Source organism: Burkholderia sp. AU30280 (assembly GCF_020420125.1).
In the GTDB taxonomy this organism is placed as follows: domain Bacteria; phylum Pseudomonadota; class Gammaproteobacteria; order Burkholderiales; family Burkholderiaceae; genus Burkholderia.
The window spans coordinates 230,687-286,166 of the sequence record NZ_JAIZRY010000004.1; the positions used below are offsets into that span (position 1 = coordinate 230,687).

A 55,480-nucleotide genomic window follows, 5' to 3' on the forward strand; every position below is an offset into this window, starting at 1 on the left:
GTTCGACTGGCCGTCGTCGTGCGCGAGCGAGAAGTTGATCGCCTCGATCCGGGTCTTGTATTCCTCGGTGTCCGCGTTCTGGTGGCCACGGCCCATCGCGTGGCTCGACTTGAGCTCCAGTTCCTGCTCGAGCGGTTCGACGAAGCGCTGGAACATGTCGAGCACGAGTGCGTTCGAGCGCTTGACGATGTCGTTCGACTCGCTGTCGACAAGCGTCGTGAACACGATCGCGCGGCGGCCGTCGTGCACGGCGGCCTCGTTGATCTTCTCGACGGTCGCATAGGCCTTGTCGAGCGAGTCGACGAACGGCACGCGCACGAGGCGGAATTTCTGGTCGAACTGGGAGAGGATCGAATGCGCGAAGGTTTCGGCAGTGATCCCAGTGCCGTCGGAGACGATGAATACGGTAGGCAGCATGAATCTGGGCGTCGAGCGTGAAGGGCGGTTGCGCGGGCGGCTGGAGGTCCGCCTCCAGACGCAGTGACAAGGTCGCGCCACATCCGGCAGCCGGCACGGTAGAATAGCGGCAACCTGTTGGATAAGCAATTGCGGGGGCAGCGCGCGAACGGCGCCGCGGGCTTCGCCGCTTGATTCCAAAATTCCCGGCAAGTTTGGCGATTTGTCTGCAAATATCGCCCTTCTGCCGGGATTTTTGTAAATCGGGTCGGAAGATTATCCGCCGCTGCGATTGTTTATCTAACAGGTTGCGCAAGACGCGCCGCGCCTTTTTGCAAGCGCCCGCGTCCAAGCCCACTTGCGCAATCGAGCATTTTTTTCACACTTAGGGGCTTGTATGACTAACGCAGCAAACGTCGCAAAGGACCAGGCGTATGTAATTCCGTTCGAGCAGTTGCGGATGACCGATGTGGAGATCGTCGGCGGCAAGAATGCGTCGCTTGGCGAAATGATCAGCCAGCTTTCCGAAGCTGGCGTTCGCGTACCCACCGGTTTTGCCACGACCGCGCTCGCGTTCCGCGATTTCCTCAAGCACAACGACCTTACCGACCGCATCGCCAAGCGTCTCGAGTCGCTCGACATCGACGACGTGAAGGCGCTCGCCGAAGCCGGTGCCGAAATCCGCAAGTGGATCGTCGATGCGCCGATGCAGGCACGTCTCGAGCAGGAAATCCGTGAGCAGTTCGAAATCCTGACGAAGAGCTCGCCGGGCGAGCTGTCGTTCGCCGTGCGTTCGTCCGCCACCGCGGAAGACCTGCCCGACGCATCGTTCGCCGGCCAGCAGGAGTCGTACCTGAACGTCGTCGGCATCGACGACGTGCTCGACCGCATGAAGCACGTGTTCGCGTCGCTGTACAACGACCGCGCGATCTCGTATCGCGTGCACAAGGGCTTCACGCACGCGGAAGTCGCACTGTCGGCCGGCGTGCAGCGCATGGTTCGCTCGGACGTTGGCGCGGCCGGCGTGATGTTCACGATCGACACCGAATCGGGCTTCAAGGACGCCGTGTTCATCACGTCGAGCTATGGCCTGGGTGAAACCGTCGTGCAGGGCGCAGTGAACCCGGACGAGTTCTATGTGTTCAAGACGACGCTCGCGCAGGACAAGTACCCGATCATCCGCCGTTCGATCGGCTCGAAGCTGATCAAGATGGAATTCACGCAGCCGGGCGAGCCGGGCCGCGTGAAGACGGTCGACGTGCCGCACGAGCAGCGCAACCGCTACTCGATCACTGACGAAGACGTGATCGAGCTGGCGAAGTACGCGGTCATCATCGAGAAGCACTACCAGCGTCCGATGGACATCGAGTGGGGCAAGGACGGCCGCGACGGCAAGATCTTCATCCTGCAGGCACGCCCGGAAACCGTGAAGAGCCAGGCGACCGGCAAGGCCGAGCAGCGCTTCAAGCTGAAGGGCCAGTCGCAGGTGCTCGCGACGGGTCGTGCGATCGGCCAGAAGATCGGCGCGGGCCCCGTGCGCGTGATCCAGGATCCGTCGGAAATGGAACGCGTGCAGCCGGGCGACGTGCTCGTGGCCGACATGACCGACCCGAACTGGGAGCCGGTGATGAAGCGTGCAGCCGCGATCGTCACGAACCGTGGCGGCCGGACCTGCCACGCGGCGATCATCGCGCGTGAACTCGGCGTGCCGGCAGTCGTCGGCTGCGGCGACGCAACCGACATCCTGAAGGACGGCGCGCTCGTCACCGTGTCGTGCGCGGAAGGCGACGAAGGCAAGATCTACGACGGCCTGCTCGAGACGGAAGTCACGGAAGTGCAGCGCGGCGAACTGCCGGAAATCCCGGTCAAGATCATGATGAACGTCGGCAACCCGCAGCTCGCGTTCGACTTCTCGCAGTTGCCGAACGCCGGCGTGGGCCTCGCGCGTCTCGAGTTCATCATCAACAACAACATCGGCGTTCACCCGAAGGCGATTCTCGAGTACCCGAACATCGACCAGGACCTGAAGAAGGCCGTCGAGAGCGTCGCGCGCGGTCACGCATCGCCGCGTCAGTTCTACGTCGACAAGCTGACGGAAGGTGTCGCGACGATCGCGGCGGCGTTCTATCCGAAGCCCGTGATCGTGCGTCTGTCCGACTTCAAGTCGAACGAGTACAAGAAACTGATCGGCGGTTCGCGTTACGAGCCGGACGAGGAAAACCCGATGCTGGGCTTCCGCGGCGCGTCGCGTTACATCGCTGAAGACTTCGCGCAGGCGTTCGAGATGGAGTGCCGTGCACTGAAGCGCGTGCGCGACGAGATGGGCCTGACCAACGTCGAGATCATGGTGCCGTTCGTGCGTACCGTGAAGCAGGCGGAGCGCGTCGTCGGCCTGCTCGAGAAGTTCGGCCTGAAGCGCGGCGAAAACGGCCTGCGCCTCGTGATGATGTGCGAAGTCCCGACCAACGCGATCCTCGCCGAAGATTTCCTGCAGTTCTTCGACGGGTTCTCGATCGGGTCGAACGACCTCACGCAGCTCACGCTGGGCCTCGACCGCGATTCGGGCATGGAGCTGCTGGCTGTCGACTTCGACGAACGCGACCCGGCCGTCAAGTTCCTGCTGAAGCGCGCGATCGATACCTGCCGCAAGATGGGCAAGTATGTCGGTATCTGCGGCCAGGGCCCGTCCGATCACCCGGACTTCGCGCAATGGCTGACGGACGAAGGCATCGTGTCGATCTCGCTGAACCCCGACACGATCATCGATACGTGGCAGGCGCTTGCCAACCGGAAGTAACGGTCGGTAACGCACCATCGGCGAAAGCGCGGCGACGCCGTGCTTTCGTTGAAGGCAAAATGCAAGCTTCATGCTATAAACACCCCGGTAGGCACCGGGGTGTTTTTGTTTGTCGGTACCCCCGGGCCGCCCCAAGCGTGCCGACCGCCCCCTCGGGGGCAGCGCGCATGTCGCACCGGAGTAGCGCTCCAACGCATATTCTGGTTCCATGCAACGCAGGTGAGCGCGGGGATGTTTTTCTGGAGACCACAATGATGTCGGGGCATCTGTTCTGGTGGGTCGCGGTGGGTGTGCTGGTCGTGGCCGAGTTGCTGACGGGCACGTTCTACCTGCTGATGATCGCACTCGGCTTTCTCGCGGGCGGGCTGCTGCAACTGGCCGGTTTCGCGCCGCACGTGCAGTTCGGTGCGGCGGCGGTGGTCGCGATCGTCGCGATGATCGTGCTGCGCCGTTCGGGGCTCGGCCGCAAGCAGAAGCGCGACACGTCGACGAATCCCGACGTCAATCTCGATATCGGCGCGACCGTCACGGTCGACGCGTGGCACGACGGCCGCGCGCGTGTGCAGTATCGCGGGGCCGACTGGGACGTCGAGCTTGCGAACGGCGAGCGCGACGATGCGCACGTGTATCAGGTAAGCGCCGTGCGCGGCAGCTGTCTCGTGGTCGTGGCGAAACCCGCGGGCTGATCGTCCGCCGATACAACAAGGAGGGAATACTTCATGGATTCGCTGATCATCTGGGTTGTCCTGCTCGTCATCGCGATCGTGATCGTGTCGAAGACGGTGAAGATCGTGCCGCAGCAACATGCGTGGGTGCTCGAGCGCTTCGGTCGCTATCACGCGACGCTGTCGCCCGGTCTCAATATCGTGCTGCCGTTCGTCGATCGCATCGCGTACCGGCATGTGCTGAAGGAAATCCCGCTCGACGTGCCGAGCCAGATCTGCATCACGCGCGACAACACGCAGCTGCAAGTCGACGGCGTGCTGTATTTCCAGGTGATGGACCCGATGAAGGCGTCGTACGGGTCGAGCAACTTCGTGCTTGCGATCACGCAGTTGTCGCAGACGATGCTGCGCTCGGTGATCGGCAAGCTGGAGCTCGACAAGACTTTCGAGGAGCGCGACTTCATCAACCACAGCATCGTGTCGGCGCTCGACGAGGCCGCCGCGAACTGGGGCGTGAAGGTGTTGCGCTACGAGATCAAGGACCTGACGCCGCCGAAGGAAATCCTGCACGCGATGCAGGCGCAGATCACCGCGGAGCGTGAAAAGCGCGCGCTGATCGCTGCCTCCGAAGGCCGCAAGCAGGAGCAGATCAACCTCGCGTCGGGTGCGCGCGAAGCGGCGATCCAGAAATCGGAAGGCGAGCGGCAGGCCGCGATCAATCAGGCGCAGGGCGAGGCCGCTGCGATTCTGGCGGTGGCCGAGGCGAACGCGCAGGCGATCCAGAAGATCGCGAACGCGATGCAATCGCAGGGCGGGATGGACGCGGTGAACCTGAAGGTTGCCGAGCAGTATGTCAGCGCATTCTCGAATCTCGCGAAGCAGGGCAACACGCTGATCGTGCCGGCGAACCTGTCCGATCTCGGCAGTGCGATCGCATCGGCGATGTCGATCGTCAAGAACGCGGGGGCGGTTTCGGCCGGGAAGGCCTGAGTCGGACCTGTGCGGTGCGCGGGAGGTCGCCTCGCCGCGTGCGGCGAATCGTCGCGTGGCCGGGGCGCGGATGATGCCCGTGTGGCCCCGCAGTCGGCCCCTTTCTTCAATCGAAACGGGCGGCGTGGCGCGCGGAGCGCCGATCCGGCCACTGCCGGGCAGCCGGCATGCAGGATTCACGTCACCCAAAGCAACACGGCCCGCTTCGAGCGGGCCGTGTCGTTTGCGATGCGCGGTGTTGCGCGGGTCAGGTGCCGGCGCGCATGATGCGTGCCTTTTCGCGTTCCCAGTCGCGCTTTTTCTCGGTTTCGCGCTTGTCGTGCAGCTTCTTGCCCTTCGCGAGCGCGATGTCGCACTTTACGCGCCCCCCCTTGTAATGGAAGTTCAGCGGCACGAGCGTGTAGCCGCGCTGCTCGACCTTGCCGATCAGTTTCTTGATTTCCTCACGGTGCAGCAGCAGCTTGCGCGTGCGAACCGGGTCCGGCTTGATGTGCGTCGAGGCTTCGGGCAGCGGGCTGATATGGGTGCCGATCAGAAAGATCTCGGCGTTCTTCACCACGACGTAGCCTTCCTTGATCTGGCCGCGCCCGGCGCGCAGCGCCTTGACTTCCCAGCCCTCCAGCACGAGCCCCGCCTCGTAGCGTTCCTCGATGTGATAATCGAAGTGCGCCTTCCTGTTGTCGATGATGCTCATGAATGGATTGGGCCAACTCGTTTAAAATCACGATTTTAGCAAAGCGGGGCGAGAATCGCCCGGCTTGCGTTCTCACCTTAAGCGATGCCGCGCGATTTATGGCAGATGTCCAGAAAACAGTATTGATCCGTCATTCGGCGGAACAGATGTTCGACCTCGTCACCGACGTGGCCGACTACCCCAATTTCCTGCCCTGGTGCGGCGGCGTCGAGATTCGCCGTCAGGACGACAGCGGGATGGAAGCGCGCATCGACATCAACTTCAAGGGCATCAAGCAGCATTTCGCGACGCGCAACACGCAGCAGCGTCCGACGCGGATCGACATGGAGTTCACGGACGGCCCGTTCAAGAAGTTCACGGGCTCGTGGCGCTTCACGGCACTGCGTGCCGATGCGTGCAAGATCGAATTCGCGCTGCACTACGAGTTCTCGAGCATCCTGCTCGAGAAGATCATCGGGCCCGTGTTCAGCCATATCGCGAACACGTTCGTCGATTCGTTCGTGAAGCGCGCCGACCAGCGCTACGGGAAGGGGTGACGCGATGCTGTCGATCGAAGTCTGCTACGCGCTGCCGGATCGCCAGACGCTGATTCCGCTGTCGCTGCCGGAAGGGGCGACCGTTCGTTCCGCGATCGATGCGAGCGGCGTGCTCGCGCTGCACCCGGAAATCGATCTCGCGAACGCGAAGACGGGCGTATACGGCAAGCTTGCGCCGCTCGACGCGCCGCTCTCCGACCACGACCGCGTCGAGATATACCGCCCGTTGATCGTCGATCCGAAGCTTGCGCGCCAGCGGCGCGTCGACAAGTCGCGTCGCGAAGGCTCCATCGAGGGCCGCAAGTGGATGCACAAGGACGCGCGCTGACGCGCGCGGTTCCGCTTCTTCCGTTCCGATTCGTCCGATCAAACGCCGCGGCGCTCAGTGGGCCGCGGCGTTCGCGTTGACTGGCGCGTTGCCCGGCGTAGCGCCGCCGGCGGGCGTGTTGCCGTGCTGTCGCACCGAGCCGTACACGCCTGCCAGCAGCAGCACGAGCGCTGCGATCTCGAGTGCGTGCGGCATCCGCTGGTCGTAGACGAACGCGTAAAGCATCGCGAACACGGTTTCGAACACGATCAACTGGCCCGACAGCGTGAGCGGCAACCGTTTCGACGCGGCATTCCACAGCCCGTTGCCGAGCCACGACGCGCCGATCGCGAGCACGAGGTTCAGCAGCCAGAACAGTTGCCAGCGCGACGCCGGGACTGCTGCCTGCACCGTGCCGGCCGGCAGCGCGAGGATAGCGATCCAGCAGAGCCCGCCGATCAGGCCGGTCACGACGCCCCACAGCACCGACCATTCGTTGCCGCCGAAATGATGACGGCGCTGCAGGTAGCGCGCGTTCGCGACCGCGTACCAGGTCCAGCTCGCGAGCGCGCCGGCCGCGCAGGCGATGCCCGCGAGCTTCTGGCCGAGCGTCGTCGCGTGTGCTGCCTCGGACGTGAACAGGTCGACGTTGATGCAGACGATGCCCGCGATCACCAGCGCGAGCGGGATAGCGAGCCGCCGCAGCGGCACGGCGCCGTGGTCGCCGAGACCCGCGAGCGTGACCGTGACGGGCAATACGCCGACGATCAGCGAACTGGGCGCGATGCCGATCAGGTGCACGGCGCCTGACAGCAGCATGTAGTACGCGACGTTGCCGACGACGGCGAGCCTGACCAGCGCGACGAGATCCTCGCGTGTCAGCCGCGCGAGCAACGAGCGGGCGGCCGGCAGCGCGGCCGCGAGCGATACGAGGCCGTACATCGCGTAGCGGCCGGCGCTCAGCAGCAGCGGCGAGAAGTCGGTCAGCAGCCGCGGAACGAGAAACACCATGCCCCACAGGGCACCTGCCAGAACACCATAGACCACACCGCGCTGCATTGACCGCTCCGAATACATGACTGACGAGCGCGCATCTTAGCGACGCGGTCGCTGCATCGTCTTGTTCATTCCTGCACTCGGCGCAGAGCGAGGCGCAGGCGTGCTGCGCCCGGAAGCGATCACGGCAGGCGGCGAATCATTCGTCAGCAGGGTCGGGCGTTGCTCCCGCGTCATTGCCCGACGTCCGTGCCCGCGCGGGCCGGCGCACGGCGCGCAGCTTGCCGCTGTTGCCGCCGCCGCAGTAGAAACGGTCGCGACCGTCGGATTCGAGCCCCGACACCCCGACGCCGGGCGGCATGGCGACCTGCTCGAGCACTCGACCCGTACGCGGATCGATGTGCCGCAATTCGCTCTCGTCGGCTTCCCAGGTGCCGTGCCACAGCTCGCCGTCGACCCACGTCACGCCGGTGACGAAGCGGTTCGATTCGATCGTGCGCAGCACGGCGCCCGACTGCGGATCCACCTGATGGATCTTGCGTTCGCGGTACTGGCCGACCCACAGCGTGCCTTCGGCCCAAGCCAGCCCCGAATCGAGGCCGTTGCCGGGGGCGGGGATCGTTGCGAGCACGCGGCCCGATTCGGGATCGATCTTCTCGATGCGGTTCTCGACGATCTGGTACAGGTGGCGGCCGTCGAACGCCGTGCCCGCATGCGCGGCGACGTCGATCGAGCGCACGGTCGTGCCGCGCTCCGGGTCGAGCGCATTCAGCTTGTCGCCGCACGCGTACCACACGTACTGCCCGTCGTACGTGACGCCGTGTACGCCGTCGACGCCCGGAAACGGGCCATATTCGCGAAGGATCTCTGCCCTGGAGCGCTTCATGTTCGTCACCTCGTCGTTCGGTGAGGCCATCCTAATCGCCCGGCAGCGGGGCAGGGAGTAACAAGGTCGTCGCGAAACCGGGCAGCGGCGGCGTCATCCAGCGGCGTGCGCGGCCGCGGCCGAGCGCCTGGACCTTGTCCGCTTCGGCGAGCGCGTCGAGCGCGCGCTGCACGGTGCGCTGGCCTGTGCGCAGGGCCAGCGCCAGCGCGGAGCTCGACCACGCCTCGCCATCGGCGAGGAGCGCGAGCACGGCCGCGTGGCGATCGTCGACCGGGCGCGCCAGGACGACGGTCTCGCGTATGCCGAGCGGTTCGAGCGCGAAGCCGCGCGGGGTTGCGATGACGTTCGCGAGCGGCCGCAGCAGCGCGCGCAGCCGGCCGATCTCGACGCGCAGGCGTGCGCGATGCGATTCGTCCGCGTGTTTTGCGCGGAACGCGGCAGCGACGACCGCGTTGCGCGACACGTCGGCCGGCCACGCTTCACCGAGCGCGCGGGCGAGCATGAACAGCACGGGCCGCCGCGCAAGCGACACGGTCGTGCGCGCGTCGCGCACCGTGTGGCGGCACGCGTCGACGACGAGCGCGTTCGATGCGAACAGCGCCTCCACTTCGTCGAGTTGCACGAGCCGCGATGTGCCGCGCGTGATGAGGCGCGCGGCCGGTGCGTCGAGCACGCGTGCCGCAGTGTCGACCTCGGCCGTCAGCGCGGCGATGCCGGCGTCGCGGGCCGCTGCGTGTGCCCGGGTGAGCGCAGCGCGCGCCGCGTGCGTGCGGATGCGGCGCATCGCGATGCCGGCCGCGATCAGCTCATGGGCGGCGCGCGATGCAGCCGGCAGTGGCGCGGGATCGAGATTCGCGAGCATCCGCTCGGCATCGTCGAGCTGGCCGATCAGCAGTAGCCGGCGCACGCCGAGATAGCGTGCATGCGCGGCGTTTGCGCGGTCGCCGTGCGCGTCGAGCGTCGCGCACGCGGCATCGAGCGCGCGCGTCGGCCAGCGCAGGTCGCGCGACGCGAGTGCGATCTCCGCTTCCGCGACGACGCAGCGCGCACGCGCCACGGCCTCCTTCGGGCCGAACGCACGAGCGGCGCCGCGCACGAGTGCGCGCGCGCGTTCGAAATCGCCGAGCTGCGCCATTGCGATCCCGCGCAGTGCGAGCGCCGGCGCATCGTCGCGCAGCGCGACGCGATTCAGCGCGCCGAGCGCGTCACCGGCCGCGAGCGCGCGCGCGGCCGCCGTGATCAGCGAATCCATCCGAATCCCGACACACTTGTCACTCCCTTCGGTTCGATGCCCGCCACTAATCTAGCACCACGCACACGGCACCGGATGCCGTGCCTGGATACCCATCGGAAGGAGAAACCCGCCATGACGACCCATCTCACCGGAACCCGCGACGAATGGCTGGCCGAGCGCCGCGCGCTGCTCGACGCGGAAAAGGCGCTGACGCGGCAAAGCGACGAACTCGCGCGGCGGCGCCAGGCACTGCCCTGGGTGCGCGTCGACAAGACCTACCGATTCGACACCGAGGACGGGCAGGCAACACTCGACGACCTGTTTCTCGGCCGTTCGCAACTGCTCGTCTATCACTTCATGTTCGGCCCCGACTACCAGGCCGGCTGTCCGTCGTGCTCGTCGATCGCCGACGGTTTCGACGGCTTCGCCGTGCATCTGGCGAACCACGACGTGACGCTCGCCGCCGTGTCGCGCGCGCCGCTCGCGAAGCTGCGCGCGTACCGGCAGCGGATGGGGTGGCGCTTCCCGTGGGCATCGTCGGTCGGCAGCGATTTCAACTTCGACTTCAACGTGTCGTTCACCGAAGCGCAGCAGCGCGCCGGCGACGTCGAGTACAACTACGCGCGGGCCGGCCACGCGATGGACAGGGATCCGCCGCCGGCACCCGTCGTGCAGTTCGCGGCGACATGCGGCACCGACGCGGTCACGTATTCGCTCGACCGGCCGGGGATGAGCGCGTTCGTGCGCGAGGACGGCATCGTCTATCACACGTACTCGACCTATGCGCGCGGGCTCGACGGGCTGTGGGGGATGTACCAGTGGCTCGATCGTGCGCCGCGCGGGCGCAACGAGACCGGCCCGTGGTGGCGCCGTCATGACGAGTACGCACGCGGCTGAGCGCGCCGGCGACGGGCGAGGGCGGGCGATGACACGGCCGGCGCCCGGCGCTCCGGGGCCCGATCCGCGGGCGTTCGCGGTGGTGCTCGTGGCCGTGTTCGCCGTCGCCGCGATGGCGACCGTGGCGCAGTGCGCGTCGATGGCCGCGATGGGCGGCCCTCCCGTGTCCGCCGGCTGGATGATGACGTCGGCGCCATGGCAGCGACCGTGTGGATGGAGCGCCGGCCGCGCGTTCGCGGTGTTCGCCGGCATGTGGGGCACGATGGCGGTGACGATGATGCTGCCCGTGCTGGCGCCGGTGCTCTGGCGATACCGGCAGTGCGTCGGCCTGCACGCGGCGGCGCGTTCGGCCGGGCTCGTCGTCGTCGCGGGTGCTGGGTATTTCGCGGTGTGGATGGCGGTGGGAGCGCTCGTGTTTCCGGCCGGCGCCGCACTGACGGGCGCCGCCGCAAGGCTGCCGGCGCTTGCCGGTGCGATGCCGTTCGCGGCTGGCGCGGTCGTATTGGCTGCGGGCGTCCTGCAATTCTCCGGATGGAAGGCGCGCCGGCTGGCGTGCTGCCGGCACGCCGCGACCGGTGGGTCGCCGCCGCGCGCGGCGGCCGGTGCGGCATGGCGGTACGGCGTGCGAACGGCCGTGCGATGCGGGATATGTTGCGGGAACCTGATGGCGGCCGCGCTGGCCGCCGGCGTGATGGATCTGCGCGTGATGGCGGCCGTGACGGTGGCGATCGCCGCCGAGCGCCTTGCGCCGGCCGGCGCGCGGGTGGCGCGGATCGTCGGCTGGGTCGCGATCGGCGGCGGCGCGGCGATGCTTGTCCGCGCGGCCGGGCTGCTGTAGGACGGGGAGGGCGTGCCCGTACGGCGTGTTGCCGGGCCGCGCTTCCCCGTCGTCTCTACCGTCGCGTGGCCCGTCCGCAACAGGTGGGTGGGCCGTTTCGCGGCCGGTTGCGCGAATGGCTCGATGCGGCGGTGAAACGAAAGGCGATCGAAAACGAACCGAACGACGATCCGAACGATTCGGCCCCCGAACGGCCGAAACCGGCTAAGCCGTTGTTCGTGTTGTGAAAATTCGCGGCGCTTCGCGTATAATTCGCTTTTGCGCCCATAGGATTTGCCATGCGTCTGATCCAAAAAGCACTCACTTTCGATGACGTGCTCCTCGTTCCCGCCTTCTCCGACGTTCTCCCGCGCGACACCAGCCTCAAGACCAAGCTGACCCGCAACATCTCCCTGAACATGCCGCTCGTGTCCGCCGCGATGGACACGGTCACCGAAGGTCGCCTTGCGATCGCGATGGCACAGCAGGGTGGCGTCGGTATCGTCCACAAGAACCTGACGCCGGCCGAACAGGCCCGCGAGGTCGCGAAGGTCAAGCGTTTCGAATCGGGCGTCGTCCGCGACCCGATCACGGTGCCGCCGCAAATGAAGGTGCGCGACGTGATCGCGCTGTCGCGCCAGCATGGCATCTCGGGTTTCCCGGTCGTCGAAGGCCCGCAGCTCGTCGGCATCGTCACGAACCGCGACCTGCGTTTCGAAACCCGCCTCGATGAGCCGGTCAAGTCGATCATGACGCCGCGCGAGCGCCTCGTCACGGTCAAGGAAGGCACGCCGCTCGCCGAAGCGAAGGCGCTGATGCACAGCCACCGCCTCGAGCGCGTGCTGGTCGTCAACGACGCGTTCGAACTGCGCGGCCTGATGACCGTCAAGGACATCACGAAGCAGACCGAGCACCCGGACGCGTGCAAGGACGAACACGGCAAGCTGCGCGCAGGCGCGGCAGTCGGCGTCGGTCCCGACAACGAAGAGCGCGTCGAGCTGCTGGTGCAGGCCGGCGTCGACGTGATCGTCGTCGATACCGCGCACGGCCACAGCAAGGGCGTGCTCGAGCGCGTTCGCTGGGTCAAGCAGAACTTCCCGCACGTCGAAGTGATCGGCGGCAACATCGCGACGGCCGCCGCCGCGAAGGCGCTCGTCGAATACGGCGCGGATGCGGTCAAGGTCGGTATCGGCCCGGGCTCGATCTGCACGACGCGGATCGTCGCCGGTGTCGGCGTGCCGCAGATCAGCGCGATCGCGAACGTCGCGGAAGCGCTGAAGGGCACGGGCGTGCCGTGCATCGCCGACGGCGGCGTGCGCTTCTCGGGCGACGTGTCGAAGGCCCTCGCGGCCGGCGCGAACGCGGTGATGATGGGCAGCATGTTCGCGGGCACCGAAGAGGCGCCGGGCGACGTGTTCCTGTACCAGGGCCGCCAGTACAAGTCGTATCGCGGCATGGGTTCCGTCGGTGCGATGAAGGACGGCGCGGCAGACCGCTACTTCCAGGACAACTCGGCGAACATCGACAAGCTCGTGCCGGAAGGCATCGAAGGCCGTGTCGCATACAAGGGCTCGGTCAACGCGATCCTGTTCCAGCTGGTCGGCGGTGTGCGCGCCAGCATGGGCTACTGCGGCTGCCGCACGATCGACGAACTGCACGACAAGGCCGAATTCGTCCAGATCACGGCGGCGGGCATGCGCGAGTCGCACGTGCACGACGTGCAGATCACGAAGGAAGCGCCGAACTACCACGTGGACTGATCGCCGATGAAACCGCTGCTGCGAGCCGTGCTGATCATCGATGCCGTGTTGTTGCTGGCGTTCGGCGTGCTGTTCGTGCTGACGCCCTGGCAGTCGCTCTTCAACGCGCTGCAGCTCGCGAACGTCCAGCCGGCGATGCTCGGCCAGGCGTTCGGCATCGCGCTGCTCGGGCTCGCGTGGCTCGCGTTTCATGCAGCGTTCAACGGCGATCTCACGGCGCCGGTCGCGCGAGCGGTCGGCCATGTGTACTGGCTGATCGGCGCGCTGACGATCGTCTGGTCGATCGGCACCGGCAGCGGTCCCGCGCTCGCGGCCGCCGGCAGGGTGCTGTCGGCCGTGGCCGGCGTCGCGTTGATCGTGCTCGGCCTCGGTGGCGTGCGGCTCGCATCGGCCGTGCGCCGGCGCGAAAAGGCGCAGGCGCTCGAGGCGCGCGCGCCGGCCGAGACGGCGACGGCGCCTGCGTCGTCGTCCGCACCGCAGCGTGTCGAACCTGTCGTCAGCCGTCCCGCGGCGCCAGCGGCACCTTCGCCGGCCGCATCCGGCCAATCATCGTCGGGCGGCGTCGCACTCGACGAGCGCCCGCCGATGCAGGATTGACCGGCCATGCGTCGAGCGTGCCGCCTTCCGCCCGACGCCGTTGTCCATGCTATTGACGCAGCGCATGATGAAAATGATGCGCTGCCTTTCTTATTCTCTTCATCCCGTCCGCAGCCATGCACGACAAAATCCTGATTCTCGACTTCGGTTCGCAAGTCACCCAACTGATTGCGCGACGCGTGCGCGAAGCGCATGTCTACTGCGAAATCCATCCGAACGATGTGTCCGATGACTTCGTCCGCGAGTTCGCGCCGAAGGCGGTGATCCTGTCGGGCAGCCACGCGAGCACGTACGAAGACCATCAGCTGCGCGCGCCGCAGGCCGTGTGGGATCTCGGCGTGCCGGTGCTCGGCATCTGCTACGGCATGCAGACGATGGCCGTGCAGCTCGGCGGCAAGGTCGAGTGGAGCGACCACCGCGAATTCGGCTACGCGGAAATGCGCGCACACGGCCACACGCGCCTGCTCGACGGCATCGAGGATTTCAAGACGGACGAAGGCCACGGGATGCTGAAGGTCTGGATGAGCCACGGCGACAAGGTTGCCGAGCTGCCGCCGGGCTTTGCGCTGATGGCGTCGACACCGAGCTGCCCGATCGCCGGCATGGCCGACGAGGCACGCGGCTACTACGCGGTGCAGTTCCATCCGGAAGTCACGCACACGGTGAAGGGCCGCCAGATCATCGAGCGCTTCGTGCTGCAGATCGCAGGCGCGAAGCCCGACTGGATCATGAGCAACCACATCGAGGAAGCCGTCGCGAAGATCCGCGAGCAGGTCGGTGACGAGGAAGTGATTCTCGGCCTGTCGGGCGGTGTGGATTCGAGCGTCGCGGCTGCGCTGATCCATCGCGCGATCGGCGACCAGCTCACCTGCGTGTTCGTCGACCACGGCCTGCTGCGCCTGAACGAAGGCAAGATGGTGCTCGACATGTTCGAGGGCCGCCTGCATGCGAAGGTCGTGCACGTCGACGCGTCCGAACAGTTCCTCGGCCACCTGGCCGGCGTGACCGATCCGGAAGCGAAGCGCAAGATCATCGGCCGCGAGTTCGTCGAGGTGTTCCAGGCCGAGGCGAAGAAGCTGTCGAAGGCGAAGTGGCTCGCGCAGGGCACGATCTACCCGGACGTGGTCGAATCGGGCGGCACGAAGACGAAGAAGGCGACGACGATCAAGAGCCACCACAACGTCGGCGGCCTGCCGGAAACGCTCGGCCTGAAACTGCTCGAGCCGCTGCGCGACCTGTTCAAGGACGAAGTGCGCGAGCTGGGCGTCGCGCTCGGCCTGCCGCCGGAGATGGTGTACCGCCATCCGTTCCCGGGCCCGGGCCTCGGCGTGCGGATTCTCGGCGAAGTGAAGCGCGAGTTCGCGGATCTGCTGCGCCGCGCGGACGCGATCTTCATCGAGGAACTGCGCAACACGACCGCGACCGCGCACGATGCGGCTGCCGGCCTGTGCGGTGAAGCCGATGTCGGCAAGAGCTGGTACGACCTGACGAGCCAGGCGTTCGCGGTGTTCCTGCCGGTCAAGTCGGTGGGCGTGATGGGCGATGGCCGCACGTACGATTACGTGACGTCGCTGCGCGCGGTGCAGACGACCGACTTCATGACCGCACACTGGGCGCACCTGCCGTACGCGCTGCTCGGCCGCGCGTCGAACCGGATCATCAACGAGGTGCGCGGGATCAACCGTGTGGTGTATGACATCTCGGGGAAGCCGCCGGCGACGATCGAGTGGGAATGATCGGCCGTCCGGCACGTGCCGGTACGACCTGACAGCACACATCAAAGCCCGCTTCACAGCGGGCTTTTTTGTTTTTGGCCCGACTGGCGCCACCGCCCGATTGGCACATCGCGCGGATTTCGTGTTTCGTCGATGGGAACACACCCGAGCATTCGTGCGACATGAGGCGTCGCGGGTGCTTCCATTTCCGCACTCGTTCAACCAGCGACTTTGCTCATCGATTGCACCGTGCCGTACTCGATCGGTGCCTGCAATCAGTTGCAGCGCAAAAGGCGCGGGTTTGAAACAGCGTCCGCGGGTTGCGTAGCGAGACCGCCTGGCAGTGAAGTCGGCAGACGCGGTTCGGCTACCCCACCCGGTTTCACCGCGACTGTAATCGAGTGTAATTGATTGCTCCGCGCGCTCAGCCTAATTTCTTCCCGGCAGGTGCGCTTCGCGGATGGCTGACCCAAGCCACTGCGGAGGTTGTGATGAACGTTGTCGATGCGTGACTCGCGCGAGCCAGATTCGACCTATACGGCCCTGGTTCTCGGTTTTTCAACTCACAGCAGGAGGAATTGTCATGTCGAACGAAAATTTCAGTGAAATTCAGAAGTTCGCGGAGCAGGCGGACGGTTTGAAACGCGTAGACGTTGAGTCAATTCAACTGGGCTATTGGGACAATCACGATACCCTTCCTTTCATGCTCAATAACGAGGGCGGGAATTCGTTTGCAGTAAATGCCTCGAATACGGCGTTGCTGATCCAGATCGGAAACGCACTCACGGCGCTTGGACAGAAGCAGAAGGTCGTGGCCTATCTGGGAGACCTCAACCACGGCGGTACCCTCAAGGTCCTTCTTATCGGCCTTGATTAGTTCGAAAGCCAAGTCGCGACCCGGCTGGTCAGCGTCGGAGCAGGTCACGACGGAATCAACCGGATGACTGTCGCGGCAAGAAAACGGCTTGGCAGGCTGCCAAGCCGTTTTCGTTGACGGATTGCACAAGCCAGGGCCGTCGCGTCCCGGATTCTCACGCGTGCGAGCCCACGAGCGAACGCAAGTACATCGGCACCTTCGCCTTCGCCGTTGCCTGCACGCGTGTCATGAGCGCGTGATCGATGCGACCCAGTCCGTAAGTCCGCGCGATGTCCTGCTGCAGCCGGCACCACAGATGGCCGGCCATCTCGGCATCGACCATCGCCCGGTGCGCCCGGCCCGATTTCGGCAGCCGCAGCATATCCACCAGGTTCGACAGGCGGTGACTCTGGGCGTCCGGGTAGATGCGTCGCGCCACGAGCATCGTGCAGGCGAAGGCATGCTCGGCCGACACGCCAAGAAGCCCGAGTTCCGCCTGCCAGAACCGTTTGTCGAAACCGGCGTTGTGAGCGACGACTGCATGCTTGCCGACGAACGCCGCGGCTTCCTTCATGACCTTCGACGCCGGCGGCGCCAATGCGATCATCTCGTTCGTGATGCCGGTCAGCGCGACGACATCGGACGGTATGCGCCTGCCTGCATTCATCAGGCTCTGGAAACGGTCGACGACTTGTCCGTCCCGGAGCAGGATGACGGCGATTTCGGTCGCACGGTCGCCCATGTTCGGCGAAAGTCCGGTTGTTTCGAAGTCCAGTACCGCAACGGTTTGCATGGTCGAATCCTGTTGCTTCACGCGGTGTCGTTAGAGTGGCCGAGAGGTTAGCATCTCCAGGCCCGCGACAGACTCGTTCAACTCGAGAAACGGCCATCCTCGCGGCGAACGCCGACCCGTTCGAAGGCGACGAGCGCGATGTCTTTCAAGGCGGACTCCATGCGTCGTGGCGCGCTGCCGGGAGCGGCGGCGGCCGTGATAGGGTTCGCAGCCTATCTGTCCATGCCGCACCATACACAGCCTGTATGGCGATGACGATGAGCGCACTGACGCGTAACGACTGGATTGCAGTGGGCTTCGACACCCTCGACGGGGAAGGGTACGCGGGCATTTCGGCCGAGAGCCTCGCGCGACGGCTGAACGTGACCCGCGGATCGTTCTATCACCACTTCCGCAATCGTGAGGACTTCGTCAGGACCTTGCTGACCGCGTGGGAGGACGACTACACCGCGCGCATGCTTGCGTATGCGGCGGGCGGCCGCGGTGCCGGCGACACGCTGGTGCGCTATCTGCGCATTGCCGCCGAAAAGCGGCCGGGGCGCGAAATCGCGATCCGCGCATGGGCGCTGCACGATCCGCTGGTCGCGGAATTCCAGCAGCGCGTCGATGCGGCGCGGCTCGCGTTTGCGATCGAGACGTCACGCGGGCTGGTGCGTACGTCGAGCGAGGGGGAGATTGTCGGGCAGGCCGTGCACCTGTGCCTGATCGGCGGACAACAGGCCGGGCTGCGGCGCGATGCCGACCGGTTCAACGGGTTCATGCAGCGCGCGGCTGCAACGGTCGAACGCGTGCTGCCGATGCGTCGCGCATGAAGTGTCACGCACGCGTGTTGCATGCGTGGCGCGGACTCGATATCGGGCAGCCGCGTTCGCATGCCCGGCGCGCATGACGTGGCAGGCGGCGCGATATCCCGCACCAGCCACTGTTATGCGCGCCGCGGCGAGGACAGCGGTGCCGCGCGGTAGCGCAGGTGAATCAGCGGATAGGCCCGCCCTTGTCCATCGAGCGCCGATCGCCCGATGCGCTCGAAGCCGAGCCGTTCATAGAATCCCGCTGCCGATTCGTTCTGTTCGTTGACGTCGGTCGACAGGTCGGGATGACGCTTGAGCGCATTTTCGACGAGCAGGCGCCCGACCCCCGCGCCATGGTGAGCGGGATCGACGAACAGCGCCTCCATGTGACTGCCGTCGAGCAGCATGAAGCCGATCGCGCGGCCGCCTTCATCGACGGCGAGATCGAGCGGTGCACCCGGCAGGAACGCGACGACTTCGGATTCGATCGCGCGACGGTCGTCGTCGCTGAGGAAGCGGTGCGTGGCGTCGACCGCGTTGCGCCAGATATCCAGCACGCGTGCGCCGTCGGCCTGGGTGGACTGGCGAATTCTGATCATGGTTTGGCCCATCTCTGATTTGTCATTGGAAGTTCGGCGGGTAACCGGCACCGCCGTGGCTCCGATCGGGCCATTCGCAAGGGCTGCGTGAAAGACGGCTTCAGGTATTTCAGGCGTTGGCCGGACGCTGCGCGCCGCCAAGGTCCGCCGCGCGCTCGATCGCGCGTCGCGCAACGTCGCGAACGCCTGCGCTCATCGGCAAGTCCTCGCGGTCGAGCGCGGCGAGATCGAACCAGCGCGCATCGAGTGCATCGTCGCCGGCAGCAGGCGTACCGCGCAACCATCTGCACAGCACCGCGACCATCACGAAATGCTGACGCACGTTGCCGTCAGCATCGTAATCGAACGCATCCAGCGCGGTAAAGGCGTCGAGCGCTTCGACGTCGACGGTGGTTTCCTCGGCGATCTCGCGCACGACCGCGTGCGCAATCGATTCCCCGGCCTCGATCTTGCCGCCGGGAAACCCCCAGCAGCCCGCATCGGGCGGATTGGCGCGGCGTACCAGCAGCACGTCGCGCTCCCGCAGGACGATGCCGATCACGGCGGGAACAGGGCGGACGGAAGCGGTGACGCCGGTCGGCGGGCGGGGAGAATCGGACATGAGTTGCTACGTGCAGAAGCGTTCGAGTGTGTGGGGCGGCCGGCGACGATTCATCGTGCGTCGTCGGTGCGCTGCTCGATCGCGCGGATCACGGCGACCATGTCGTCCGCGCCATGTCCGGCCCGCTCGGTCTCGCCGTACAGCGCATGGCAGATGTCGAGCAGCGGCGACGCGATGCCGATGCCACGGGCGGATTCGGCGACGAGGCGTGCATTCTTCAGCACGTCGGTGATCGCGGCCTGCACCGAAAAATCGGCCGCGACGAGTTTGCCGAGTTTCACGCGCGACACGTCGCTTGCCATCGGGCCCGCGTTCAGCACATCGGCGAAGCGGGCGAGATCGATGCCGTGGCGTTGCGCGAAATGCGTGGCTTCGGTCAGGCCGGTGACCATCGTGATCAGGAACAGGTTCACGGCGAGTTTCATCGTCAGCGCCGACGGCACGTCGCCGCACACGAAGCTGTCGCGGCACAGCGGCTTCACGAGCGCGCGGACCGCGTCGACGTCGTTCGGTGCGCCGGCAAGCATCACGACGAGTTGACCGGCTTCGGCCGGCTTGCGCGACCCCGACACGGGTGCCTCGACGTAGCGGCCCGACGCGGCAGCGATGTCATCGGCCAGCGCGCGCGAATACTCGGGTGCGTTCGTGCCCATGTTCACGATGGTGTGTTCGCCGACACGGGCAGCGAAACCGGGCGTGCCGCGCGCGAGGACGGCGTCGATCGCCGCGTCGTTCGCGAGCATCAGGATCACGGTGCTGCAGGCCGCGAACACGTCGTCGATGTGCTCGGCGACGCGCGCGCCGGCGTCGCGCAGCGCATCGTCGCTGCCGTGCGACCGGCTCCACACGACGAGTGGCGTGCCGGCCCGCGCGAGATTGAGCGCCATCGGCGTGCCCATCACGCCGAGGCCGATGAATCCGACTGCGGTTTGCATGTTCTGGCTCCCACGGTGGGTGGAGACGATCGTGGGCGTCAGTATCGCAGCGTTTGCGCGCGCCCGCTATTTCGCCCGATCACCCGCGCGAGCCACGTCACGGCCACGCCGTCATGTCCGCCAGATAGGGCCACGGATAGATGCCACGGGCATGACCGTCGCCGAACACCGCGCGGATGCCGTAGCCGGCTGTTTCAAGGCTGTCCAGCGTCAGGTCGGGCAGCGCATCGACACGACCGCCGTCGAGCCGGATCCTTCGGCATTCCGCACACGGGCAATCGCCGCGCAACCGTGCATAGCTGACGCGTTGCGTGCGACCGTCCGGCCAGCGGAGGGTCAACGTGCGCGCCGGATGATCGAGCACGATTTCGGTCGGGGCGATCACTGTGACGCCTCGTCGATTTGCCGGATCGCGATCCGCACGGCCTTGCGTACTTCCGGATCGTGATCCTCCAGTGCGTGGGTCAGGGCGGGCAACGTCGCGCGGTCGAGCAACTCACCGAGCGCAAGCGCGGCTTCCTTGCGCAGGTTGCTGATCGCATGCGAGAGCAGCGCGACGACGGCCGGCGCCGCGGCCGCATCGCGCAGTTGCCCGAGCGCGCGCGCGGCACGCAAGCGCACCTGCCAGTAGTCGTCGCCGAGCGCGGCGACGAGCGGTTCGCGCGCGGTCGCGACGCTCAGCTTGCCGAGCGTCGTGGCCGCTTCCTCGCGCACCTGCCATTCGCGGTCGCGCAACGCGGCGAACAGTGCGTGGATGACGGATGCATCGTCGGGCGTCGCGAACCCGATCGCACCGACGGCGACGCGTCGCACGTCCGCGGCGGCATCGGTGGTCGCGATGCGTGCGAGCGGCGGTAGCGCACGCGGATCCTTGAGCCAGCCGAGCACCGCCACGGCTTCGGCGCGCACCGCGGCGTGTTCGGCGTCGAGCGCATGCAGCGCGGGCGCGAATGCGCCGGGGTCGCGCAACTCGCGCAATCCGCGCAGTACGGCACGGCGCACGATCGGCTCGGGCCGGTCGGCCCAGCGACACAGCACCGCGCCCGATGCCGCGTCCTTCAGTTCGGACAGGCTTTGCGCCGCGGCGGTGCGCACGTCGTTGTCCGGATCGAGCAATGCGCCGCACAGTGCGTCGACGACGTCGGGCTGCTCCCACGCACCGAGCACGCGGGCGGCTTCGCCGCGCACGTCGGCCGACGGATCGTCGCGCAGCGCGGCGATGAAAGCGGGCACGAATCCGGGGGCCTCGAGATCGGCGAGTTCGAACAACGCGACGCGGCGCACGCAGGCATCGGGCGCGGCGAGGCGGGCGACGAGCGCAGCTTCGTCGGGGGTGTGGGCGCAGGGCAGCGCGGCAGCGAAGGAGGAGTCGGTCATGGGTGACGGGAGAGAGCGTGGAGGGGCGCGGTCAGCGCAGCAGGTAAGGGATATCGACCTTGACTGCGCCGGTCGGGCAATCGCGCTCGCACGGCATGCAGTACCAGCATTCGTCGAATTGCATATAGGCCTTGCCTTTGGTCACGTCGATCGCGAGCAGGTCGAGCGGGCACACGTCGACGCAGACGGTGCAGCCCTTGTCGGCGATGCAGCGGGCCTCGTCGATCGTGACGGGGGCGCTGCTGCGCTGGAAGATGTCGTGTGGCGTATGGGGCATGGCAGGCTCCTCAACGGGCGGCCGCGAGTGCGGCCGGTTCGCGGATGCGCAGATTCGTGTAGGCGGCGCGATCGTCGTCGGCAAGCGGCACGACGTACGGTTCGACCGATCGCTTCTCGCTGCGCATCTCGCCATGGGCGTCCTTGCGCAGCCAGGTGTGGCAGAACCACTCGGCGTCGTTGCGATGCGGAAAGTCGACGCGATGGTGGTACAGCCCCCAGCGGCTCTCGGTGCGGAACAGCGACGCGCGCGCGGCCATTTCCGCGCAGTCGCGGATCGCGCGCACCTCGGCGGCGCGCATCAGTTCGTGTGGGTGGTTCGCCTTGATCGATTCGATATCCTCAGTAATTGCGTCAAAGCGTTGCAGCCCGATTTCCATCTTGCGCGTCACCTTCGGCGGTTGCAGATAGTCGTTCACCATGCGGCGCAGCTTGTACTCGACCTGCGCCGGCGCCAGGCCACGCTCGCGCAGCAGCGGGGCGAGCACGCGGGTGCGTTCGCCGGCGACCTGTTCGTCGTCCACCGGCGCGTGCTCGCGGCCGGCCACGTAGTCGGCCGCGTTCTGCCCGGCAAACCAGCCGTACGTAAATGCGCCGAGCATGTAGTTGTGCGGGACGGCAGCCATGTCGCCGGCCGCATAGAGCCCGGGCACGGTCGTCTCCGCGCGTGCGTTCACGTACACGCCGGATGCGCTGTGGCCGCTGCAGAAGCCGATCTCGGAGATGTGCATCTCGACCATCTGGCTGCGGTAATCGGTGCCGCGCCCCGCGTGGAAGCGGCCGCGGCTCGGCCGCTCGTTGGTATGCAGGATCTGCTCGATGGTCTGGATCGTTTCTTCCGCGAGATGGTCGAGCTTCAGGAAGACGGGGCCGTTGCCGCTTTGCAGTTCCTGGTAGAACTCCCACATCATCTGGCCGCTCCAGTAGTCGCATTCGATGAAGCGTTCACCCTTGCCGTTCGCGGTGAAACCGCCGAGCGGGCCTGTCACGTAAGCGCACGCGGGGCCGTTGTAGTCCTTGATCAGCGGATTGATCTGGAAGCATTCGAGATTCGCGAGCGCGGCGCCGGCGTGATAGGCCATCGCGTAGCCGTCGCCCGCGTTGGTCGGGTTCTCGTACGTGCCCATCAGGTAGCCCGAGGCCGGCAGGCCGAGGCGGCCGGCCGCGCCGCAGCAGAGAATCACGGCCTTCGCGCGGATCACGTGGAACTCGGCGGTGCGGCAGTCGAAGCCGAGCACGCCGCTCGCGCGGCCCTGCGCGTCGGTCAGCACGCGCGTCGCGACGATCCGGTTCGTGATCGCGATGCGCGCGCGCTTCAACTGCCGGTACAGCACCTTCTTGATGTCGTGCCCTTCGGGCATCGGCAGCACGTACGAGCCCATGTGATGGACCTTCTTCACCGCGTAGTCGCCGGTGCCGTCCTTCTCGAACTTCACGCCCCAGCGGTCGAGCTGTTCGATCGTCTCGAAGCTGTGCGTCGCATACGCGTACACGGCTTCCTGGTCGACGATCCCGTCGTTGGCGATCGTGATCTCGCGCGTGTACTGCTCGGGCGTCGCATGCCCGGGGATCACCGCATTGTTCAGGCCGTCCATCCCCATCGAGATCGCGCCGCTGCGCTTCACGTTCGCTTTTTCAAGCAGCAGCACGCGCAGGGACGGATCGCGCTCCTTCGCCTTGATCGCCGCCATCGGGCCGGCGGTGCCGCCGCCGACCACGACGATGTCGTATTCGAGCACATGAGTAGTCGTCGCTGTTTCCTTGCAGGGTTGCGCGGTTTCTGCCGGTCGATGCGCAGTCGGTACTGGAAGGCGTCGCCGCGGAAGTAGAGGGTTTCGTAGTCGATCGGCAAGCCCGACGCGTCGTGCGTGAGGCGGTCGATGCGCAGCACGGGGCTGCTTTCCTCGACGTGCAGCGCATCGACGATCTCGTCGTCGGCGAGGATCGCGTCGATCGACACGTCGGCATGGCCGAGCGGGATGCCGCAGTCGTTTTCCAGGACCAGGAAAATGTCGCGGGTCGCGAGATCGGCGCCCGCGAGGCGCTTGCCGAGGGCTTCGGGCAGCCAGGTCTGCTCGAGCGACACCGGTTCGCGATTCAGCAGCCGGACGCGATGAATCTCGACGAGCGGCGCGCCCTCGGGCACGTTCAGCTTCGTCGCGAGATGGCGGTCGGCCTTGACGGTGCGGAAACTGCGCACCTGGTTGACGATCTCGTAGCCCATCGACGACATCGCCTCGGCGAAGCCCTGCAGCGATGTCACGTTCTGGAATGCCTTCGGCTTCGACACGAAGGTGCCCTTGCCGTGCAGCTTGAACAGCAGTCCTTCCTTTTGCAGATCGCCGAGCGCCTGGCGTACCGTGATACGGCTGACGTCGAACATCGCGCAGAGTTCGTGCTCGGACGGCATCCGGCTGTGCGGCGCATAGGTGCCGTCGAGAATGCGCGTGCGCAGCGTGTCCTTGATCTGCACGTACAGCGGGGCCGCCGACAGCGGCACGACGTTGGGGGAGGTCATCGATCAACTTGTCATGACAAGATCGCTCGAGTGTAGTCAGCGTGATTGCGCGCCCCAACCAACTATTTCTGATTTCGACTTTCCGATTCCGGAAAAGCGCGACGGCAGGGGGCTGGCCGAATGGACGATCCGGCATGCGGTGCCGGCCCGATTCGCCCGTTGCGGGCGGAGTGGCTCGGCGGACAACAAAAAATTCGACGTTGCGCGTGCCGCTCATGTCGATTTTCCGATGGGTCGCCCGTCGTATCCAGATCGACCGGGCATTGCGCGAAGCAGGTGGGGCCCGGTTCCCGAGGATCGTCATCACGACAAGGAGGCACCCCATGACGGATTCCCGATACCGCTGGGTCATCGTCGCCGCGGGCGGCCTGATGGGCTGCATCGCGATCGGCGCGATGTTTTCGCTGCCGGTGTTCCTGCGCGCGATCGCGCGCGACACGGGCTGGTCGATGACCGGCATTTCCGGTGCGATGACGCTCGGCTTCATCGCGATGGCCGTCGCGAGCATGGCGTGGGGCAGCCTGTCGGACCGCATCGGCACGCGCCCGGTCGTCATGACGGGCGCCGTCCTGTTGTCGGCAAGCCTGGCGCTGGCGAGCCGCGCGCCGTCGCTACTCGCGTTCCAGCTCACTTTCGGCCTCGCCGTCGGCGGCGCGACGGCTGCGATATTCGCGCCGATGATGGCGTGCGTGACGGGCTGGTTCGACACGCACCGCAGCCTTGCGGTGTCGCTCGTGTCGGCCGGCATGGGGATGGCGCCGATGACGATGGCCCCGCTGACCGCATGGCTGGTGTCGGTGCTCGACTGGCGCACGTCGATGCTGCTGATTGCGGCGCTGGCGGCCGTCACGATGATTCCGGTGTCGCTGCTGGTGCGCCGGGCGCCCGCGCTCGACGGCGCGCAGGCGGCCCCGGCGGCACCAGCAGCGCCAGCGCCCGCCGGCGAGCCTGCGGCGATATCGGTCGCGGATGCGCTGCGATCGCCGCAGTTCGTCGTGCTGCTGCTGACCAACTTCTTCTGTTGCGCGACGCATTCCGGCCCGATCTTCCATACGGTCAGCTATGCGGTGACGTGCGGGATCCCGCTGATCGTCGCGGTGTCGATCTACAGCGTCGAAGGGCTGGCCGGCATGGGCGGCCGGATCGCGTTCGGGATCCTGGGCGACCGCATCGGCGCGAAGCGGATGCTGGTGGCCGGGCTGCTTGCGCAGACGCTCGGCGCGCTCGGGTACGACTTCGTGCGCACGCTCGACGGGTTTTACGCGGTCGCGACCTTGTTCGGCTTCATCTATGCGGGCGTGATGCCGCTGTATTCGGTGCTTGCGCGCGAGAACTTCCCGCTGCGGATGATGGGCACCGTGATCGGCGGCTGCGCGATGGCCGGCAGCCTCGGGATGGCCGCGGGCCCCGTGGCCGGCGGCTTGATCGTCGATACGTTCGGCAGCTACGGCTGGCTGTACGTCGGTTCGTTCGCGATCGGCGTCGGCGCGTTCCTGATGGCGACGATGTTCCGCCCGTTCGCGAAAGCGCGACCGGAAACGGTGGCTGCGTGACCCGACGACGCGGCCTCCGTTTCAACGGATCGGCGCGGCTTGATCTGCGTGGCTGAAGAAAAAATCAGGGCCCGACATCGTGCGCGTTGGCGGGTGTCAGAACGGCTCGCGGCCCGCTGCGGCGCAGCAGAGCGGCAAAAGAGACCGATCGGCGCGCATGCGCTGCGATTCGGCCCCTAAAAATACAATATCGAGCATATATTCGAAGGGCCTGTCATACCCGCGTCACCCTGCTAGAATTCGGCCTGCCGCATTGTTCCGATTGACTGATGAGATTGCTTGACGCCCTGGTCGAACAACGTATTGCCGCCGCCGCCGCCCGGGGCGAGTTCGACGATTTGCCGGGTACCGGCGCGCCGCGGGCGCTGGATGACGACCTGCTCGTGCCCGAGGAGGTGCGGGTGGCCAACCGTATCCTGAAGAATGCGGGCTTCGTGCCGCCGGCCGTCGAGCAATTGCGCGCGCTGCGCAACCTGCATGACGAAGTGCAGGCGGTCAGCGACCGTGCCGCGCGGTGCCGGCTGCAGGCGAAGATCCTCGCACTCGACATGGCGCTCGAATCGCTGCGCGGCGGCCCGATGGTGATGCCGCGCGACTACTGCCGGCGCATCGCGGAGCGCCTGTGCGAGCGCGGGCTCGACGAAGCGCCCGCCGAAGCGGGGCCGATGTGACGTCCGACGCGCTGCACGATGCAGCCCGCTCGGCAGCCGCCCCGGCGTCCGAACCCGCCGCCGATTCTCCCGTTCCCGAAGCAGCGCCCGTATCGGCGCGCGACCTGCATTTCATGCGTCTTGCGCAGGCTGCCGCCGAAGAGGCGCGCGCGGCCGGTGAAGTACCGGTCGGCGCGGTGCTCGTGCGTGGCGACGAAGTGATCGCGCGCGGTTTCAACCATCCGATCGGTGGGCACGACCCGTCGGCCCACGCGGAAATGGCCGCGCTGCGCATGGCCGCGCAGCATCTGCAGAATTACCGGATGCCCGGCTGCGAACTGTACGTGACGCTCGAGCCGTGCCTGATGTGCGCGGGCGCGATCATGCATGCGCGCATCGCGCGGGTCGTCTACGGCGCCGCCGATCCGAAGACGGGCGCGTGCGGCAGTGTGATCGACGCTTTCGCGAATCCTCAGCTGAACCACCATACCGAAGTGACCGGCGGCGTGCTCGCCGACGAGTGCGGCGCCGCGCTGAAGTCGTTCTTCGCCGAGCGCCGTCGCGCGCTGCGCGAAGCGCGGCTGGCCCGCGACGCCGAATCCGGCGCGTCATAGGCGCGCCCGCCGCGCCCGTCGCTCGGTGCGAGCCGGGCGCGCCCGGTTCCGTGAACCGGCGACCGCTCGGACCCTCTAAGCAGGTTTGACGACCCCACCTCTCTTCGCCATGTCCTTCCAGCCCGCCGCGTCCTACACCATCCGCCTGCTTGCGCCATCCGGCTATCCGCACGACCCGGACGCGATCAATCGCGCGCTCGAGCGCCTGAGCACCGCGCAGCATCGCATCGAGAACATCGAAGCGACGCAGCGGCGCTTCCAGCGGTTCGGCGGCACCGACGGCGAGCGGGCAGGCGACCTGAACCGCCTTGCCGATCCCGAGCGGCCGCTGCCGGACATCGCGCTCGCGGTGCGCGGCGGCTACGGCGCCGCACGCATCCTGCACGGGCTCGACTATCGCGGGCTCGAACGCAGGCTGCGTGACCAGCCGGTCGCGCTCGTCGGTCACAGCGATTTCACGGCGCTCCAGCTCGCGCTGTACGCGAAGGCGCGCATCAAGACGTTCGGCGGCCCGATGCTGTCTGCCGATTTCGGCGCGGAAACGCCGAGCGATTTCACGATGCAGCACTTCTGGCAGACGCTGACGCAGCCGAGTACGACGATCGTCGCCGAAGCGCCGCAGGTGCAGAGCGTGGACGTGACGGGCACGCTGTGGGGCGGCAACCTCGCGATCCTCACGTCGCTCGTCGGTACGCCGTACATGCCCGACATCGAAGGCGGCATCCTGTTCATCGAAGACGTCAACGAGCAGCCGTTCCGGATCGAACGGATGATCTATCAATTGCACCTGTCGGGGCTGCTCGCGCGCCAGCAGGCGCTCGTGCTCGGCCAGTTCACCGGCGCTCGGCCGTTCGAGTACGACAACGGCTACGACATGCAGGCGATGATCGACCAGGTGCGTGCGGTGATCGGGATCCCGGTCGTGACGGGCCTCCAGTTCGGCCACGTGCCCGACCTGTTGACGCTGCCGTTCGGCGCGCAGGCGCAACTGGTCGCGAACGCGCACGGTTTCCGCCTCACTTTGTCGGACTATCCGCACCTCGGTTGACGCGGGCGCAGTCGGTCGAAAGGCGGGGTTCCCGCCTTTTTCTTTACGTAGACGCGCAACTAACGGTCAATTATTTTCGTCGACGCCAACCGGGTCGGCGCCAGATCTTGCACCAGTTTTGTCAACAAAATGGCCTGGAGGGTATACGACGAGAGGCGCCTCCGTCGTACGTCTCAGCGTTGTCATGCATGGATTCTGCGCATCGTGCACCGAACAGGGTCGCATCGATGCACGCCGATTGTGCGCAATGCCGGAAAAGAATTGTTGACAATCTTTATGTCCGCCCTAGGATGAGGATCATCACACGATGCCGATCATGAACGAGCCCGAATCCCACCTGTCCGGTGCCGCCAGTCCCGAAGCGATCGCCGAGCGGATCCGCACGGCGATCCTCGAGCATCGACTCGCGCCCGGCGCGAAGCTGACGGAGGCGCAGCTCTGCGACGTATTCAGCGTGAAGCGCGGGACGATCCGCCAGGCGCTCGCGCAGCTCGCGACCGACAAGCTGGTCGATCTCGAGCCGAACCGCGGCGCGTTCGTTGCGAGCCCGACGCTGCAGGACGTGCACGAGGTGTTCGAGATGCGCCGGATCATCGAGCTCGCCGTGGTCGAGCGGCTGGCGACCGGGCCCGGCGCGAAGCGGCTGAAGGGCGTCGCGTCGCTGATCGAGAAGGAACGCAAGGCGTTCGAGCGGCACGACTTCGCGGCCTGGATCCGCCTGTCGGGCGAATTCCATACGGCGCTCGCCACGCTGATGGGCAATGCGACGCTCAGCGAGTGCCTCGAAGGGCTCGTCGCACGCTCGACGCTGATGTCGGCGCTGTACGAGTCGCACGGGCGCAGCCCGTGTTCGTGCGACGACCACGACGAGATCCTCGCCGCGCTGGAGGCGGGCGATCCGAAGCGGGCGGTGACGCTGATGGCGCACCACCTGCAGCATGTCGAACTGAAGATGCTGGACCGGCCCGCGCAAGGGCAGGTCGATTTGCGCGAAGTGTTCGGCGGCGCCTGAGCGGCGACGCGAACCCGGCCGCGCGCCACAAGAACGAGCGAAATGCAGGCTCGCGGTGTTTGCCGCGGGCCGCTGGTCCGACTCCGGGCGTCGATCCGGAGCGATATCGATGACGGTGGAGCGGCCGCCCGGCCGCGTCAAGGAGAAGTCATGGCTCAGTTCAGTGTGGCGCACGACAGCGCCTATCCGGCGGAAGAAGGCGGCGAGGGCGGCGACCCGGCACTGCCGAATGGTTACAGCGAACGTTTGTACAACGAAGATTTGGCACCCCTGAAAAATCAGACATGGGGTTCGTACAACATCTTCGCGTTCTGGATGTCGGACGTGCACAGCGTCGGCGGCTACGTGTTCGCGGGCAGCCTGTTCGCGCTCGGGCTGACGAGCTGGCAGGTGCTGCTCGCGCTGATCGCCGGGATCGGCATCGTCAACCTGCTGTGCAACCTGATCGCACGGCCGAGCCAGCAGATCGGCGTGCCGTATCCGGTCGCGTGCCGGGCGACGTTCGGCGTGCTCGGCGCGAACGTGCCGGCCGTGATCCGCGGGCTGATCGCGATCGCGTGGTACGGCATCCAGACCTATCTCGCATCGAGTGCGCTCGTGATCGTCGTGCTGAAATTCTTCCCGCAATGGCTGCCTTACGCGGACGTGCATCGCTACGGCTTCCTCGGGCTCTCGGCGGTCGGCTGGGCCGGCTTCATGCTGCTGTGGGTGCTTCAGGCGTTCGTGTTCTGGAACGGGATGGAGACGATCAAGAAGTTCATCGACTTCGCGGGCCCGGCCGTCTACGTCGTGATGTTCATCCTCGCCGGCTACATGGTGTGGCGCGCGGGCTGGCGCAACATCGGCATCAACCTCGGCGGCGTGAAGTACCACGGCGCGGAAGTGATTCCGGTGATGATCACGGCTGTGTCGCTCGTCGTGTCGTACTTCTCCGGGCCGATGCTGAACTTCGGCGATTTCTCGCGCTACTGCCGTTCGTTCGGCGACGTGAAGCGCGGCAATTTCTGGGGGCTGCCGGTCAACTTCCTCGCGTTCTCGCTCGTCACGGTGATCACGACGGCCGCGACGCTGCCGGTGTTCGGCGAACTCATCACCGATCCCGTCGAGACGGTCGGCCGCATCGACCATCCGACCGCGGTGATCCTCGGTGCGCTGACGTTTACGATCGCGACGATCGGCATCAACATCGTCGCGAACTTCGTGTCCCCCGCGTTCGACTTCTCGAACGTCGCGCCGCGGCTGATCAGCTGGCGCGCGGGCGGGATGCTCGCGGCCGTCGCGTCGATCTTCATCACGCCGTGGAACCTGTTCAACAACCCGGCCGTGATCCACTACACGCTCGACGTGCTCGGCGCGTTCATCGGCCCGCTGTACGGAGTGCTGATCGCCGACTTCTACCTCGTCAAGCGCGGCCGGCTCGTGCGCGACGACCTGTACACGATGTCGGAAAGCGGCACGTACTGGTACACGGGCGGTGTGAACCGCCGCGCGCTTGCCGCGCTGTTGCCGGCCGCGGTGATCGCGATCGTCTGCGTGATGGTGCCGGGCTGGCAGGGCGTCGCGAACTTCTCGTGGTTCATCGGCGCGGGGCTCGGCTTCGTGTTTTACCGGCTGCTCGTGAGCGCGAAGGCCTGAGGAGCGTGCGATGAAGATCCGACTGATCAATCCGAATACGACCCAGAGGATGACCGACGCGATGGGCCGCTGCGCGCGCGAGGTCGCGGCCGCCGGTACGGAGATCGTCGCGGTGAGCCCGCCAATGGGGCCGCCGTCGATCGAAGGGTATTACGACGAGGCGCTCGCGACGCCGGGGCTGCTCGCCGAGATCGCGCAGGGCGAGCGCGACGGCTGTGATGCGTACGTCATCGCGTGCTTCGGCGATCCCGGCCTCTACGCGGCGCGCGAGCTGGCACGCGGGCCGGTAATCGGCATTGCCGAGGCCGCGATGCATGCGGCGAGCGTGCTCGCGCCGGGCTTTTCGGTCGTCACGACGCTCGCGCGCACCTGCGGGATGGCATGGCATCTCGCCGAGCGCTACGGGATGAAGCGGTTCTGCCGCAACGTGCGCGCGACCGACGTGGCCGTGCTCGAACTCGACCGGCCGGGCTCGGCCGCACGCCGGATCATCGTCGACGAATGTCGGCGCGCGCTCGACGAGGACGGCGCCGACGCGATCGTGCTCGGTTGCGCGGGGATGGCCGAGTTTGCGCATGAGATCGAACAGCAGATCGGCGCGCCGGTGGTCGAGGGCGTCACCGCGGCCGTCAAGTGGGCCGAGGCGCTCGTCGCGCTGCGCCTCGCGACCGCGAAGCGCGGCGACTACGCGCGGCCGCTGCCGAAGCGCTATGACGGCGCGTTCGCCCGCTTCAGCCCGCCGGACGGGGATGCGGCCGAACCGGTCCCGAATTTGCCGCAACCGCACATACACACCGTCTGACACGCACTATCTGCGCCGCTGTATGGGCGCGTATGGGCGTTTTCGCTACACTGGGCCGTCATCGCATCGGCTTGCGCAGCCGGCTTCCGGCACCCGCGCAGTCGATGCGAACCCATTATTTCAGCGAGCTTTCGCCGCACATCGAACCATGTCACTCGATCCCAACTATCCTCGCGACCTGATCGGCTACGGCCGCCATCCCGTTCAGGCGAACTGGCCGGGGCGCGCCCGCGTCGCCGTGCAATTCGTGCTGAACTACGAGGAGGGCGGCGAGAACTGCGTGCTGCATGGCGATCCGGGCTCCGAGCAGTTCCTGTCGGAAATCGTCGGCGCGGCCGCGTATCCCGATCGCCACATGAGCATGGAGTCGATCTACGAATATGGTTCGCGGGCCGGCGTCTGGCGCATTCTGCGCGAATTCGAGAAGCGCGGGATGCCGCTGACGGTATTCGGCGTCGGCATGGCGATCGAACGCCACCCGGAACTCGCGCGCGCATTCGTCGAGCTGGGTCATGAAATCGCGTGCCACGGCTGGCGCTGGATTCACTACCAGAGCATGACGCCGGAACTCGAGGCCGAGCACATGCGTCTCGGGATGGAAGCGATCGAGCGCGTGACGGGCGAGCGCCCGCTCGGCTGGTACACCGGCCGCGACAGCCCCAATACGCACCGCCTCGTCGCGGAATACGGCGGCTTCCTGTACGACTCCGACAACTACGGCGACGACCTGCCGTTCTGGATGGACGTCGACGTGTCGGGCGGCAAGAAGTCGCCGCAACTGATCGTGCCGTACACGCTCGACACGAACGACATGCGCTTCGCGACGCCGCAGGGCTTCAACACCGGCGATCACTTCTTCGACTACCTGCGCGACGCATTCGACGTGCTGTACGCGGAAGGCGACGAAGCGCCGAAGATGCTGTCGATCGGCATGCACTGCCGGTTGCTCGGCCGGCCGGGCCGATTCCGCGGGCTGCAGCGGTTCCTCGATCACATCGAGAAGCACGATCGCGTATGGGTGACGCGCCGTGTCGATATCGCGCGTCACTGGCGTGAACATCATCCGTATCAGCCCAACCATCGAAACGAAGGGAAAGCATGAAGGCGATGCGCTACACGTTGGAACAACTGAACACGATGGCGCCGAGCGCATTTGTCGCGGCGTTGTCGGGGATTTTCGAACATTCGCCGTGGGTGGCCGAAGTCGCCGCGGCCGAGCGACCGTTCGCGAGCATCGACGCGCTGCACAAGACGATGTCGGGCGCGGTGGAAACGAGCGGCGAAGTGCGCCAGCTCGCGCTGATCAATGCTCACCCGGAGCTGGCCGGCAAGGCTGCGGTGCGCGGCGAGCTGACCGCCGAGTCGACGCGCGAGCAGAGCGGCGCGGGCCTCGACCAGTGCACGCAGGAAGAGTTCGACAAGCTGCTGACGCTGAACCGCACGTATCGCGAGAAGTTCGGCTTTCCGTTCATCCTCGCGGTGCGCGGCTATGACCGGCACGGCATCATCGCGAACTTCGAGTCGCGCGTGAATCATTCGCGCGCCGAGGAACTGCGGGCGAGCCTCGACCAGATCTACCGAATCGCGCGCTTTCGCCTCGACGACCTGATCGACGCCTGACATCGCAATACGGCCTGCTGCGGCGCAGCGGCCTGATCGCATCACTGAAACCAAGGAAACATCATGGCTGTTCCGCTTCTCGATCCCAACGCACCCGACTTCACGCGGCGCTACGTGAACCTTGCCGACCCGCGCCTCGGTGCGCAGGCGCTCGAAGCCAGCGACGATTTCTTCGCGCCGAAGGACCGGATGCTGAACCCCGAGCCGGCCGTCTTCATCCCCGGCAAGTACGACGACCACGGCAAGTGGATGGACGGCTGGGAAACGCGCCGCAAGCGCACGACGGGCTACGACTGGTGCATCGTCAAGCTCGCGCGCCCGGGCGTGATCAAGGGCTTCGACATCGATACGAGCCACTTCACCGGCAACTTCCCGCCGGCCGCGTCGATCGAGGCCGCGTTCGTGGCCGACGGCGCGCCGACGCATGCGACCGAGTGGGTCGAGATCGTGCCGTCGACGACGTTGCAGGGCAACAGCCATCACTACGTAGAAGCGAGCGATGCGCGTGCGTTCACGCACCTGCGCGTGAACATCTATCCGGATGGCGGCATTGCACGCCTGCGCGTGTACGGCCAGCCGCAGCTCGACTGGGCCGGCGCGAGCGCGACCGAGCAGTTCGATCTCGCGGCGATGGAAAGCGGTGGTTACGTGGTGGCCGCGAACAACCAGCACTTCGGCGTCGCGTCGAACCTGCTGCTGCCGGGCCGCGGCGTGAACATGGGCGACGGCTGGGAAACCCGCCGCCGCCGCGAACCGGGCAACGACTGGGCGATCATTGCGCTCGCGCAGCCGGGCGTGATCCGCAAGATCGAAGTCGATACCGCGTTCTTCAAGGGCAACTACCCGGATCGCTGCTCGATCCAGGCCGCGTATGTGTCGGGCGGCACGGACAGCTCGCTGATCACGCAGTCGATGTTCTGGCCCGTGCTGCTCGGCGAACAGAAGCTGCAGATGGACAAGCAGCACTACTTCGAACAGGACATCGCGTCGCTCGGCCCCGTCACGCACGTGCGGCTGAACATCATTCCGGACGGCGGCGTGTCGCGGTTGCGTCTGTGGGGGACGCTCGACAAATGAAGACGCTTGTTATCGAACCGCTGACCAAGGAAGCGTTCGCGCCGTTCGGCGACGTGATCGAAACGGAAGGGGCGAAGCAGATCCCGATCAACCTCGGCACCACGATCCGCTTTCACGATCTCGCGAAAGTCGACGTGACCGATGAAGGCGGCCGCACGCTCGTCAACCTGTTCCGCGGCCAGCCGCGCACGCTGCCGTTCGAAGTGAAGATGCTGGAGCGGCACCCGCTCGGCAGCCAGGCGTTCGTGCCGCTGAACGACCGGCCGTATCTCGTCGTCGTGGCGCCCGCGGGCGATCTCGATCCGGCGAAGATCCGCGCGTTCGTGACGAGCGGGTGGCAGGGCGTCAACTATGCGAAGGGCGTTTGGCATCACCCGCTGATCGCGCTGGGCGGCGTCAGCGATTTCATCGTCGTCGATCGCGGCGGCGACGGCCTGAACCTGAATGAGCAGGACCTGCGGGAATCGCTGTGGCTCACCGACGAAGCGCTGCACGCGCTGACGGCCTGAGTCACCGGCGTTTCTACCGTCATCCGATGAAACCCGCGCATCGTGCGCGGGTTTTTTTATGCGCGCGCTTCGGCGAGGTTCAGGTCGCCGCATTGTTACGCGTGTCGCGCGACCTGCCGACGCCGCGACGCCGGTTCGCAAGCGGCGCGTGGCGAGTATCACGTCGTGTATCCGGCGCGCACGCAGGACGATTCGCTTACCGCCGCATTGCGCGACTGGCTCGCGGACGAAGTCGCGACGATGCACGCGTAGCGGTGGTGCCTGCGCATGCTATCGTGCCCGCATCTTCACCGCACGATGCCCGATTCCGGGCGTGTTCCTTCGATGAGCCAACCTGAAAACGACCTCGCGGTCCTGCTGCGCACGATGCAGCCCGAATTGCATCCGGGCGCGTTCGATTTCGTATCGCTGCCGACCGATGCAGACGTATCGTTATCCGAAACCATTGCAACGTTTCGAGAGGCGGAAGGCTTGACGGTCGTCGTCTGCGAGGAGGTGGCCGCGCGTCGCGGCTGGCCGGTGCTGTTCCGCGCCGCGTGGATCACGCTGACCGTGCATTCCGATCTCGCGGCCGTCGGGCTCACCGCGGCGTTCGCGCGGGCGCTCGGCGTGGCCGGGATCAGTTGCAACGTGATGGCCGCCGCGTATCACGATCACATCTTCGTGCCGTTCGATGACGGCCCGCGCGCGCTCGATGCGCTCGTCGCGCTTCAGCGCGACGCGATGCGTGGTTGACGCGCGAAGGGCGTCCGGGACACGCAAAAAAGAACGGACCCGTCACCGGGCCCGCGAACGGAGAGGATGGCGCCGGGAACGACCCTCGGCGCACGGCGGCTTACTTGTTCGCGCCACCCTCGAACCAGGCGGCGAGCTTCGTGCGCTCGTCGTCGGTCATGTGCGTGACGTTGCCGATCGGCATCGCCTTCAGGCGCACGGCCTGTTCGTAGATGCGCTGCGCGTTTTTCGAAATTTCGTCCGGTGTGTCGAACATCACGCCCGCGGGCGCGCTGCCCATCAGCGTCGGCTTGGCCGAGTGGCACTCGACGCAGCGCTGCTGCAGGATCGGCATGATGTCGTTGATCACGACCTTCGGTGCGTTCGCGGCCTGCGCTTCCGGTGCGATCGGCTTCGGCATCGTCCACACCAGCGCACCCGACAGCAGTGCGACGCCGCCGATCGGCAGGTACCACAGCTGCTTGCCGCGGTGACGCATCACGAAGAACTGGCGGATCAGTGCGCCGGCCAGCATGATCATCACGAGCACGACCCAGTTGAACTTGTTCGTGTAGGTCATTGCATAGTGGTTCGACAGCATCGCGAACACGACCGGCAGCGTGAAGTACGTGTTGTGCACCGAGCGCTGCTTGCCGCGCTTGCCGTAGATCGGGTTCGGCTCTTCGCCCTTGAGCATCTTGTCGACCATCTTGCGCTGGCCGGGGATGATCACGAAGAACACGTTCGCCGACATGATCGTCGCGAGCATCGCGCCGACGATCAGGTACGCCGCACGACCCGCGAAGATGTGGCACGCGAGGTAGGCGGCGGCGACCACGTAGATGCCGACGCAGATGCCGAGCACGCGGTCGTTGGTGCCGAGGATGCGGCACAGCGAGTCGTAGACGATCCAGCCGGCCGCGAGGAAGCCGAGCGCGGACGCGACGGCGACCACCGGGCCCATGTCGAGCACGCTCTTGTCGATCAGGTACGTGTTCGGCGCGAGCAGGTACAGCACGAAGAACAGCGAGAAGCCCGACAGCCAGGTCGTGTACGACGGCCACTTCGACCAGTGCAGGTCATCCGGCATTTCCGGCGGGGCGACGGTGTACTTCTGCATGTTGTAGAAACCGCCGCCGTGGACGTGCCACAGCTCGCCGAACACACCGCGCTTGCGCTGGTTCGGGTCGGTCGGCGGTTTCAGGCTGTTGTCGAGCGCGACGAAATAGAAGGACTCGCCGATCCACGCAATGGCGACGATGACGTGCAGCCATCGCAATGCGAGGTTCAGCCAGTCGGTGATGAAGCCTTCCATGAAACTCCTCCAGACTCAGATTTTGTCTTGATGCGGGCGCTGATGCGTATGTCAGCTGCCGCGATAGGTGCTGTACGACCACGGCGACACGAGCAGCGGCACGTGGTAGTGCGAGCCGGCGTCGGCGATGCCGAAGCGCAGCACGACGCGATCGACGAAACGGGGTTCGGGCACCTTCACGCCGAGCGACGCGAAGTAGTCGCCGGCATGGAACACGAGTTCGTATTCGCCGGCGGCGAGCGCGGCGCCTTCGAGCAGGGGTTCGTCGCAGCGGCCGTCGCTATTGGTCAGCACGGTCTTGATCGCGCGGCGCGATTCGCCGTCGAGCGCGTAGAGGTCGATCTTGATTGCAGCGCCGGGACGGCCGTGCGCCGTATCGAGTACGTGGGTAGTGAGCTTTCCCATTCGCAATTGTCCTTGTGTGAATGCGAGGTTCGGCGGCGACTCGATCCATTGACTGTGCGGCGGATCGAGGCTCCACGTCACGTGGCTACATACCCGTCGGCGAGATTGAAGCGAGCGCCGTGCAGGCATTGTAAAAAGGTTCCCCGCGCAAATACGGGCGCGATATCAAAGATAATGCGCCGCGCATGAGCGGCTGTCGACGGCACGCCGGATACGGCTTCCGGCGGGCGTTTCGGCGCACCGGCGGGGCGTTGCGCGGCGTACCATATCGAAACCGTGAATCGCGGTATTCCGGATCGCGCATTGTGTGCGGCGCGTGCTTGGGCGATCCTGCCGCCGTGCGCGTCGGCCGGTGGCCCGCGCGTACCCCGAAGACGGCGAGCACGCCGGGTAACCGGGCCAGGGCGTTCGAACGGACGCAGGCGCCGGAGCGTGCCGCGATTCAGCGTTCGAACGGCTGTGTGACCGTCCCCAGGATCCTCCCCTGGGGGCAGACCGACGCGGAGAACGCATGAACCTCGAGCAGCACGCTGGCGCACGCGCGCCGAACACGAACACCTCCCCATCCCGCCCGAAAACCCTGCTGGTCAAGCACGCCGACGTCCTCGTGACGATGGACGACGCGCGCCGCGAATTGCGCGACGCGGGGCTCTACATCGAAGACAACCGGATCGTCGCGGTCGGCCCGACCGCCGAGCTGCCCGATACGGCCGATGAAGTGCTCGACCTGCGCGGCCACCTCGTGATCCCGGGGCTCGTGAACACGCATCACCACATGTACCAGAGCCTGACGCGCGCGGTGCCGGCGGCGCAGAACGCCGAGCTGTTCGGCTGGCTCACGAACCTGTACAAGATTTGGGCGCACCTGACGCCCGAGATGATCGAGGTGTCGACGCTCACCGCGATGGCCGAGCTGCTGCAGTCAGGCTGCACGACGTCGAGCGATCATCTGTACATCTACCCGAACGGCAGCCGCCTCGACGACAGCATCGGCGCCGCGCAGCGGATCGGCATGCGTTTTCATGCGAGCCGTGGCGCGATGAGCGTCGGTCAGCGCGACGGCGGGCTGCCGCCCGATTCCGTCGTCGAGCGCGAGCCCGACATCCTGCGCGACACGCAGCGCCTGATCGAGACCTATCACGACGAAGGCCGTTACGCGATGCTGCGCGTGGTGGTCGCGCCGTGCTCGCCGTTCTCGGTGAGCCGCGACCTGATGCGCGACGCGGCCGTGCTCGCGCGCGAATACGGCGTGTCGCTGCACACGCACCTCGCGGAGAACGTCAACGACATCGCGTACAGCCGCGAGAAATTCGGCATGACGCCCGCCGAATATGCGGAAGATCTCGGCTGGGTCGGTCACGACGTGTGGCATGCGCACTGCGTGCAGCTCGACGATGCGGGCATCGGCCTGTTCGCGCGCACCGGCACGGGCGTCGCGCACTGTCCATGCTCGAACATGCGGCTCGCGTCGGGTATCGCGCCGGTGAAAAAGATGCGTCTCGCGGGGGTGCCGGTCGGCCTCGGCGTCGACGGCTCCGCGTCGAACGACGGCGCGCAGATGGTTGCGGAAGTGCGGCAGGCGCTGCTGCTGCAGCGGGTCGGTTTCGGGCCCGATGCGATGACCGCGCGTGAAGCGCTCGAGATCGCGACGCTCGGCGGCGCGAAGGTGCTGAACCGTGACGATATCGGCGCGCTGAAGCCCGGCATGGCTGCGGACTTCGCCGCATTCGACCTGCGCCAGCCGCTGTTCGCGGGGGCGCTGCATGATCCGGTTGCGGCGCTCGTGTTCTGCGCGCCGTCGCAGACGGCATACACGGTGGTGAACGGGAAGGTGGTGGTGCGGGAAGGGCGATTGGCGACGCTCGACTTGCCGCCCGTGATCGAGCGCCACAACGCGCTTGCGCACGCGCTCGTCGCGGCATCGCGCTGAAGCAATCCTGAAGCCGTGCGGCGGCGGCCTGGCCGAGCCTGCCGCTGGCGCGTCGTCGCGCCGCGCCCGTAACGGCGCGGGCGGCGTGTGCCGTTACGCCTCGATCAACGTGCGGGTGGCTTCGGCGACGAGGCTGCGCAGCCAGCGCACTTCGTCGGAGTAGTGGCAGCGCTCGTGCCACAGCTGGTAGTACTGCATCGGCGGGAAGTCGAGCGGCGCCGGCACGACCGACAGCGGCAGGAACTTCGCGTAGTGATCGGCGAACAGGCGCGTCGTCGTGAAGATCAGGTCGGACTTCACGAGCACGTACGGCGCGAGGTTGAAGTACGGCAGCGTGACGACCACGTGGCGTTTGAGCCGTTCGCGCGCGAGATGCACGTCGATCGCGCCGCGCTGGCCGACCGAGTAAGGCGTCGGCGCGAGATGCGGTGCGTTCAGGTACTGGTCGAGCGTGAGCCCGCCTCGCTTCGCGAACGGGTGCGTGTTGCTCATCAGGCAGACGATTTCGTCGACGAACAAGTTCGACAGGTGCAACTGCTCGGGTGGCTCGGGCCAGTTGCCGACGACGATGTCGAGCTTGCCGTCTTCCAGCGCGAGTTCGTAGTCGAACGCGGGGCCGAGCGAGTGGAATTCGAGCGTTGCGTTTGGCGCGGCCTGGCGGAAGCGCTCGACGACGGTCGGCACGAACAGCACGTTCAGGTAGTCGGGGCAGCCGATCCGGTAGCAACGGATCGACGTGGCCGGGTCGAAGTTGTGCTGCTGGAACTTGATGCGCTCGATTTCACGCAGCGCATTCTGCACGGGCTCGAGCAGGCGCAGCCCGTATTCGGTCGGCACCATGCCGGATTTGCCGCGCACCAGCAGCGGATCGCCGGTGATGTCGCGCAGGCGCCGCAGCGCGGCGCTGATCGCCGGTTGCGACTGGTTCAGTTTGACGGCCGCGCGCGTGACGCTGCGCTCCATCAACAAGGTGTGCAAGACGCGCAAGAGGTACGTGTCGATCGCCTCGCGTTGCTGACTCATGATTTCTCCGGGTTATATGTCTGGGCTGATCGAGGGGTACTGTGGGTATATCGTTTTTAATATGAACGAAAATCAGCGTCAAGAGATGGATACCCGCAGGCACCCGCCGGCCGGGCATGGACAAGGGGCCCGAACGGGGCGGAATGCGGGGGCGCGCGGCGCCGCGCGGATGCGCGGGGCGCGTATCCGGATCGCGGCGCGGCGTGTGATGTGGCGTGCGAGTCAGTCGTCGATGCGCATGCCGACCTTCAGCGTCACTTGCCAGTGCACGACCTGGTCGCCTTCGATGTGGCCGCGCGTTTCGGTTACCTGAAACCAGTGCAGGTTGTGCAGCGTCTTGCCGGCTTTCGAGATCGCGTTGCGGATGGCATCGTCACTTGATTGCCGCGACGAACCGGTCAGCTCGATCATCTTGTACACGTGCTCGCTCATGATGCGCTCCCTGGGATATCGGTATGGATTGCCGGTGCAAGCCGTGGTCCCGAGGCGGCGCCGCGTGTGCCCGGCTTCTTGAGTGATAGGTATGATGGGCGGCAAGTTCAACCCATATCGGAGACGAGGAACATCGTGGAAGTCGGATTTTGCGGACCGGGATTGATGGGCGCGCCGATGATTCGGCATTTGCTGGCGGCCGGGCATCGGGTCAGCGTGTGGAATCGCTCGCGCGACAAGGCCGAGGCGCTCGTGAAGGACGGCGCGCAGGTGGTCGGCACGCCGCGCGAACTGGCGGAGTGCGTCGATACGGTATTTGTGTGTGTGCTCGACGGCCGCGCGGTGGGCGACGTCGTGTTCGGCGAGCACGGTCTACTCTCCGGCGACGCCGCTGCGCGCCGCCTGCGGCGCATCATCGATCATTCGAGCATTCCGCCTGCCGCGACGCGCGATTACGCGGCGCGCGCGGCCGCACTCGGCGTCAGCTGGGTCGATGCGCCGGTGTCGGGCGGCGTGCCCGGCGCGCAGGCCGGCACGCTTGCGGTGATGGCCGGTGGCCGCACGGCCGATCTCGACGCGGTGCGGCCGCTGATCGACACGTACGCGTCGCGAATCACGCACATGGGCGACGCGGGCGCGGGGCAGACGGCGAAGTTGTGCAACCAGGCGATCGTCACCGCGACGGTGACCGCGATTGCCGAGGCCGTCGGTCTTGCGCAGGCGAGCGGCATCGATGCCGCGCGGCTGGCCGAAGCGCTGGCCGGTGGCTGGGCCGATTCGGTGCTGCTGCAGACGTTCGTGCCGCGCATGACGTCGGGTGGTCATGCACCCATCGGCGCGCTCGGTACGTTCCAGAAGGACGTCGATGCGATTGCCGACGCGGCGCGCGATACCGGCGCGGTGATGCCCGTGTCGGCCACGGTGCAGCACGTGCTGCGGCTCGGCGCTGCGCAAGGGCTCGCCGGTGCCGATTTCGCCGCGTTCATCGACATCGTGCGGCCCGGCAACGGGCGTCAGTCAACTGGCGTCGTGACGGGCAAGCAGGGTGCGTGAATGGCAGATGGGCCGCCCGGAGGCGGCCCATCGAATGGCAGGTTGATCAGCCGAGGGAGCGTGGTGTCGTGTCGCCGGCGTTCTGGCGGCCGAGCCCGCCGCGCAGGCTCGCTTTCGTGCCTGCACCAAACTCGGGCAGGATGCGCGCACGCGCACGGCTGGCGAACACGAGGAAGCCGAAGCCGTTTGCTTCATACCAGTATCCGCCGTTCTCGAGGCCGTCCAGCGGCTGCTCGAGCGCGTTGGCGATCGATTCGATGCAGCGCTTGCGCAGTTCGGCGATGGCCGGATAGGGCGGCTGTGCGCCGCGCACGCTGCACAGGAGCACGTCGAGACCGGGCAGCACATGCGCGTACAGGACGGGTTCGTCCTGCGCGCGGGCGCGGGCAATCTTGGTGTCGAGCTGGGCAAACGGTTTCGAGTGGCGCAATACCGCGAGGAATGACTCCTGGCCATCCTGCTGGGCACGCCGACGTTTTTTCGGGAAGGACATAAACACTCGCCTCAAAAACAATTGCAAGAAATGCGGCACTTTCATGCGACCCACTCCCGGCTATGTACGCCGCATGTCGATCCTTTATAGCACACGAAAATGCTGCCTTCGTGCAGTACGACGATCAATGTCTCCCGTCGACCTGCTCGCCATGATCGACACAGCCAGCGTCTTGGCGCCCGTACTGTCGTTTAGTCTCCATCATAGACCTGCTTTCCCCGCGCGTGCATTCGCCCGTCACAAAAAAGTGAGATAGGCCGCGTGCGGCGGTGCATCGCGCGCAATAAAAAGGCCCGCACGAGGCGGGCCTGGCTGGCGGGACGCTTGGCGATCAGCGCTGCTTCAGCGAATCGCGGATCTCGCGCAGCAGCACGGTGTCTTCCGGCGTCGCGGCCGGTGCGGCTTCTTCCGGCTTGCGCAGCTTGTTGATGAATTTCACCATCAGGAAAATGATGAACGCGAGGATGACGAAATTGATTGCCACCGTGATGAACGAGCCGTAGCCGAACGCGGCGACACCTGCGGCCTGCAGATCCTTGAACGAATCGGGATTACCCTTGAACGTCGGGGGAATGGTGCCGAGCAGAACGAACTTGTTCGAGAAATCCAGGCCGCCGGTCAGCACGCCGATGACCGGCATGATGAGGTCTTTCACGACCGAGTCGACGATCTTCGAGAACGCGCCGCCGATGATCACGCCGACGGCGAGATCCATGACGTTGCCCTTGACGGCGAACTCCTTGAATTCCTTGATGATGCTCATGAGCGGCTTTCTCCTGGTTGGGGCGAGGGGAGGCGTGCCGCGACGCGCAGGGATGCAGAGCGTCGAATGAGGGTCGGTGGCACGCCGATGGCCGCATGATAGCGAACGCTCCCCATTGCCGGTAGTCCATCTTGAAATGATTGACAAATCCGCGGGTCGGCGCGGCCGGCATGCAGGGAAGCGTGGCGTGCGTTGCAGCGCGTCGCGGGTGCGTCGACGCGCTGCGCGGCGTCAGGTGTTGTCGTCGGTCCAGCCGTCGTCGTTGCTGCCGAGATCCATGCCGCCGCCGTTGCCGTCGCTCCAGTTCGAACTGTCGCCGCGGCCGAGGTCGAAGCCCGGGTCGTTGTCCTGCCGGCGGCGCTCGCCGTCGACGATCACGTCGCGTTCGACCACGCGCTCGCGGCCGCCCGACATCGCTTCGCCGAGCAGTACGCCGGTCAGCAGCCCGCCCATGCCGCCGCCGAAACCGCCGCCGCCTTGCTGGATCACGACCGGCGGTTGCTGTTGCGGGTAGGGCTGCTGCGGATACGGCTGGCCTTGCGCGCCCGTCATGCGATCGGCTTCCTGCGCATACACGGAGCCGCTGCCGTTCGCCGGTGCCGCGGGTTGCGCGGCCGGATCGGGGCGGCCTTCGACGCGTGCCTTCACGCTCGCATGACGCTGTTCGAGTTCGTCGATGCGATACGGCGGCACCGGATTCTTGCCGTTCGAGAGCGATTCGACGAGCGTGCGCGCATCGGTCTCGATCGCGTCGAGTTCACCCGTGAGCGCCGCGGCGCCGGGCGCCGTCGACAGCTTCGCGTCGAGTTTCAGCGGACGGATGTCGTTCAGCACGTCGGTGGCACGCTTGAGCTGCGTGCGGCGTTCGTCGTCGGCTCGGCTGTCGTCGGCCGTGCGCGCACGCCGCAGCGTCCAGCGCAGCACCAGCGCGATCACCGCGACGATCAGCCCGAGGCCGATCCACATGCCGGTCGACGGCCCGTGTTTTTCGGCCGGCGCGACGGCGGGCGCGAGCGACGATTGCAGCGTACCGGCCTGCGTGGCCGAAGGCACGTTGCCGTTCACGCGCGCGGCGTCGGCGCGGATGCGCGACTCCGTCTGCGCGAAGCGCGATGCGTCGGTGAACTTGAGTTGCGGATCGAGCGACTTGGCGCGCTGCAGCTGCTCGAGGGCGTCGGACGCGCGGCCTTCACGATCCAGCACCTGTGCGTACAGGTAGCGCGCGTGCGCGTTGTTCGGATGGGCGTCGATGACTTGCGACAGCTGCGTGTCGGCTTGCTGCCAGTTGCGTTGCGCGATCGATTGCTCGACCTGCTGCAGCGACGGGACCGCAAACGCGGCGGACGACAGCAACATCAGCGAGAGGCCGAGTGCGGCGAGAGATTTCTTCATGGTCGAACCGGGCGCAGGCGCCCGTCTCCTGACGATCGGTTCGCGCCGCGCCCGGGGCGGGCGGCGGCGCGGTTGCCCGCGGTTGCCGTTACTGCGCGGGCGTATCGAGCTGCTTCTTCAGCGCGGCGAGGCGATCCTCGACCGACGGGCCCTTGTTCAGCGCGGCGAGCTTGTCGTCGAGCGCCTTGCCGCTCGACGTGTCGGCCGAATTCAGGCGTGCGTCCGAGCGTGCGTTCTGCAGCGCGACCTTGTCCTCGAGCTTCTGGAAATCCTCGGACAGGTTCTTGCCGCCGATGCCGCCCAGGGCGCTGGCCGCGACGTCCTTCGCCTGCGCGATTTCCTGCTTGGCCTGCAGGATGTTCGAGCGTGCATTCAGGTCGTTGCGGCGCTGACGCATGTCGGCGATCTGCCCCTTCAGCTTGTCGACCGACGGCTCGAGCGTCGACAACTCGGCCGCGAGCGCGTCGCGCTCGGCTTCCGCGTTCGACTGTGCGCTGAGTGCCTCGCGTGCGAGTGCTTCATCGCCGGCCTGCAGCGCGCGCTTCGCGCCGTCCTCGTACTTCTTCACCTTGTCGTCGGCCGCATCGCGCTTGCTGCGCTGGGTCGCGACCTGTGCCTCGATCTCGATCAGCGAATTCTCGGCACGGCCGATGCTGTCGTCGAGCTCCCGCACGATCTGCCGTGCGTCGCGCGACGGATCCTGTACCGAATCGGCCGCATCGTTCAGCAGGCCTTTGATCGTGCGCGAAACAGAGTCGAAAAGCGACATGAAATCCTCCGTGGTTGAAAGGCGCCGCGTGACCGCGGCAGTGCCCGTTGCGAGCCGGTTCCGACCCGCATGAGCCGGCGGATATTACACCACCGGTTCACTTAAATACGGCTTAAACGCGCGAGTTCAAGCGGCTTGCGCATCAGGATGTCGAACCTTTCGCGGTTGAAAGAATATCGGCCGTGCGCGCCATATTGCGTGTCCATGATAGGCAGAGGATGCCGACAATACGTTCCTCAAATCACGGCATTGCGGGAATTTTTACAAAAAATCGCGAAGGCACCCGGTCGATTTCATTAAAATGCGCTGTCACGTCGCGGGAACGGATTGCCGCGCGGCGGGGTCTGTCGACGTGACAGCCGTATCACGCCGTATCCGCTCTGATTCATTCGCCTGCATTTCCGCATGCGTCCGAGGGTGCCACGTACACCCGCCATTCCGACATGCCAATTATCAAACGACCGCCTTCTTCTTCCGACAGGAACGAACCCCACTACACGCTGCGCCGTTCGCCGTCCGGAGCCTATTACCCCGATGACGACGATCGCGACCATCGCAACGACGACCGCCGCACCCAGCGCAGCGGCGGCGGGCACCGTCGCTCGTTCGGCTCGCGCGTCGTGCTGTGGTTCGCCGGCCTGTTCGCGACGCTGGCGATCGTCGGCGCGCTGATCGTCGGCTACGCGCTGGTCGTGATGGCGCCGCAGCTGCCGTCGCTCGACGCGCTGACCAACTACCAGCCGAAGGTGCCGCTGCGCGTGTTCACGGCCGATCATGTGCTGATCGGCGAGTTCGGCGAGGAGCGCCGCAGCCTCGTGCGCTTCCAGGACATTCCGGACGTGATGAAGAAGGCCGTGCTCGCGATCGAGGACTACCGCTTCTACGAACACGGCGGCGTCGACTTCGTCGGCATCCTTCGCGCGGGCGTCGCCGACCTGATGCACGGCGGCGCGCGCCAGGGTGCGAGCACGATCACGATGCAGGTCGCGCGCAACTTCTTCCTGTCGAGCGAGAAGACCTATACGCGCAAGATTTACGAAATGCTGCTCGCGTACAAGATCGAGAGGGCCCTGACGAAGGACCAGATCCTCGAGCTGTACATGAACCAGATCTATCTCGGCCAGCGCTCGTACGGCTTCGCGGCCGCCGCGCGCGTCTATTTCGGCAAGGACCTGAAGGACATCACGCTCGCGGAAGCGGCGATGCTCGCGGGGCTGCCGAAGGCGCCGTCCGCGTATAACCCGGTCGTCAATCCGAAGCGCGCGAAGGTGCGCCAGGAATACATCCTGAAGCGCATGCTCGAGGTCGGCTACATCACGCAGCCGCAGTACGACGCGGCCGTGAAGGAAGAGATCCACGTGCGTACGCCGGGCAACCAGTACGCGGTGCACGGCGAGTACGTTGCCGAGATGGTGCGGCAGATGATGTACCAGCAGTACAAGGACGAAACCTATACGCGCGGGCTGACCGTCACGACGACGATCAACTCGTCCGACCAGGAAGCCGCGTACCAGGCCGTGCGTCGCGGCATTCTCGACTACGAGCGCCGCCACGGCTATCGCGGGCCGGAAGCGTCGATCAAGCTGCCCGCGGCCGGCGACGACCGCGACGAGGCGATCGACGACGCGCTCGCCGATCACCCGGACAACGGCGACCTGCAGTCTGCGGTGGTGCTGTCGGCGTCGCCGAACGCGGTCGAGGTGCAGTTCGTCGGCGGCGCGACCACGACGATCGGTCCGGCCGGGCTGCGCTTCGTGGCGGCCGCGCTCGGCCCCCGCGCGAACGACACGCTGCGCATCAAGCCGGGTTCGGTCGTGCGCGTGCTGAAGGACGGCAAGACGGGCTGGCAGGTCGTGCAGCTGCCGCAGGTCGAAGGCGCGCTCGTCGCGATCGCGCCGCAGGATGGCGCGATCCGCTCGCTCGTCGGCGGCTTCGATTTCAACAAGAGCAAGTTCAACCACGTGACGCAAGCATGGCGGCAGCCGGGCTCGTCGTTCAAGCCGTTCATCTACTCGGCCTCGCTCGACAAGGGCATGGGGCCGGCGACGATGATCAACGACGCGCCGCTGTACTTCCCGCCGAGCGTGCCGGGCGGCACCGCATGGGAGCCGAAGGACGACGACCAGCCGGACGGCCCGATGACGATGCGCACCGGCCTGCAGCGTTCGAAGAACCTCGTGTCGATCCGGATCCTCGCGTCGATCGGCACGCAGTATGCGCAGCAGTACGTGACGCAGCGCTTCGGCTTCGATCCCGCGAAGACGCCGCCTTACCTGCCGATGGCGCTCGGCGCGGGCCTCGTGACGCCGCTGCAACTCGCGACCGGCTATGCGGTGTTCGCGAACGGCGGCTACAAGGTCGATCCGTACCTGATCGCCGAGGTCGACGACGCACGCGGCCAGCCGCTGCAGAAGTCGCAGCCGGTGCTCGCGGGCAGCACGGCGCCGCGCACGATCGAAGGCCGCAACGCGTACGTGATGAACAGCCTGCTGCATTCGGTCGCGACGGCCGGCACGGGCGCGGGCACCAACGTACTGGGCCGCAGCGACCTGCAGGGCAAGACCGGTACGACGAACGACGCGAAGGACGGCTGGTTCGCCGGCTACCAGCAGTCGCTCGTCGCGGTCGCGTGGATGGGCTTCGACCAGCCGAAGAGCCTGGGCAGCCGCGAATTCGGCGCGCAGCTCGCGTTGCCGATCTGGGTGAATTACATGCGCACCGCGCTGAACGGCGTGCCCGAGCAGCAGATGCCGATGCCGGACGGCCTGACCTCGATCGACGGCGAGCTGTACTACGCCGATCGCACGCCGGGCAACGGCTTCGTCGCGAACGTCGACATCAACCCGGCTGAAAACTCGATCAGCGCGAACGACGCACTCGGCTCGGCCGGTGCGGCGGGGCTTGCGCCGCCGCCCGTCACGCCGCAGGAGAAGCAGCAGATCATGGATATGTTCGAGAACAAGTAAGCGGCATGCCGCCGTGCCGGCACGCGACGGGCGCCTTCGGGCGCCCGTTTTTTTTGCGCGAAGTGTCGGTAGGAAGAAGGGAAATCAGAACGACGCGCAGGCCGGTACGAGCGTGATGCCGACCGATTGCTGATGGAATCGCTGTATGTACGCTTGCCGGATCGCGGTGAGCCGTGCACGCGTGTCGGGCGTATCGTCGGCGATGATACGGATCACGAAGCTGTCTTCGCGTGTGATCGTACCGCTGGCCCGGTCGCGCCACTGGCCGTGCGTGTCCCAGTAGGTGAGGCCGTCGGGGAACCTCGGTGTGACCGTGTCGGCGAGGAATGCCGCGCGTTCGGCATCGGTGACGGGGCCGCGCCCCGCGATGTCTCGCCCGAACAGCAGGTCGGCCAGCAGCATGGGGTTCCCGCCCGGCTGCGTGCAGGCCGACGGCGCGCCGACGACGGGCGAGGGCGGTGCCGCGCAACCGGCGAGCAGCGCGATCACCATTGCGCATACGGCCAGCGGCTGCATTTGCCCATTTCGTGACGATCGACCTTCGCGTGTGCAAAACGCTGCGCGCTCAACCACTTGCGTGCTTGTCCGGCGGGTTATCAACAGGGCTGTCAACATAATCTGGGGATAACCCTAGGTTTGTCCACGCGTGCCCGACGTGGGGTCAGTGCTGCAGTTTCGCGTGCGCGAGGTGCATGCCGAGCGTCCCGGGGTCGGTATTGGTGCCTGACAGCAGCACGCCGACGCGCTTTCCTTGAAGCGTTTCGCGCAGCGGGCCGAGCAGTGCGGCCAGTGCGGCCGCGCACGCCGGTTCGACCGACAGTTTCAGTTGCGAGAACAGGAACAGCATCGCGGCACGCAGCGCGTCGTCGGAGACGGTGACGATGCGGTCGACGTGGCGCCGGCACAGCTGGTAGCTGTATTCCTCGGTATGCGGCGCCATCAGCGAATCGGCGATCGTCTGCATCGCGCTCATCTTGATCGTGTGATTCGCCGCGAAGCTGCGGCTCATCGCGTCGGCGCGTTCCGGCTCGACGCCGTACACGTGCACGCGCGGATTCGCGAGCCGCAGCGCGGTCGCCATGCCGGCCGCGAGCCCGCCGCCGCCGATCGGCACGATCACCGCGTCGAGGTCGGGCGTCTGGGTCGCCCATTCGTAACCGAGCGTCGCGGTGCCGAGGATCGTGTGATAGCCGTTGAACGGATGGATGAAGAAGCGGCCTTCCTCGGCCTCGATCCGCCGGACGAGATCGAACGCCTGCGACGCGCTGCCGGCCAGCACGACTTCCGCGCGGTACTGCTTGCACTGCGCGATGCGCGACGGGCTCGCGGTATGGAACATCACGACCTTGGCGCTGCTGCCGAGCCGCATCGCCGCATACGCGACGGCCGCCGCGTGATTGCCGGCCGATACGCAGGTGACGCCGGCGTTCTTGCGCGCCTCGTCGAGTGCGAGCAAGTGCGTGAATGCGCCGCGCGCCTTGAAGCTGCCGCTGACCTGCAGCAACTCGAACTTGAAGTTGACGTGCGTGCCCTCGAGGGACGGCAGGTCGGCGCGTTCGAACACGGGCGTGCGCGCGACCCACGGCGACAGTGCGAAATGCTGCGCGGCGATGTCGTCGAGCGTCGGGATCGGCTCGCCGTCGATCGTCGTATGGGCGTTGCCCTGTTGTTCAGTCGACATGACGTGGCGGGTGGCGGAGTGGGCCGGCCCGCACACGCGGGCCGGCGTGGCGGGGGCAGTCAGTGTGCGTCGACCGACATGCTGCGGATGAACTTGCGCAGGAACTGCTCGCAGCCGGCGAGCTGCGCGAGCTCGACATATTCGTTCGGCTTGTGCGCCTGCTCGATGTTGCCGGGCCCGCACACGACGCTCGGGATGCCCGCGCGTTCGAACAGGCCGGCCTCGGTGCCGTACGCGACCTTGCGCTTGTCCTGGTCGGCCGTCAGCGCGCGTACGAGCTGCGTGATCGCGGCCTGTTCGGTGGCGTCGAGGCCGGGCGCCGCGGCGATCTTCGAGAACTCGATCGCGGCATTCGGATGCTCGCGCAGCATCTGCGGCAGCAGCGTTTCCCGCGCATACGCTTCGATGCGCGTGAAGATCTGCTCGGGATCGAGCGTCGGCAGGTTGCGGAACTCGAAGTCGAACCGGCATTCGGCCGGCACCGTGTTGATCGCGTTGCCGCCCTGGATCGTGCTTGTCTGCGCGGTCGTGAACGGCACGTCGTACAGTTCGTCGAACGGGCCTTCGGCGCGGAAGCGCTCGGCGAGGTCGCGGATATGGCAGATGAGGCGCGCCGCGTACTCGATCGCGTTCAGCCCCTTCGGCGTCAGCGACGAATGCGCCGCGTGGCCGCGCACGCAGCAGCGGTACGCGTTGATGCCCTTGTGCGCGATGATCGGCCGCATGCTGGTCGGCTCGCCGACGATGCAGCCGGACGGTTGCACGCCGCGCTTGACGAGGTCGGCGATCATCAGCGGCGCGCCTGCGCAACCGATTTCCTCGTCGTAGGACAGCGCGAAATGGATCGGCTTCGCGAGCCTGGTCGCCTGCATCTCGGGCAGCAGCGCGAGCGCGGCGCCGATGAAGCCCTTCATGTCGCAGGTGCCGCGGCCATACAGGCGGCCGTCGCGGATTTCCGGCGCGAACGGGTTGCTGTCCCATTGCTGGCCGTCGACCGGTACGACGTCGGTATGCCCCGACAGCACGATGCCGCCGTTCGTCGAGCCGTCGTGCGCGGGCACGGTTGCGAACAGGTTTGCCCAGCCTTCGCGCGGATCGTGCGTGATCGTCGACGCAATACCCTTCGCCGCGAGCGCGTCGCGCACCGTTTCGATCAGGCCGAGGTTCGGCACGCGGCTCGTCGTGTCCATCGACACCAGTCGCTTGATCCAGGGCAGGCTGACGAGGGACGTGTCGCCTGGGGCGGCGGCGGACGGCGCCGTCGCGTCGAGAGTGGACATGGCAAAACTCCGGCTGATGAATGGGAAAATCATACTCAAAAACGCGTCGGCCCGCCCGCGCCGGGCGCAGTGCGGTGCAGCAACGCCGCACCCGTCAGTATCGCGTCAGCGCACCGCGGCCGCCGCTCCCTGCTTCGGCGCGAGCGCGCGCAGCGTTTCCTTGATCGTCGACACGCGGATCGCGAGGTCGGGCGAGCGCGTCTCGATGCGCAGCTTGTCCTGGCCCGCGAGCTTGATGTGCCGATGCTTCTGCACCATCTCGATGATCCGCATCGGATCGATCGGCGGATTCGGCTCGAACTGCAGCCCGATCGCAACCTCGCTTGCATCGATCTTCACGATGCCGAGCGGCTTCGCGGCGATCCGCAGCCGATGGGTCTCGACGAGCGCGTGCGCCTGCGGCGGCAGCTTGCCGAAGCGGTCGATCAGCTCTTCCTGGATGCCGTCGATCGCGTCGCCGTGCTCGCAGTTCGCGAGACGCTTGTACAGCGACAGCCGCTCCTGCACGTCCGCGCAGTAGTCGGCCGGCAGGATCGCCGGCGCGTGCAGGTTGATTTCCGTCGTCGCGGCGAGCGGGGCGGTGAGGTCGGGCTCCTTGCCGTTCTTCAGCGCCTTCACCGCGTCGTTCAGCATGTCCGTATAGAGCTGGAAGCCGATCTCGTGAATTTCCCCCGACTGCTTGTCGCCGAGCACTTCGCCGGTACCGCGGATCTCGAGGTCGTGCATCGCGAGATAGAAGCCCGAACCGAGTTCCTCCATCTGCTGGATCGCTTCGAGCCGGCGCTGTGCCTGCTTGGTCAGCGCCTGCGGATCGTGGACCAGCAGGTACGCATATGCCTGGTGATGCGAGCGGCCGACGCGGCCGCGCAGCTGGTGAAGCTGCGCGAGGCCGAACTTGTCCGCGCGGTGCATGATGATCGTGTTCGCGCTCGGCACGTCGATGCCGGTCTCGATGATGGTCGTGCACAGCAGCACGTTCGCGCGCTGCGCGACGAAATCGCGCATCACCCGTTCGAGCTCGCGCTCATGCATCTGGCCGTGCGCGATCACGATGCGCGCTTCGGGCACGAGCGCCTCGAGCATCGCCTTGCGGTTCTCGATCGTCTCGACTTCGTTGTGCAGGAAGTACACCTGGCCGCCGCGCTTCAGTTCGCGCAGCATTGCCTCGCGGATCACGCTTTCTTCCTCGCGACGCACGAAGGTCTTGATCGCGAGCCGCTTCTGCGGCGCGGTTGCAATGACCGAGAAATCGCGCAGCCCTTCGAGCGCCATCCCGAGCGTGCGCGGGATCGGCGTCGCGGTGAGCGTCAGCACGTCGACTTCCGCGCGCAGCGCCTTCAGCGCTTCCTTCTGGCGCACGCCGAAGCGGTGTTCCTCGTCGATGATCACGAGGCCGAGGCGCTTGAACTGCACGTCCGACGACAGCAGCTTGTGCGTGCCGATCACGATGTCGACGCTGCCTTCGTTGATCTGCGCGATCGCCGCGTTGACCTCCTTCGCGGTCTTGAAGCGCGACAGCTCGACGATCCGCACCGGCCAGTCCGCGAAGCGATCGACGAAGGTCTGCGTGTGCTGTTCGGCGAGCAGCGTGGTCGGCGACAGCAGCGCGACCTGCTTGCCGCCCAGCACCGCGATGAACGCCGCGCGCAGCGCGACCTCGGTCTTGCCGAAGCCGACGTCGCCGCATACGAGGCGGTCCATCGGCTTGCCGCTCGTCATGTCGCCGATCACGGCCGCGATGGCGGCAGCCTGGTCGGGGGTTTCCTCGAAACCGAAGCTTTCGGCGAACTTCACGTAGTCGCGCGGATCGAGCGAGAACGCGTGGCCTTCGCGGGCCGCGCGGCGCGCGTACAGGTTCAGCAGCTCGGCGGCCGTGTCGCGGATCTGCTGCGCGGCCTTGCGCTTCGCGCGCTCCCACTGGCCGGAGCCGAGCGCGTGCAGCGGCGCGCTGTCGGGATCGGCGCCGCTGTAGCGCGAGATCACGTGCAATTGCGCGACGGGCACGTAGAGCTTGCTGTCGCCCGAGTATTCGAGATGCAGGAATTCGGTCTCGCCTTCGCCGAGATCCATCGACACGAGGCCCATGTAGCGGCCGATGCCGTGCTGCGCGTGGACGACCGGGTCGCCGACCTTCAGCTCCGACAGGTCGCGCACCATCGCGTCGACGTTGCTGGCCTGTTCCTGCCGGCGGCGGCCCGCGCGGCGGCCGAGCGCGCCGTACAGCTCGGTTTCGGTGACGATCGCATAACCTTCGCCCGGCACCGCGAAGCCGCTCGACAGCGGCGCGACGCCGAGCGCGAAGCGTTCGGCGCTCGCGAGCCAGCCCGCGAAGTGGTCGTTCGACGCGGGGCGCAGGTGATGCTCGGCGAGCAGTTGCAGGATCGTCTCGCGGCGGCCGGCCGATTCGACGGTCAGCAGCACGCGCTTGCCTGACGATTCGACGAACGTGCGCAGCGACGCGAGCGGATCGTCGGAATGCCGGTCGACGGTGAGCTCGGGCAGCGCCGTTGCCCAGCCGCCGGCCGGTTGCGCGGGCAGCACGACGCGTGCGAACGGTTTCGCGAACGCGAAGAAATCCTCATCGGACAGGAACAGGCGCTGCGGCTCGAGGATCGGCCGCTCGCGATCGTGCGACAGGAACGCGTGGCGCTGCTTCGTATCGGCCGTGAAGCGGCGGATCGAAGCCTCGAGATCGCCCGTGAACACGAGGTGCGCGTCCTGCGGCAGGTAGTGGAACAGCGTGGCCGTCTCGTCGAAGAACAGCGGCAGGTAATACTCGATGCCGGCCGACGGCACGCCGTTGCCGATGTCCTTGTAGATCGGCGCACGGCTCGGGTCGCCTTCGAAGGTCTCGCGCCAGCGGCTGCGGAAGGCCGTGCGCGCGGCTTCGTCGAACGGAAACTCGCGGCCGGGCAACAGGCGCACGTCGCGCACCGGGTAGAGGCTGCGCTGCGTGTCGGGGTCGAACGCGCGGATCGAGTCGACCTGGTCGTCGAACAGGTCGATCCGGTACGGCAGCGGCGAACCCATCGGGTACAGGTCGATCAGCGAGCCGCGCACGCAGTATTCGCCGGGCCGCACGACCTGGCTCACGTGCTCGTAGCCGGCCAGCGTGAGCTGCGCCTTCAGCTTCGCCTCGTCGAGCCGTTCGCCCTGCGCGAACGCGAACGTGTACGCGGCCATGAACGACGCGGGCGGCATCCGGTACAGCGCGGTGGTCGCGGGCACGAGCAGGATGTCGCAGCGGCCTTCGCCGAGGTCGTGCAGCGTCGCGAGCCGCTCGGACACGAGGTCCTGGTGCGGCGAGAACGTGTCGTACGGCAGCGTTTCCCAGTCCGGCAGCAGGCGCACGCGCGCATCGGGCGAGAAGTAGCGGATTTCCTGCGAGAGCCGCTGCGCGTCGACCGCGTTCGCACAGATCACCGCGAGGAGCGGCACGTCCTGGCGGTTGTCGGCAAGATAACGGGCGATGGCGAGCGCGTCGGCGGAACCGTGCGCGCCGTCGAAGGCAAAGCGCTGGCCGGGTTTGACGCGGGCAACGGGCGAGGCGGACGGGGTGGAAGCGTTATCTGGCATAGGGACGGCAGGGGTGGCGTGCACGGGCGCATCGCGGTGCGCCGGTCGAGACGAAAGACCTATTATAAAATCCGCTTCTCGATTTCATCTTTCCGGCGTTTCCTTTCGTGACTCCCCGACTTTTCGCCCTGATTCCCTGTGCCGGCACGGGCAGCCGTTCCGGTTCGGCCGTGCCGAAGCAATATCGCACGCTGGCCGGCCGCGCGCTGCTGCATTACACGCTCGCCGCGTTCGATGCGTGCAGCGAATTCGCGCAGACGCTCGTCGTCCTCGCGCCCGACGATTCCCATTTCGACGCGCGCCGCTTCGCCGGCCTGCGCTTCGCGGTGCGCCGCTGCGGCGGCGGCTCGCGCCAGGCGTCGGTGCTGAACGGGCTGCTCGAGCTGACCGAATTCGGCGCGACCGACCGCGACTGGGTGCTCGTGCACGATGCCGCGCGTCCGGGCATCACGCCGGAGCTGATTCGCACGCTCGTCGCGACGCTGAAGGACGATCCGGTCGGCGGCATCGTCGCGCTGCCGGTGGCCGATACGCTCAAGCGCGTGCCGGCCGGCGGCGACGCGATCGCGCGCACCGAGTCGCGCGACGCGCTGTGGCAGGCGCAGACGCCGCAGATGTTCCGCATCGGCATGCTGCGCGACGCGATCCTGCGCGCGCAGCGCGAAGGGCACGACCTGACCGACGAAGCGAGCGCGATCGAATGGGCCGGCCATACGCCGCGCGTCGTGCAGGGCAGCCTGCGCAACTTCAAGGTCACGTACCCGGAAGATTTCGCGCTTGCGGAAGCGATCCTCGCGCGCCCCGCGCACGCTTCCTGACTTTCACCCCATCTCAATCGGAACACGCATGGATTTCAGAATCGGACAAGGCTACGACGTGCACCAGCTCGTCCCGGGGCGCCCCCTCATCATCGGCGGCGTGACGATTCCTTACGAACGCGGCCTGCTCGGCCACTCGGACGCGGACGTGCTGCTGCACGCGATCACCGACGCGCTGTTCGGCGCGGCGGCGCTCGGCGACATCGGCCGCCATTTCTCCGACACGGACGCAGCGTTCAAGGGCGCCGACAGCCGCGTGCTGCTGCGCGAGTGCGTGGCCCGCGTCAAAGCGGCCGGCTTCGCGATCCAGAACGTCG

The 55,480-nt window shown here is 66.7% G+C and carries 54 protein-coding genes and 1 pseudogene (2 of these 55 cut by a window edge); 29 read left to right on the plus strand and 26 right to left on the minus strand.

All coding sequences use genetic code 11. The features are described from left to right. A protein-coding gene (locus LGN17_RS11275; RefSeq protein ID WP_006483812.1) for a pyruvate, water dikinase regulatory protein crosses the window boundary here: on the minus strand, positions 1 to 417 show its 5' portion. Its footprint begins 399 nt before the window's first position; 417 of the gene's 816 nt are visible here — the first part of the coding sequence; it begins with the start codon at positions 415 to 417; its stop codon lies off the left edge, out of view. A gap of 376 nt (positions 418 to 793) precedes the next feature. Here LGN17_RS11275 and ppsA point away from each other — a divergent pair, with 376 nt between their 5' ends. The 3 genes from ppsA to LGN17_RS11290 all read left to right on the plus strand — a co-directional run bounded on the left by ppsA (position 794) and on the right by LGN17_RS11290 (position 4,848). Further along, complete coding sequence (gene ppsA, locus LGN17_RS11280; protein ID WP_226196785.1) at positions 794 to 3,193, plus strand: phosphoenolpyruvate synthase; 2,400 nt, start codon at positions 794 to 796, stop codon at positions 3,191 to 3,193. Positions 3,194 to 3,444: 251 nt separating this feature from the next. Next, positions 3,445 to 3,879 (plus strand): NfeD family protein, encoded by a 435-nt coding sequence (locus LGN17_RS11285; RefSeq protein WP_226196787.1) that lies wholly within the window; start codon positions 3,445 to 3,447, stop codon positions 3,877 to 3,879. A 33-nt stretch (positions 3,880 to 3,912) separates the two neighbouring features. Continuing rightward, entirely contained in the window at positions 3,913 to 4,848 is a 936-nt protein-coding gene (locus LGN17_RS11290; RefSeq protein WP_226196788.1) for an SPFH domain-containing protein, read from the plus strand. A gap of 247 nt (positions 4,849 to 5,095) precedes the next feature. Here the strand turns inward: LGN17_RS11290 and smpB are convergent, their stop codons facing one another. Continuing rightward, positions 5,096 to 5,542, minus strand: coding sequence for an SsrA-binding protein SmpB (gene smpB / locus LGN17_RS11295; protein ID WP_006478511.1), 447 nt, complete (start codon positions 5,540 to 5,542; stop codon positions 5,096 to 5,098). Between the two features lie 98 nt (positions 5,543 to 5,640). Here smpB and LGN17_RS11300 point away from each other — a divergent pair, with 98 nt between their 5' ends. Together LGN17_RS11300 and LGN17_RS11305 are read left to right on the plus strand one after the other, a co-directional pair. Beyond that, positions 5,641 to 6,078, plus strand: coding sequence for a type II toxin-antitoxin system RatA family toxin (locus LGN17_RS11300; protein ID WP_034181130.1), 438 nt, complete (start codon positions 5,641 to 5,643; stop codon positions 6,076 to 6,078). Positions 6,079 to 6,082: 4 nt separating this feature from the next. Then, positions 6,083 to 6,406 carry an RnfH family protein gene (locus LGN17_RS11305; protein WP_226196789.1) on the plus strand — a complete coding sequence of 108 codons (324 nt, stop codon included), beginning with the start codon at positions 6,083 to 6,085 and terminating at the stop codon, positions 6,404 to 6,406. A gap of 54 nt (positions 6,407 to 6,460) precedes the next feature. On the opposite strand, the gene LGN17_RS11310 is transcribed toward LGN17_RS11305, so the two are convergent. The 3 genes from LGN17_RS11310 to LGN17_RS11320 all read right to left on the minus strand — a co-directional run bounded on the left by LGN17_RS11310 (position 6,461) and on the right by LGN17_RS11320 (position 9,519). Continuing rightward, positions 6,461 to 7,444, minus strand: a complete 984-nt coding sequence (locus LGN17_RS11310; RefSeq protein WP_226196791.1) for a DMT family transporter — start codon at positions 7,442 to 7,444, stop codon at positions 6,461 to 6,463. 136 nt (positions 7,445 to 7,580) lie between these two features. Continuing rightward, complete coding sequence (locus LGN17_RS11315; RefSeq protein WP_226196793.1) at positions 7,581 to 8,267, minus strand: glutamine cyclotransferase; 687 nt, start codon at positions 8,265 to 8,267, stop codon at positions 7,581 to 7,583. 31 nt (positions 8,268 to 8,298) lie between these two features. Next, positions 8,299 to 9,519: a helix-turn-helix domain-containing protein gene (locus LGN17_RS11320; RefSeq protein ID WP_226196795.1), complete on the minus strand. Its 1,221-nt coding sequence runs from the start codon at positions 9,517 to 9,519 to the stop codon at positions 8,299 to 8,301. 114 nt (positions 9,520 to 9,633) lie between these two features. On the opposite strand from LGN17_RS11320, the gene LGN17_RS11325 reads away from it, so the two are divergent. The 6 genes from LGN17_RS11325 (at position 9,634) to LGN17_RS11350 (ending at position 16,164) form a co-directional block, all read left to right on the plus strand. Beyond that, positions 9,634 to 10,398, plus strand: coding sequence for a DUF899 domain-containing protein (locus tag LGN17_RS11325; protein WP_226196797.1), 765 nt, complete (start codon positions 9,634 to 9,636; stop codon positions 10,396 to 10,398). After that, positions 10,376 to 11,236 carry a DUF2182 domain-containing protein gene (locus LGN17_RS11330; RefSeq protein WP_413227019.1) on the plus strand — a complete coding sequence of 287 codons (861 nt, stop codon included), beginning with the start codon at positions 10,376 to 10,378 and terminating at the stop codon, positions 11,234 to 11,236. The genes LGN17_RS11325 and LGN17_RS11330 overlap by 23 nt, the downstream gene beginning before the upstream one ends. 278 nt (positions 11,237 to 11,514) lie before the next feature. Next, a complete protein-coding gene (gene guaB, locus LGN17_RS11335; protein WP_048020927.1) occupies positions 11,515 to 12,975 on the plus strand; it encodes an IMP dehydrogenase in 1,461 nt (486 codons plus the stop codon). 6 nt (positions 12,976 to 12,981) lie between these two features. Then, entirely contained in the window at positions 12,982 to 13,572 is a 591-nt protein-coding gene (locus tag LGN17_RS11340; protein WP_226196799.1) for a hypothetical protein, read from the plus strand. Positions 13,573 to 13,688: 116 nt separating this feature from the next. Then, the gene (gene guaA, locus LGN17_RS11345) at positions 13,689 to 15,308 is read left to right on the plus strand and encodes a glutamine-hydrolyzing GMP synthase (protein ID WP_175969535.1); all 1,620 of its coding nucleotides are present in this window, start codon (positions 13,689 to 13,691) and stop codon (positions 15,306 to 15,308) included. A 562-nt stretch (positions 15,309 to 15,870) separates the two neighbouring features. After that, entirely contained in the window at positions 15,871 to 16,164 is a 294-nt protein-coding gene (locus LGN17_RS11350) for a hypothetical protein (protein WP_226196801.1), read from the plus strand. A gap of 154 nt (positions 16,165 to 16,318) precedes the next feature. Here the strand turns inward: LGN17_RS11350 and LGN17_RS11355 are convergent, their stop codons facing one another. Continuing rightward, positions 16,319 to 16,936 carry a PolC-type DNA polymerase III gene (locus LGN17_RS11355; RefSeq protein WP_226197149.1) on the minus strand — a complete coding sequence of 206 codons (618 nt, stop codon included), beginning with the start codon at positions 16,934 to 16,936 and terminating at the stop codon, positions 16,319 to 16,321. 257 nt (positions 16,937 to 17,193) lie between these two features. Here LGN17_RS11355 and LGN17_RS11360 point away from each other — a divergent pair, with 257 nt between their 5' ends. Continuing rightward, positions 17,194 to 17,748, plus strand: a complete 555-nt coding sequence (locus LGN17_RS11360) for a TetR/AcrR family transcriptional regulator (RefSeq protein ID WP_226196803.1) — start codon at positions 17,194 to 17,196, stop codon at positions 17,746 to 17,748. A 113-nt stretch (positions 17,749 to 17,861) separates the two neighbouring features. Here the strand turns inward: LGN17_RS11360 and LGN17_RS11365 are convergent, their stop codons facing one another. The 8 genes and pseudogenes from LGN17_RS11365 to LGN17_RS11400 form a co-directional block, all read right to left on the minus strand. Then, positions 17,862 to 18,326 (minus strand): acetyltransferase, encoded by a 465-nt coding sequence (locus LGN17_RS11365; protein ID WP_226196805.1) that lies wholly within the window; start codon positions 18,324 to 18,326, stop codon positions 17,862 to 17,864. A gap of 109 nt (positions 18,327 to 18,435) precedes the next feature. Further along, positions 18,436 to 18,927 (minus strand): NUDIX hydrolase, encoded by a 492-nt coding sequence (locus LGN17_RS11370; protein WP_226196807.1) that lies wholly within the window; start codon positions 18,925 to 18,927, stop codon positions 18,436 to 18,438. Between the two features lie 50 nt (positions 18,928 to 18,977). Next, entirely contained in the window at positions 18,978 to 19,862 is an 885-nt protein-coding gene (locus tag LGN17_RS11375) for an NAD(P)-dependent oxidoreductase (RefSeq protein ID WP_226196809.1), read from the minus strand. 97 nt (positions 19,863 to 19,959) lie between these two features. Then, positions 19,960 to 20,247 (minus strand): gamma-butyrobetaine hydroxylase-like domain-containing protein, encoded by a 288-nt coding sequence (locus tag LGN17_RS11380; protein WP_226196811.1) that lies wholly within the window; start codon positions 20,245 to 20,247, stop codon positions 19,960 to 19,962. Beyond that, the gene (locus tag LGN17_RS11385) at positions 20,244 to 21,239 is read right to left on the minus strand and encodes a HEAT repeat domain-containing protein (protein ID WP_226196813.1); all 996 of its coding nucleotides are present in this window, start codon (positions 21,237 to 21,239) and stop codon (positions 20,244 to 20,246) included. The genes LGN17_RS11380 and LGN17_RS11385 overlap by 4 nt, the downstream gene beginning before the upstream one ends. Positions 21,240 to 21,270: 31 nt before the next feature. Next, positions 21,271 to 21,516, minus strand: coding sequence for a ferredoxin family protein (locus LGN17_RS11390; RefSeq protein WP_175969541.1), 246 nt, complete (start codon positions 21,514 to 21,516; stop codon positions 21,271 to 21,273). Positions 21,517 to 21,526: 10 nt separating this feature from the next. Then, complete coding sequence (locus tag LGN17_RS11395; RefSeq protein ID WP_226196815.1) at positions 21,527 to 23,254, minus strand: fumarate reductase/succinate dehydrogenase flavoprotein subunit; 1,728 nt, start codon at positions 23,252 to 23,254, stop codon at positions 21,527 to 21,529. Positions 23,255 to 23,265: 11 nt separating this feature from the next. Then, positions 23,266 to 24,033 (minus strand): annotated as a pseudogene (locus LGN17_RS11400) (GntR family transcriptional regulator); the annotation flags it as partial. A gap of 323 nt (positions 24,034 to 24,356) precedes the next feature. Between LGN17_RS11400 and LGN17_RS11405 the strand changes: the two are divergent. The 12 genes from LGN17_RS11405 (at position 24,357) to LGN17_RS11460 (ending at position 35,288) form a co-directional block, all read left to right on the plus strand. Further along, on the plus strand, positions 24,357 to 25,586 hold the full coding sequence (locus LGN17_RS11405; protein WP_226196817.1) for an MFS transporter: 1,230 nt from the start codon (positions 24,357 to 24,359) through the stop codon (positions 25,584 to 25,586). A gap of 269 nt (positions 25,587 to 25,855) precedes the next feature. Then, positions 25,856 to 26,257, plus strand: coding sequence for a DnaJ family domain-containing protein (locus LGN17_RS11410; RefSeq protein WP_226196818.1), 402 nt, complete (start codon positions 25,856 to 25,858; stop codon positions 26,255 to 26,257). After that, positions 26,254 to 26,850, plus strand: coding sequence for a tRNA adenosine(34) deaminase TadA (tadA, locus tag LGN17_RS11415; protein WP_175953365.1), 597 nt, complete (start codon positions 26,254 to 26,256; stop codon positions 26,848 to 26,850). Before LGN17_RS11410 ends, tadA begins: the two co-directional genes overlap by 4 nt. Before the next feature lie 109 nt (positions 26,851 to 26,959). Further along, positions 26,960 to 27,898 carry a muramoyltetrapeptide carboxypeptidase gene (gene ldcA / locus LGN17_RS11420; protein ID WP_226196820.1) on the plus strand — a complete coding sequence of 313 codons (939 nt, stop codon included), beginning with the start codon at positions 26,960 to 26,962 and terminating at the stop codon, positions 27,896 to 27,898. 307 nt (positions 27,899 to 28,205) lie between these two features. Continuing rightward, positions 28,206 to 28,910, plus strand: a complete 705-nt coding sequence (locus LGN17_RS11425; RefSeq protein WP_175953363.1) for a GntR family transcriptional regulator — start codon at positions 28,206 to 28,208, stop codon at positions 28,908 to 28,910. Positions 28,911 to 29,060: 150 nt separating this feature from the next. Further along, entirely contained in the window at positions 29,061 to 30,545 is a 1,485-nt protein-coding gene (locus tag LGN17_RS11430) for an NCS1 family nucleobase:cation symporter-1 (protein WP_226196822.1), read from the plus strand. Positions 30,546 to 30,555: 10 nt separating this feature from the next. Continuing rightward, positions 30,556 to 31,347 (plus strand): aspartate/glutamate racemase family protein, encoded by a 792-nt coding sequence (locus LGN17_RS11435; protein ID WP_174960932.1) that lies wholly within the window; start codon positions 30,556 to 30,558, stop codon positions 31,345 to 31,347. 148 nt (positions 31,348 to 31,495) lie between these two features. Beyond that, positions 31,496 to 32,449 (plus strand): allantoinase PuuE, encoded by a 954-nt coding sequence (gene puuE / locus LGN17_RS11440; protein WP_043187981.1) that lies wholly within the window; start codon positions 31,496 to 31,498, stop codon positions 32,447 to 32,449. Then, positions 32,446 to 32,967 (plus strand): 2-oxo-4-hydroxy-4-carboxy-5-ureidoimidazoline decarboxylase, encoded by a 522-nt coding sequence (uraD, locus tag LGN17_RS11445; RefSeq protein WP_226196824.1) that lies wholly within the window; start codon positions 32,446 to 32,448, stop codon positions 32,965 to 32,967. The genes puuE and uraD overlap by 4 nt, the downstream gene beginning before the upstream one ends. A 63-nt stretch (positions 32,968 to 33,030) precedes the next feature. After that, positions 33,031 to 34,044, plus strand: a complete 1,014-nt coding sequence (gene alc, locus LGN17_RS11450; RefSeq protein ID WP_226196826.1) for an allantoicase — start codon at positions 33,031 to 33,033, stop codon at positions 34,042 to 34,044. Then, positions 34,041 to 34,553 carry an ureidoglycolate lyase gene (locus LGN17_RS11455; RefSeq protein WP_226196828.1) on the plus strand — a complete coding sequence of 171 codons (513 nt, stop codon included), beginning with the start codon at positions 34,041 to 34,043 and terminating at the stop codon, positions 34,551 to 34,553. The genes alc and LGN17_RS11455 overlap by 4 nt, the downstream gene beginning before the upstream one ends. A 324-nt stretch (positions 34,554 to 34,877) precedes the next feature. Further along, positions 34,878 to 35,288, plus strand: coding sequence for an ACT domain-containing protein (locus tag LGN17_RS11460; RefSeq protein ID WP_226196830.1), 411 nt, complete (start codon positions 34,878 to 34,880; stop codon positions 35,286 to 35,288). Between the two features lie 100 nt (positions 35,289 to 35,388). Here the strand turns inward: LGN17_RS11460 and LGN17_RS11465 are convergent, their stop codons facing one another. Together LGN17_RS11465 and uraH are read right to left on the minus strand one after the other, a co-directional pair. Beyond that, entirely contained in the window at positions 35,389 to 36,582 is a 1,194-nt protein-coding gene (locus LGN17_RS11465) for a urate hydroxylase PuuD (protein ID WP_226196832.1), read from the minus strand. 51 nt (positions 36,583 to 36,633) lie between these two features. After that, the gene (uraH, locus tag LGN17_RS11470) at positions 36,634 to 36,987 is read right to left on the minus strand and encodes a hydroxyisourate hydrolase (RefSeq protein WP_226196834.1); all 354 of its coding nucleotides are present in this window, start codon (positions 36,985 to 36,987) and stop codon (positions 36,634 to 36,636) included. A gap of 511 nt (positions 36,988 to 37,498) precedes the next feature. Between uraH and LGN17_RS11475 the strand changes: the two genes are divergently transcribed. Then, positions 37,499 to 38,917 (plus strand): 8-oxoguanine deaminase, encoded by a 1,419-nt coding sequence (locus tag LGN17_RS11475; RefSeq protein WP_226196836.1) that lies wholly within the window; start codon positions 37,499 to 37,501, stop codon positions 38,915 to 38,917. A 93-nt stretch (positions 38,918 to 39,010) separates the two neighbouring features. Here LGN17_RS11475 and LGN17_RS11480 read toward each other — a convergent pair whose 3' ends face one another. Both LGN17_RS11480 and LGN17_RS11485 read right to left on the minus strand, forming a co-directional pair. Further along, a complete protein-coding gene (locus tag LGN17_RS11480; RefSeq protein ID WP_006762467.1) occupies positions 39,011 to 39,940 on the minus strand; it encodes a LysR substrate-binding domain-containing protein in 930 nt (309 codons plus the stop codon). A 222-nt stretch (positions 39,941 to 40,162) separates the two neighbouring features. Beyond that, positions 40,163 to 40,372 (minus strand): dodecin, encoded by a 210-nt coding sequence (locus tag LGN17_RS11485; RefSeq protein ID WP_034199458.1) that lies wholly within the window; start codon positions 40,370 to 40,372, stop codon positions 40,163 to 40,165. A gap of 135 nt (positions 40,373 to 40,507) precedes the next feature. Here LGN17_RS11485 and LGN17_RS11490 point away from each other — a divergent pair, with 135 nt between their 5' ends. After that, positions 40,508 to 41,425: an NAD(P)-dependent oxidoreductase gene (locus tag LGN17_RS11490; protein WP_226196838.1), complete on the plus strand. Its 918-nt coding sequence runs from the start codon at positions 40,508 to 40,510 to the stop codon at positions 41,423 to 41,425. Positions 41,426 to 41,471: 46 nt separating this feature from the next. On the opposite strand, the gene LGN17_RS11495 is transcribed toward LGN17_RS11490, so the two are convergent. The 4 genes from LGN17_RS11495 to LGN17_RS11510 all read right to left on the minus strand — a co-directional run bounded on the left by LGN17_RS11495 (position 41,472) and on the right by LGN17_RS11510 (position 44,842). After that, positions 41,472 to 41,918 carry a hypothetical protein gene (locus tag LGN17_RS11495; RefSeq protein WP_027784713.1) on the minus strand — a complete coding sequence of 149 codons (447 nt, stop codon included), beginning with the start codon at positions 41,916 to 41,918 and terminating at the stop codon, positions 41,472 to 41,474. Between the two features lie 331 nt (positions 41,919 to 42,249). Next, complete coding sequence (gene mscL, locus LGN17_RS11500; RefSeq protein WP_006487991.1) at positions 42,250 to 42,681, minus strand: large conductance mechanosensitive channel protein MscL; 432 nt, start codon at positions 42,679 to 42,681, stop codon at positions 42,250 to 42,252. Between the two features lie 231 nt (positions 42,682 to 42,912). After that, a complete protein-coding gene (locus tag LGN17_RS11505) occupies positions 42,913 to 44,073 on the minus strand; it encodes a tetratricopeptide repeat protein (protein WP_226196839.1) in 1,161 nt (386 codons plus the stop codon). Between the two features lie 88 nt (positions 44,074 to 44,161). Further along, entirely contained in the window at positions 44,162 to 44,842 is a 681-nt protein-coding gene (locus LGN17_RS11510; RefSeq protein ID WP_113045091.1) for a PspA/IM30 family protein, read from the minus strand. A gap of 443 nt (positions 44,843 to 45,285) precedes the next feature. On the opposite strand from LGN17_RS11510, the gene LGN17_RS11515 reads away from it, so the two are divergent. Beyond that, positions 45,286 to 47,808: a penicillin-binding protein 1A gene (locus tag LGN17_RS11515; RefSeq protein WP_226196840.1), complete on the plus strand. Its 2,523-nt coding sequence runs from the start codon at positions 45,286 to 45,288 to the stop codon at positions 47,806 to 47,808. An 84-nt stretch (positions 47,809 to 47,892) separates the two neighbouring features. Here LGN17_RS11515 and LGN17_RS11520 read toward each other — a convergent pair whose 3' ends face one another. The 4 genes from LGN17_RS11520 to mfd all read right to left on the minus strand — a co-directional run bounded on the left by LGN17_RS11520 (position 47,893) and on the right by mfd (position 54,345). Beyond that, positions 47,893 to 48,324 carry a DUF3574 domain-containing protein gene (locus tag LGN17_RS11520; RefSeq protein WP_226196841.1) on the minus strand — a complete coding sequence of 144 codons (432 nt, stop codon included), beginning with the start codon at positions 48,322 to 48,324 and terminating at the stop codon, positions 47,893 to 47,895. Between the two features lie 145 nt (positions 48,325 to 48,469). Then, positions 48,470 to 49,489 carry a threonine/serine dehydratase gene (locus LGN17_RS11525; protein WP_175955813.1) on the minus strand — a complete coding sequence of 340 codons (1,020 nt, stop codon included), beginning with the start codon at positions 49,487 to 49,489 and terminating at the stop codon, positions 48,470 to 48,472. A 59-nt stretch (positions 49,490 to 49,548) separates the two neighbouring features. After that, positions 49,549 to 50,769 (minus strand): acetylornithine deacetylase, encoded by a 1,221-nt coding sequence (gene argE / locus LGN17_RS11530; protein WP_226196842.1) that lies wholly within the window; start codon positions 50,767 to 50,769, stop codon positions 49,549 to 49,551. Between the two features lie 105 nt (positions 50,770 to 50,874). Further along, positions 50,875 to 54,345, minus strand: coding sequence for a transcription-repair coupling factor (gene mfd / locus LGN17_RS11535; RefSeq protein ID WP_226196844.1), 3,471 nt, complete (start codon positions 54,343 to 54,345; stop codon positions 50,875 to 50,877). A gap of 107 nt (positions 54,346 to 54,452) precedes the next feature. Here mfd and ispD point away from each other — a divergent pair, with 107 nt between their 5' ends. Both ispD and ispF read left to right on the plus strand, forming a co-directional pair. Further along, positions 54,453 to 55,163 carry a 2-C-methyl-D-erythritol 4-phosphate cytidylyltransferase gene (ispD, locus tag LGN17_RS11540; RefSeq protein WP_226196846.1) on the plus strand — a complete coding sequence of 237 codons (711 nt, stop codon included), beginning with the start codon at positions 54,453 to 54,455 and terminating at the stop codon, positions 55,161 to 55,163. Positions 55,164 to 55,191: 28 nt separating this feature from the next. After that, on the plus strand, positions 55,192 to 55,480 hold the 5' portion of the coding sequence (ispF, locus tag LGN17_RS11545; RefSeq protein WP_175955821.1) for a 2-C-methyl-D-erythritol 2,4-cyclodiphosphate synthase. The gene runs 197 nt beyond the window's last position; 289 of the gene's 486 nt are visible here — the first part of the coding sequence; it begins with the start codon at positions 55,192 to 55,194; the stop codon falls past the right edge of the window.

What these genes read in the sequence shown, in the direction of transcription:
- ppsA (WP_226196785.1), top strand. Translation starts at nt 794, where the DNA reads ATGACTAACGCAGCAAACGTCGCAAAGGACCAGGCGTATGTAATTCCG.
- LGN17_RS11285 (WP_226196787.1), top strand. Translation starts at nt 3,445, where the DNA reads ATGATGTCGGGGCATCTGTTCTGGTGGGTCGCGGTGGGTGTGCTGGTC.
- LGN17_RS11290 (WP_226196788.1), top strand. Translation starts at nt 3,913, where the DNA reads ATGGATTCGCTGATCATCTGGGTTGTCCTGCTCGTCATCGCGATCGTG.
- smpB (WP_006478511.1), bottom strand. Translation starts at nt 5,542, where the DNA reads ATGAGCATCATCGACAACAGGAAGGCGCACTTCGATTATCACATCGAG.
- LGN17_RS11300 (WP_034181130.1), top strand. Translation starts at nt 5,641, where the DNA reads ATGGCAGATGTCCAGAAAACAGTATTGATCCGTCATTCGGCGGAACAG.
- LGN17_RS11305 (WP_226196789.1), top strand. Translation starts at nt 6,083, where the DNA reads ATGCTGTCGATCGAAGTCTGCTACGCGCTGCCGGATCGCCAGACGCTG.
- LGN17_RS11310 (WP_226196791.1), bottom strand. Translation starts at nt 7,444, where the DNA reads ATGCAGCGCGGTGTGGTCTATGGTGTTCTGGCAGGTGCCCTGTGGGGC.
- LGN17_RS11315 (WP_226196793.1), bottom strand. Translation starts at nt 8,267, where the DNA reads ATGAAGCGCTCCAGGGCAGAGATCCTTCGCGAATATGGCCCGTTTCCG.
- LGN17_RS11320 (WP_226196795.1), bottom strand. Translation starts at nt 9,519, where the DNA reads ATGGATTCGCTGATCACGGCGGCCGCGCGCGCGCTCGCGGCCGGTGAC.
- LGN17_RS11325 (WP_226196797.1), top strand. Translation starts at nt 9,634, where the DNA reads ATGACGACCCATCTCACCGGAACCCGCGACGAATGGCTGGCCGAGCGC.
- LGN17_RS11330 (WP_413227019.1), top strand. Translation starts at nt 10,376, where the DNA reads ATGACGAGTACGCACGCGGCTGAGCGCGCCGGCGACGGGCGAGGGCGG.
- guaB (WP_048020927.1), top strand. Translation starts at nt 11,515, where the DNA reads ATGCGTCTGATCCAAAAAGCACTCACTTTCGATGACGTGCTCCTCGTT.
- LGN17_RS11340 (WP_226196799.1), top strand. Translation starts at nt 12,982, where the DNA reads ATGAAACCGCTGCTGCGAGCCGTGCTGATCATCGATGCCGTGTTGTTG.
- guaA (WP_175969535.1), top strand. Translation starts at nt 13,689, where the DNA reads ATGCACGACAAAATCCTGATTCTCGACTTCGGTTCGCAAGTCACCCAA.
- LGN17_RS11350 (WP_226196801.1), top strand. Translation starts at nt 15,871, where the DNA reads ATGTCGAACGAAAATTTCAGTGAAATTCAGAAGTTCGCGGAGCAGGCG.
- LGN17_RS11355 (WP_226197149.1), bottom strand. Translation starts at nt 16,936, where the DNA reads ATGCAAACCGTTGCGGTACTGGACTTCGAAACAACCGGACTTTCGCCG.
- LGN17_RS11360 (WP_226196803.1), top strand. Translation starts at nt 17,194, where the DNA reads ATGAGCGCACTGACGCGTAACGACTGGATTGCAGTGGGCTTCGACACC.
- LGN17_RS11365 (WP_226196805.1), bottom strand. Translation starts at nt 18,326, where the DNA reads ATGATCAGAATTCGCCAGTCCACCCAGGCCGACGGCGCACGCGTGCTG.
- LGN17_RS11370 (WP_226196807.1), bottom strand. Translation starts at nt 18,927, where the DNA reads ATGTCCGATTCTCCCCGCCCGCCGACCGGCGTCACCGCTTCCGTCCGC.
- LGN17_RS11375 (WP_226196809.1), bottom strand. Translation starts at nt 19,862, where the DNA reads ATGCAAACCGCAGTCGGATTCATCGGCCTCGGCGTGATGGGCACGCCG.
- LGN17_RS11385 (WP_226196813.1), bottom strand. Translation starts at nt 21,239, where the DNA reads ATGACCGACTCCTCCTTCGCTGCCGCGCTGCCCTGCGCCCACACCCCC.
- LGN17_RS11390 (WP_175969541.1), bottom strand. Translation starts at nt 21,516, where the DNA reads ATGCCCCATACGCCACACGACATCTTCCAGCGCAGCAGCGCCCCCGTC.
- LGN17_RS11405 (WP_226196817.1), top strand. Translation starts at nt 24,357, where the DNA reads ATGACGGATTCCCGATACCGCTGGGTCATCGTCGCCGCGGGCGGCCTG.
- LGN17_RS11410 (WP_226196818.1), top strand. Translation starts at nt 25,856, where the DNA reads ATGAGATTGCTTGACGCCCTGGTCGAACAACGTATTGCCGCCGCCGCC.
- ldcA (WP_226196820.1), top strand. Translation starts at nt 26,960, where the DNA reads ATGTCCTTCCAGCCCGCCGCGTCCTACACCATCCGCCTGCTTGCGCCA.
- LGN17_RS11425 (WP_175953363.1), top strand. Translation starts at nt 28,206, where the DNA reads ATGCCGATCATGAACGAGCCCGAATCCCACCTGTCCGGTGCCGCCAGT.
- LGN17_RS11430 (WP_226196822.1), top strand. Translation starts at nt 29,061, where the DNA reads ATGGCTCAGTTCAGTGTGGCGCACGACAGCGCCTATCCGGCGGAAGAA.
- LGN17_RS11435 (WP_174960932.1), top strand. Translation starts at nt 30,556, where the DNA reads ATGAAGATCCGACTGATCAATCCGAATACGACCCAGAGGATGACCGAC.
- puuE (WP_043187981.1), top strand. Translation starts at nt 31,496, where the DNA reads ATGTCACTCGATCCCAACTATCCTCGCGACCTGATCGGCTACGGCCGC.
- uraD (WP_226196824.1), top strand. Translation starts at nt 32,446, where the DNA reads ATGAAGGCGATGCGCTACACGTTGGAACAACTGAACACGATGGCGCCG.
- alc (WP_226196826.1), top strand. Translation starts at nt 33,031, where the DNA reads ATGGCTGTTCCGCTTCTCGATCCCAACGCACCCGACTTCACGCGGCGC.
- LGN17_RS11455 (WP_226196828.1), top strand. Translation starts at nt 34,041, where the DNA reads ATGAAGACGCTTGTTATCGAACCGCTGACCAAGGAAGCGTTCGCGCCG.
- LGN17_RS11460 (WP_226196830.1), top strand. Translation starts at nt 34,878, where the DNA reads ATGAGCCAACCTGAAAACGACCTCGCGGTCCTGCTGCGCACGATGCAG.
- LGN17_RS11465 (WP_226196832.1), bottom strand. Translation starts at nt 36,582, where the DNA reads ATGGAAGGCTTCATCACCGACTGGCTGAACCTCGCATTGCGATGGCTG.
- uraH (WP_226196834.1), bottom strand. Translation starts at nt 36,987, where the DNA reads ATGGGAAAGCTCACTACCCACGTACTCGATACGGCGCACGGCCGTCCC.
- LGN17_RS11475 (WP_226196836.1), top strand. Translation starts at nt 37,499, where the DNA reads ATGAACCTCGAGCAGCACGCTGGCGCACGCGCGCCGAACACGAACACC.
- LGN17_RS11480 (WP_006762467.1), bottom strand. Translation starts at nt 39,940, where the DNA reads ATGAGTCAGCAACGCGAGGCGATCGACACGTACCTCTTGCGCGTCTTG.
- LGN17_RS11485 (WP_034199458.1), bottom strand. Translation starts at nt 40,372, where the DNA reads ATGAGCGAGCACGTGTACAAGATGATCGAGCTGACCGGTTCGTCGCGG.
- LGN17_RS11495 (WP_027784713.1), bottom strand. Translation starts at nt 41,918, where the DNA reads ATGTCCTTCCCGAAAAAACGTCGGCGTGCCCAGCAGGATGGCCAGGAG.
- mscL (WP_006487991.1), bottom strand. Translation starts at nt 42,681, where the DNA reads ATGAGCATCATCAAGGAATTCAAGGAGTTCGCCGTCAAGGGCAACGTC.
- LGN17_RS11505 (WP_226196839.1), bottom strand. Translation starts at nt 44,073, where the DNA reads ATGAAGAAATCTCTCGCCGCACTCGGCCTCTCGCTGATGTTGCTGTCG.
- LGN17_RS11510 (WP_113045091.1), bottom strand. Translation starts at nt 44,842, where the DNA reads ATGTCGCTTTTCGACTCTGTTTCGCGCACGATCAAAGGCCTGCTGAAC.
- LGN17_RS11515 (WP_226196840.1), top strand. Translation starts at nt 45,286, where the DNA reads ATGCCAATTATCAAACGACCGCCTTCTTCTTCCGACAGGAACGAACCC.
- LGN17_RS11520 (WP_226196841.1), bottom strand. Translation starts at nt 48,324, where the DNA reads ATGCAGCCGCTGGCCGTATGCGCAATGGTGATCGCGCTGCTCGCCGGT.
- LGN17_RS11525 (WP_175955813.1), bottom strand. Translation starts at nt 49,489, where the DNA reads ATGTCGACTGAACAACAGGGCAACGCCCATACGACGATCGACGGCGAG.
- argE (WP_226196842.1), bottom strand. Translation starts at nt 50,769, where the DNA reads ATGTCCACTCTCGACGCGACGGCGCCGTCCGCCGCCGCCCCAGGCGAC.
- mfd (WP_226196844.1), bottom strand. Translation starts at nt 54,345, where the DNA reads ATGCCAGATAACGCTTCCACCCCGTCCGCCTCGCCCGTTGCCCGCGTC.